The organism is Stenotrophomonas sp. STK16_22 (genome assembly GCF_051984505.1).
In the GTDB taxonomy this organism is placed as follows: Bacteria; Pseudomonadota; Gammaproteobacteria; order Xanthomonadales; family Xanthomonadaceae; genus Stenotrophomonas; species Stenotrophomonas maltophilia_A.
Genome location: NZ_CP196972.1, coordinates 543460 through 600149 on the forward strand (window position 1 = coordinate 543460; position 56690 = coordinate 600149).

51 protein-coding genes and 1 riboswitch (2 of these 52 only partly in view) are annotated in these 56690 nt (G+C 67.0%); of the genes, 28 read left to right on the forward strand and 23 right to left on the reverse strand.

Annotated elements, in window-relative coordinates:
• Positions 1–660: the 3' portion of an alanine racemase gene (alr, locus tag ACSYAO_RS02440; protein WP_049463462.1), read on the forward strand. Its footprint begins 411 nt before the window's first position; the window shows 660 of its 1071 coding nt (coding positions 412–1071); its start codon lies off the left edge, out of view; the stop codon is at positions 658–660.
• 281 nt (positions 661–941) lie between these two features.
• Here alr and ACSYAO_RS02445 read toward each other — a convergent pair whose 3' ends face one another.
• Positions 942–1505, reverse strand: coding sequence for a DUF3016 domain-containing protein (locus ACSYAO_RS02445; protein ID WP_049463461.1), 564 nt, complete (start codon positions 1503–1505; stop codon positions 942–944).
• Positions 1506–1749: 244 nt separating this feature from the next.
• On the opposite strand from ACSYAO_RS02445, the gene ACSYAO_RS02450 reads away from it, so the two are divergent.
• Positions 1750–3738, forward strand: coding sequence for a hybrid sensor histidine kinase/response regulator (locus ACSYAO_RS02450; protein WP_032128739.1), 1989 nt, complete (start codon positions 1750–1752; stop codon positions 3736–3738).
• Positions 3739–3781: 43 nt separating this feature from the next.
• Entirely contained in the window at positions 3782–4072 is a 291-nt protein-coding gene (locus tag ACSYAO_RS02455) for a DUF3247 family protein (RefSeq protein ID WP_049463459.1), read from the forward strand.
• Between the two features lie 160 nt (positions 4073–4232).
• On the opposite strand, the gene ACSYAO_RS02460 is transcribed toward ACSYAO_RS02455, so the two are convergent.
• Complete coding sequence (locus ACSYAO_RS02460) at positions 4233–4496, reverse strand: hypothetical protein (RefSeq protein ID WP_005407925.1); 264 nt, start codon at positions 4494–4496, stop codon at positions 4233–4235.
• Between the two features lie 156 nt (positions 4497–4652).
• Between ACSYAO_RS02460 and ACSYAO_RS02465 the strand changes: the two genes are divergently transcribed.
• Genes ACSYAO_RS02465 through ACSYAO_RS02475 form a run of 3 tightly spaced genes read left to right on the forward strand, consistent with a single transcriptional unit; the run spans position 4653 to position 7095 of the window.
• Positions 4653–5717, forward strand: coding sequence for a class I SAM-dependent methyltransferase (locus tag ACSYAO_RS02465; RefSeq protein WP_032128737.1), 1065 nt, complete (start codon positions 4653–4655; stop codon positions 5715–5717).
• Positions 5714–6415, forward strand: a complete 702-nt coding sequence (locus ACSYAO_RS02470) for a pseudouridine synthase (protein WP_049463458.1) — start codon at positions 5714–5716, stop codon at positions 6413–6415. Before ACSYAO_RS02465 ends, ACSYAO_RS02470 begins: the two co-directional genes overlap by 4 nt.
• Positions 6412–7095, forward strand: a complete 684-nt coding sequence (locus tag ACSYAO_RS02475; protein ID WP_049463457.1) for an HAD family hydrolase — start codon at positions 6412–6414, stop codon at positions 7093–7095. Before ACSYAO_RS02470 ends, ACSYAO_RS02475 begins: the two co-directional genes overlap by 4 nt.
• A 207-nt stretch (positions 7096–7302) precedes the next feature.
• Here ACSYAO_RS02475 and fabB read toward each other — a convergent pair whose 3' ends face one another.
• Together fabB and fabA are read right to left on the reverse strand one after the other, a co-directional pair.
• Positions 7303–8511 (reverse strand): beta-ketoacyl-ACP synthase I, encoded by a 1209-nt coding sequence (gene fabB, locus ACSYAO_RS02480; protein ID WP_049424825.1) that lies wholly within the window; start codon positions 8509–8511, stop codon positions 7303–7305.
• Complete coding sequence (gene fabA / locus ACSYAO_RS02485) at positions 8511–9026, reverse strand: 3-hydroxyacyl-[acyl-carrier-protein] dehydratase FabA (protein ID WP_049463456.1); 516 nt, start codon at positions 9024–9026, stop codon at positions 8511–8513. Before fabA ends, fabB begins: the two co-directional genes overlap by 1 nt.
• 191 nt (positions 9027–9217) lie before the next feature.
• Between fabA and dinB the strand changes: the two genes are divergently transcribed.
• Positions 9218–10312 (forward strand): DNA polymerase IV, encoded by a 1095-nt coding sequence (gene dinB / locus ACSYAO_RS02490; RefSeq protein ID WP_049463455.1) that lies wholly within the window; start codon positions 9218–9220, stop codon positions 10310–10312.
• Between the two features lie 291 nt (positions 10313–10603).
• Here dinB and ACSYAO_RS02495 read toward each other — a convergent pair whose 3' ends face one another.
• Positions 10604–11515 carry an MBL fold metallo-hydrolase gene (locus ACSYAO_RS02495; RefSeq protein WP_049462430.1) on the reverse strand — a complete coding sequence of 304 codons (912 nt, stop codon included), beginning with the start codon at positions 11513–11515 and terminating at the stop codon, positions 10604–10606.
• An 85-nt stretch (positions 11516–11600) separates the two neighbouring features.
• Positions 11601–12239, reverse strand: coding sequence for an NAD(P)-dependent oxidoreductase (locus tag ACSYAO_RS02500; protein ID WP_049462428.1), 639 nt, complete (start codon positions 12237–12239; stop codon positions 11601–11603).
• 108 nt (positions 12240–12347) lie between these two features.
• On the opposite strand from ACSYAO_RS02500, the gene ACSYAO_RS02505 reads away from it, so the two are divergent.
• The 3 genes from ACSYAO_RS02505 (at position 12348) to gph (ending at position 14798) form a co-directional block, all read left to right on the forward strand.
• Positions 12348–13277: a LysR family transcriptional regulator gene (locus tag ACSYAO_RS02505; protein ID WP_032128732.1), complete on the forward strand. Its 930-nt coding sequence runs from the start codon at positions 12348–12350 to the stop codon at positions 13275–13277.
• Positions 13274–14065 carry a class I SAM-dependent methyltransferase gene (locus ACSYAO_RS02510; protein WP_032128731.1) on the forward strand — a complete coding sequence of 264 codons (792 nt, stop codon included), beginning with the start codon at positions 13274–13276 and terminating at the stop codon, positions 14063–14065. Before ACSYAO_RS02505 ends, ACSYAO_RS02510 begins: the two co-directional genes overlap by 4 nt.
• Positions 14066–14129: 64 nt before the next feature.
• On the forward strand, positions 14130–14798 hold the full coding sequence (gene gph, locus ACSYAO_RS02515; RefSeq protein WP_049462426.1) for a phosphoglycolate phosphatase: 669 nt from the start codon (positions 14130–14132) through the stop codon (positions 14796–14798).
• Between the two features lie 128 nt (positions 14799–14926).
• On the opposite strand, the gene btuB is transcribed toward gph, so the two are convergent.
• The gene (gene btuB / locus ACSYAO_RS02520; RefSeq protein ID WP_049462423.1) at positions 14927–16771 is read right to left on the reverse strand and encodes a TonB-dependent vitamin B12 receptor; all 1845 of its coding nucleotides are present in this window, start codon (positions 16769–16771) and stop codon (positions 14927–14929) included.
• Positions 16772–16886: 115 nt separating this feature from the next.
• Positions 16887–17109: riboswitch (cobalamin riboswitch) on the reverse strand.
• Between the two features lie 142 nt (positions 17110–17251).
• Here btuB and ACSYAO_RS02525 point away from each other — a divergent pair.
• Positions 17252–17830 (forward strand): histidine phosphatase family protein, encoded by a 579-nt coding sequence (locus ACSYAO_RS02525; protein ID WP_049462421.1) that lies wholly within the window; start codon positions 17252–17254, stop codon positions 17828–17830.
• A gap of 91 nt (positions 17831–17921) precedes the next feature.
• On the opposite strand, the gene ACSYAO_RS02530 is transcribed toward ACSYAO_RS02525, so the two are convergent.
• Positions 17922–18284, reverse strand: a complete 363-nt coding sequence (locus tag ACSYAO_RS02530) for a TfoX/Sxy family protein (protein WP_032128727.1) — start codon at positions 18282–18284, stop codon at positions 17922–17924.
• Positions 18281–18763 carry a GAF domain-containing protein gene (locus ACSYAO_RS02535; protein ID WP_005407940.1) on the reverse strand — a complete coding sequence of 161 codons (483 nt, stop codon included), beginning with the start codon at positions 18761–18763 and terminating at the stop codon, positions 18281–18283. The genes ACSYAO_RS02530 and ACSYAO_RS02535 overlap by 4 nt, the downstream gene beginning before the upstream one ends.
• 68 nt (positions 18764–18831) lie before the next feature.
• Between ACSYAO_RS02535 and bioD the strand changes: the two genes are divergently transcribed.
• The gene (gene bioD, locus ACSYAO_RS02540; protein ID WP_440566474.1) at positions 18832–19515 is read left to right on the forward strand and encodes a dethiobiotin synthase; all 684 of its coding nucleotides are present in this window, start codon (positions 18832–18834) and stop codon (positions 19513–19515) included.
• A gap of 75 nt (positions 19516–19590) precedes the next feature.
• Here the strand turns inward: bioD and ACSYAO_RS02545 are convergent, their stop codons facing one another.
• From ACSYAO_RS02545 to msrB, 6 genes are all read right to left on the reverse strand, one after another.
• Positions 19591–19740, reverse strand: coding sequence for a hypothetical protein (locus tag ACSYAO_RS02545; protein ID WP_177179489.1), 150 nt, complete (start codon positions 19738–19740; stop codon positions 19591–19593).
• 87 nt (positions 19741–19827) lie between these two features.
• Positions 19828–20025 carry a hypothetical protein gene (locus ACSYAO_RS02550; RefSeq protein ID WP_049461855.1) on the reverse strand — a complete coding sequence of 66 codons (198 nt, stop codon included), beginning with the start codon at positions 20023–20025 and terminating at the stop codon, positions 19828–19830.
• Between the two features lie 39 nt (positions 20026–20064).
• Positions 20065–21513, reverse strand: coding sequence for an aminotransferase-like domain-containing protein (locus tag ACSYAO_RS02555; RefSeq protein ID WP_071227724.1), 1449 nt, complete (start codon positions 21511–21513; stop codon positions 20065–20067).
• Between the two features lie 204 nt (positions 21514–21717).
• Positions 21718–22455: a peptide-methionine (S)-S-oxide reductase MsrA gene (msrA, locus tag ACSYAO_RS02560; protein WP_049424850.1), complete on the reverse strand. Its 738-nt coding sequence runs from the start codon at positions 22453–22455 to the stop codon at positions 21718–21720.
• Positions 22456–22469: 14 nt separating this feature from the next.
• Entirely contained in the window at positions 22470–24239 is a 1770-nt protein-coding gene (locus tag ACSYAO_RS02565; protein WP_049461659.1) for a cytochrome c biogenesis protein DipZ, read from the reverse strand.
• A 2-nt stretch (positions 24240–24241) separates the two neighbouring features.
• Entirely contained in the window at positions 24242–24814 is a 573-nt protein-coding gene (msrB, locus tag ACSYAO_RS02570; RefSeq protein ID WP_049424854.1) for a peptide-methionine (R)-S-oxide reductase MsrB, read from the reverse strand.
• Positions 24815–24958: 144 nt separating this feature from the next.
• On the opposite strand from msrB, the gene ACSYAO_RS02575 reads away from it, so the two are divergent.
• A complete protein-coding gene (locus ACSYAO_RS02575) occupies positions 24959–25678 on the forward strand; it encodes a response regulator transcription factor (protein ID WP_012509950.1) in 720 nt (239 codons plus the stop codon).
• Complete coding sequence (locus ACSYAO_RS02580; RefSeq protein ID WP_049461658.1) at positions 25675–27144, forward strand: sensor histidine kinase; 1470 nt, start codon at positions 25675–25677, stop codon at positions 27142–27144. The genes ACSYAO_RS02575 and ACSYAO_RS02580 overlap by 4 nt, the downstream gene beginning before the upstream one ends.
• On the opposite strand, the gene ACSYAO_RS02585 is transcribed toward ACSYAO_RS02580, so the two are convergent.
• Both ACSYAO_RS02585 and ACSYAO_RS02590 read right to left on the reverse strand, forming a co-directional pair.
• On the reverse strand, positions 27141–28487 hold the full coding sequence (locus tag ACSYAO_RS02585) for an ATP-binding protein (RefSeq protein ID WP_049461657.1): 1347 nt from the start codon (positions 28485–28487) through the stop codon (positions 27141–27143). The genes ACSYAO_RS02580 and ACSYAO_RS02585 overlap by 4 nt on opposite strands.
• Complete coding sequence (locus ACSYAO_RS02590) at positions 28484–29173, reverse strand: winged helix-turn-helix domain-containing protein (RefSeq protein ID WP_049461656.1); 690 nt, start codon at positions 29171–29173, stop codon at positions 28484–28486. The genes ACSYAO_RS02585 and ACSYAO_RS02590 overlap by 4 nt, the downstream gene beginning before the upstream one ends.
• A 350-nt stretch (positions 29174–29523) precedes the next feature.
• Between ACSYAO_RS02590 and asnB the strand changes: the two genes are divergently transcribed.
• Positions 29524–31425, forward strand: a complete 1902-nt coding sequence (gene asnB / locus ACSYAO_RS02595; RefSeq protein ID WP_049461655.1) for an asparagine synthase (glutamine-hydrolyzing) — start codon at positions 29524–29526, stop codon at positions 31423–31425.
• Positions 31426–31798: 373 nt separating this feature from the next.
• Here the strand turns inward: asnB and ACSYAO_RS02600 are convergent, their stop codons facing one another.
• Both ACSYAO_RS02600 and queD read right to left on the reverse strand, forming a co-directional pair.
• Complete coding sequence (locus tag ACSYAO_RS02600; RefSeq protein ID WP_014035870.1) at positions 31799–32146, reverse strand: phasin family protein; 348 nt, start codon at positions 32144–32146, stop codon at positions 31799–31801.
• Between the two features lie 116 nt (positions 32147–32262).
• On the reverse strand, positions 32263–32625 hold the full coding sequence (gene queD / locus ACSYAO_RS02605) for a 6-carboxytetrahydropterin synthase QueD (RefSeq protein WP_005407953.1): 363 nt from the start codon (positions 32623–32625) through the stop codon (positions 32263–32265).
• 192 nt (positions 32626–32817) lie between these two features.
• Here queD and ACSYAO_RS02610 point away from each other — a divergent pair, with 192 nt between their 5' ends.
• The gene (locus tag ACSYAO_RS02610) at positions 32818–35457 is read left to right on the forward strand and encodes a TonB-dependent receptor plug domain-containing protein (RefSeq protein ID WP_049461654.1); all 2640 of its coding nucleotides are present in this window, start codon (positions 32818–32820) and stop codon (positions 35455–35457) included.
• A gap of 74 nt (positions 35458–35531) precedes the next feature.
• The gene (locus ACSYAO_RS02615) at positions 35532–38126 is read left to right on the forward strand and encodes a M14 family zinc carboxypeptidase (protein WP_049461653.1); all 2595 of its coding nucleotides are present in this window, start codon (positions 35532–35534) and stop codon (positions 38124–38126) included.
• 540 nt (positions 38127–38666) lie between these two features.
• Here the strand turns inward: ACSYAO_RS02615 and ACSYAO_RS02620 are convergent.
• Complete coding sequence (locus ACSYAO_RS02620) at positions 38667–40082, reverse strand: DEAD/DEAH box helicase (RefSeq protein WP_049461652.1); 1416 nt, start codon at positions 40080–40082, stop codon at positions 38667–38669.
• Between the two features lie 949 nt (positions 40083–41031).
• Here ACSYAO_RS02620 and ACSYAO_RS02625 point away from each other — a divergent pair.
• The gene (locus ACSYAO_RS02625; RefSeq protein WP_032127967.1) at positions 41032–42021 is read left to right on the forward strand and encodes a fumarylacetoacetate hydrolase family protein; all 990 of its coding nucleotides are present in this window, start codon (positions 41032–41034) and stop codon (positions 42019–42021) included.
• Positions 42022–42035: 14 nt separating this feature from the next.
• Entirely contained in the window at positions 42036–42704 is a 669-nt protein-coding gene (gene maiA, locus ACSYAO_RS02630; protein WP_049461325.1) for a maleylacetoacetate isomerase, read from the forward strand.
• Positions 42705–42749: 45 nt separating this feature from the next.
• Here maiA and ACSYAO_RS02635 read toward each other — a convergent pair whose 3' ends face one another.
• The 3 genes from ACSYAO_RS02635 to ACSYAO_RS02645 all read right to left on the reverse strand — a co-directional run bounded on the left by ACSYAO_RS02635 (position 42750) and on the right by ACSYAO_RS02645 (position 46726).
• On the reverse strand, positions 42750–44210 hold the full coding sequence (locus ACSYAO_RS02635; RefSeq protein WP_071227723.1) for a UdgX family uracil-DNA binding protein: 1461 nt from the start codon (positions 44208–44210) through the stop codon (positions 42750–42752).
• Positions 44191–45468: a putative DNA modification/repair radical SAM protein gene (locus tag ACSYAO_RS02640; protein ID WP_049461330.1), complete on the reverse strand. Its 1278-nt coding sequence runs from the start codon at positions 45466–45468 to the stop codon at positions 44191–44193. The genes ACSYAO_RS02635 and ACSYAO_RS02640 overlap by 20 nt, the downstream gene beginning before the upstream one ends.
• Positions 45469–45598: 130 nt before the next feature.
• Complete coding sequence (locus tag ACSYAO_RS02645; RefSeq protein WP_032127971.1) at positions 45599–46726, reverse strand: PilT/PilU family type 4a pilus ATPase; 1128 nt, start codon at positions 46724–46726, stop codon at positions 45599–45601.
• Between the two features lie 121 nt (positions 46727–46847).
• Between ACSYAO_RS02645 and ACSYAO_RS02650 the strand changes: the two genes are divergently transcribed.
• The 9 genes from ACSYAO_RS02650 to ACSYAO_RS02690 all read left to right on the forward strand — a co-directional run.
• On the forward strand, positions 46848–47213 hold the full coding sequence (locus ACSYAO_RS02650) for a DUF4398 domain-containing protein (RefSeq protein WP_049398394.1): 366 nt from the start codon (positions 46848–46850) through the stop codon (positions 47211–47213).
• Complete coding sequence (locus tag ACSYAO_RS02655; protein WP_080356499.1) at positions 47210–48094, forward strand: OmpA family protein; 885 nt, start codon at positions 47210–47212, stop codon at positions 48092–48094. The genes ACSYAO_RS02650 and ACSYAO_RS02655 overlap by 4 nt, the downstream gene beginning before the upstream one ends.
• A gap of 324 nt (positions 48095–48418) precedes the next feature.
• The gene (locus ACSYAO_RS02660; RefSeq protein ID WP_004154075.1) at positions 48419–48655 is read left to right on the forward strand and encodes a YdcH family protein; all 237 of its coding nucleotides are present in this window, start codon (positions 48419–48421) and stop codon (positions 48653–48655) included.
• A gap of 299 nt (positions 48656–48954) precedes the next feature.
• A complete protein-coding gene (locus ACSYAO_RS02665) occupies positions 48955–50325 on the forward strand; it encodes a pyridoxal-phosphate dependent enzyme (RefSeq protein ID WP_049461332.1) in 1371 nt (456 codons plus the stop codon).
• Positions 50326–50448: 123 nt separating this feature from the next.
• On the forward strand, positions 50449–51636 hold the full coding sequence (locus tag ACSYAO_RS02670; RefSeq protein ID WP_049461333.1) for a cystathionine gamma-synthase: 1188 nt from the start codon (positions 50449–50451) through the stop codon (positions 51634–51636).
• A gap of 53 nt (positions 51637–51689) precedes the next feature.
• Positions 51690–52505, forward strand: coding sequence for an ABC transporter permease (locus ACSYAO_RS02675; RefSeq protein WP_049461335.1), 816 nt, complete (start codon positions 51690–51692; stop codon positions 52503–52505).
• Positions 52495–53922, forward strand: a complete 1428-nt coding sequence (locus ACSYAO_RS02680) for an ABC transporter ATP-binding protein (RefSeq protein WP_049461337.1) — start codon at positions 52495–52497, stop codon at positions 53920–53922. Before ACSYAO_RS02675 ends, ACSYAO_RS02680 begins: the two co-directional genes overlap by 11 nt.
• Entirely contained in the window at positions 53919–56438 is a 2520-nt protein-coding gene (locus ACSYAO_RS02685; protein WP_049461339.1) for a glycosyltransferase, read from the forward strand. Before ACSYAO_RS02680 ends, ACSYAO_RS02685 begins: the two co-directional genes overlap by 4 nt.
• Positions 56435–56690 carry the 5' end (the start) of a glycosyltransferase family 4 protein gene (locus ACSYAO_RS02690; protein ID WP_049461342.1) on the forward strand. It continues 944 nt past the right edge of the window, so 256 of the gene's 1200 nt are visible here — the first part of the coding sequence; the start codon lies at positions 56435–56437; its stop codon lies off the right edge, out of view. Before ACSYAO_RS02685 ends, ACSYAO_RS02690 begins: the two co-directional genes overlap by 4 nt.

The following is a 56690-nucleotide window of genomic DNA, read 5'->3' on the forward strand; positions in this document are numbered from 1 at the left end:
CGCGCGGCGCATGCACGCCTGTTGGCGCTGCCGCAGGTCGAACGCATCGTGCTGATGACCCACCTGGCGCGTGCCGACGAACTGGACAGCGAACGCACCCACGAGCAGGCGGCGACGTTCGCGCGGGCCATCGACGGCCTCGATGGCGAGACCAGCGTGTGCAACTCGCCGGCGCTGCTGGGCTGGCCAGATGTACGCAGCGACTGGGTGCGCCCGGGCCTGATGCTGTACGGCGCCAATCCGCTGCCTGACAACACCGCGCTGACCGAGCGCCTGCGCCCGGTGATGACGATGCAGTCGAAGGTGATCGCCGAACGCTGGATCGAGGCCGGTGAGCCGGTGGGCTATGGCGCGCGCTTCGTGGCCAAGGCACGCACCCGCGTGGGCGTGGTCGCGCTCGGCTATGCCGACGGTTATCCGCAGTTTGCCCCGAATGGCACCCCGGCGCTGATCGATGGTCAGCCCGGTGCCCTGATCGGGCGCGTGTCCATGGACATGCTGACCGTGGACCTGACCGCGCACGCGCAGGCCGGCATCGGCAGTGTGGTGGAACTGTGGGGCAGTGCACCGACGCTGTCCGAACTGGCGCCGCGCTGCGGCGTGAGTGCGTACCAGCTGCCCTGCGCGGTCAAGCGCGTGGCGAAGGTCTATCAGGACTGACCGAACGCTGGCCGTGCACGGCTCTGGTAGCGGCCGACCTTGGTCGGCGCTGTGAATGCGTGTCGACCAAGGTCCACACCTACCGGTAGGGACCGGTCGGCGCGCACGGCTCTGGTAGCGGCCGACCTTGGTCGGCGCTCTGAATGCGTGTCGACCAAGGTCGACACCTACCGGTAGGGACTGGTCGGCGTGCTCGGCACTGGTAGCGGCCGACCTTGGTCGGCGCTTTGAATGCGTGTCGACCAAGGTCGACACCTACCGGTGAGTCGCGCCGCCCGGGATCATCGCGCGGCGGTGGCCTGGCTGGCCAGCTGCCGCTTCACCCAGTCATCGATCAGGCGCTTCTCGTAGCGCAGCGGATCACTGTCGCTCTTCAGCCCCAGGTTGTGCAGGTAGCCGGTATCGCTGAGGCGCACATCGCCCTCGCTGACGATACGGCCGCTGGCGTCCTTCAACGTGTACTGCAGGCTGATCCGCGGCGGGTAGATGTCACGCATGATCCGGATGTCGCGGCCACGCGGGCCATGCCACGGCTCGTAGTCACCGGCGCGCTTGATGTCGACCAGGGTCACATCGAGGGTCTGCCCAGGCTGCAGCGGCTTGGCGGCGGTGGTCTGCAGGTAGCGTGCCAGCTGCTGTACCCAGTCGCCACGCTCGGCCTCGAAGCGGTTGGTGCTCTGGCGGATCTCGGTGAATTTGGCCGGGTCCTCCCATTTCACGCTGACCGGGCCATCGGCCTGCAACGCACGTGGCGCGTCCGCATCGGTCACGGTGCGCGGTGCAGCGGCGGCGCCGCCCGCCACCAGGGCGCCTGCCAGCAGGGCAATCGCGAGTGAGCGTTTCATGACGGTCTCCTGCGTCCCCGCGATGGGGACGATGTTGATCACAGATCGAGTGTGATCCTGCGGCCGGGGCGCCGCAATGGCAGATTGCGTCATGCGCAAGAGTGGTTGCCGCCAATTCATCGTCGTCAACCATGACTGACGGCGCTTGACGCTGTGAATACGCCCTTTGGAAGATGCTGTGCCTCCAACCCGGCCTGCACTGACGCCCTTGTCCACACTGCCGCCCCTCGTGGAGCGCCCACCGATGATGGTGCCGGCGCCCGAACCCGACCTGCATCATGGCGTGCTTGAGCGCATCAACGCCGGTTTCTGCGTGATCCAGGTGCTGTTCGAGGGCGATCGTGCGGTCGACTATCGTTTCATCGAGGTCAACGACGCATTCGAGCGCCACACCGGCCTGAAGGATGCGCGTGGCCAGCGCATGACGGCGCTGGAACCGGGCCACGAGGAAGACTGGTTCCGCATCTACGGCGAAGTTGCCCGCAGTGGCCGGCCGGCACAGTTCGAGATGGAAGCGCGTGCGCTGGGCCGCTCGTTCGCGGTGGATGCGGTGCGCGTGGGCCGCCCGGGTGAGGACAAGGTCGGCATCCTGTTCTTCGACATCACCGCGCGCAAGCAGATGGAAGTGGAGCTGGGCGAAAGCGAAGCCCGCTTCAGTGCGCTGGCCGATGGCCTGCCGATGCCGGTGTGGGTGCTCGACGAGCGCGGCCATGCCCGTTTCGTCAACAGCGCTTTCAGTGAGTTCTTCGGCGGCGACGAGACGCGCGTGCCGGAAGATGTCTGGCGTGGCCTGGTGCACCCGGACGATGCGTCGGTGTTCGAGTACGAACTGCAGGAAGCGCTGAAGGCGCAGCGGTCGATGCATGCGCTGGTGCGGGCCCGACGCGCCGATGGCGACTGGCGTTGGTTGGAGATGAACGCGCGTCCGCGCTTCTCGCGGATGGGCCGCTTCATCGGCCTGGCCGGCAGCAGCCCGGACGTGACCGAACGCCGCGAGATCGAACTGGCCCGCGAGGAGCTGCTGCAGTCCGAGCGTGCCGCGCGCAGCGCAGCCGAGAACATGGCGCGGCTGAAGGACGAGTTCCTGGCCACGCTGTCGCATGAACTGCGTACGCCACTGACCACCATCCTCGGTTGGAGCGAACTGCTGCTGCAGCGCGTGGACAACACCAGCCCGCTGTACAAGGGCCTGAACGTGATCGCCAACAGCGCCGGTGCGCAGAAGCGGCTGATCTCGGACATGCTCGACCTCAGCAGCATGCTGCTGGGCAAGGTGCAGCTGGAGGTGGAGATACTGGATCTGCGCGACCTGCTGGGCGAAGCCATCGGCGCGCAGGAGCTGGTCGCCGAAGGCAAGGCGCTGGACGTGAGCCTGCAGCTGCCGGAGCAGCCCAGCCTGGTGCTGGGCGATGCCACCCGCCTGCAGCAGGTGTTGTGGAACCTGCTGTCGAATGCGATCAAGTTCACCCCGGCCGAAGGCCGCATCGATCTGCAGCTGCAGGCCGACGGCAACCACTGGGTGATCACCGTGCGCGACACCGGCGACGGCATCGCGCCCGAATTCCTCAATCATCTGTTCAGCCGCTTCCGCCAGGCCGATGGCACCACCACCCGACGGCATGGCGGCCTCGGCCTGGGTCTGGCAATCGTGCAGCAGCTGGTCGAACTGCATGGCGGTACCGTCGCCGCCGCCAGCGAGGGCCATGGCCACGGCGCCACCTTCACCGTGCGCCTGCCGCAGCACATTCCCGATGCCGAACGGCGGCCGCTGCGCGAAGTGATCAGCGGACCGATCCTGGAGCCGGTGATCGTCGAGCCGTATCCGCTGCGTGGCATGCACGTGCTGGCGGTGGAAGACCAGCCGGAAGTGCTGGAGTACCTGCGGCGCATGCTGGAAGAGCAGGGCGCAAGCGTGTCGGCAGCCAGCTCGGCCGGTGAAGCGCTGGCGCTGCTGGCCGATACCGGGCACCTGCAGTACCACGTGATGCTGACCGACATCGGCATGCCGGGCATGGATGGCTATGGCCTGGTGCGCACGCTGCGCGAGGACATGGGCGTGGATGCGATGACCCTGCCGGCGGTTGCCGTGACCGCGCTGGCACGTGCCGATGACCGGCGCCGAGCGCTGGCGTCGGGCTTCCAGGAACACGTGGCCAAGCCGTACTCGGTGGCACAGCTGGTGGCTGCGGTACGCAAAGTGCAGGTGCCACGCGCGGACAGCGCGCTGCACTGAGCATTCACGGCCGATCGGCGACCCTGCACGCAGGAGGTCGCCGATGTCCCGTACAGCTCCCCGCATCCACACCGATCCGGCGCAGATCGCGCGCCTGGAAGCCCTGCTGCCGCAGCTGGAAGGCGAAACGCAGGTGGAACTGACCCTGCACGATGGTCGCCGACTGCTCGGCACCGTCGCCGTGAAACCGACGGTGCAGCAATACCGCAACGAGGCCGGCGACGAAGGCAGCAACGGCCAGCTGCGCCTGGATGACTACGACACGCCGGTGCAGCAGCACCATGTGTGGCTGGATGAGATCGCCAGCATCCGCAGGTTGCCGCCCAGGGTCTGACGGCAACCTGCCAACCCCATCCACGCATGGCGTGGATCTACTGGAAAGGGCCACGCATGGATGTGCGTGACCTCGTCATCGGCCAGGCCTCATGCCGTCCACGCACAGCGTGGATTTTCCAGAGGTTGCAGTAGAGCCACGCCATGCGTGGCTGTTGGGATCAATGCTCGAACAACGTAGGCGTCGCCTCGAACCGGCGCGCATAGGCGCGTTCTTCCGCCACCCTCGCCACCTCGTCGTCGGCCAGGTCCGGTGCGCCGTACACCGCATAGGCCACGCTTCCGTCGGCACCATGGCCGACCTGGTGCAGCCGGTAGCGCGAGTGGCCACCGCCGGTGTCCTCGGGGTAATGCACGGGCGGATGGCTGCCTTCCAGGTCCATTTCACTGTTGTCGACCACGCCACCGACGAACAAGGCTCGCATGCAGGTTCTCCTGGGTTTCCGGGGGAGCCTCTACCCTGAACGTTTCAATGTTGCTGGCAGATCAAGGCCCCGTTCGGGTTTCGCAAAGCGGCCGCCGGGGCCGGCCCGGCCAAGCCGGTACAATGGACGGCCCTCACGCTTGAAGTACCCGCGCCGATGGCCTCCAGCGACGACGCCCCCCTGCAGACCCTGTTCCTGCCGTTCTCCCAAGGCGCCCTGCGCTGGCCGGAGGGCCCGGTGGCCTTCCTGCGTGCCCGCGACGGCTGGCCGCTGCGCGAAGTGGCCGGCAACCGCGAAGTGCATTGCGAGCAGAGCTTTGCCCCGTTCGCGCAGCCGCTGCAGCAGGCCGCCGGCTGGACCGTCAGCGGCCAGCTGGATGATGTGGCCGGCAAGGGCCGCTACCCGCTGGTGCTGGTGCTGCCGCCGCGCCAGCGCGAGGAGGCCCGTGCCCTGTTCGCGCGCGCGCTGGCGCTGGTCGCCGACGGCGGCCGCATCGTCGCCTGCCAGTCCAACAACGAAGGTGCACGTTCGGGCGAGGGTGACCTCAAGCAACTGACCGGCCTCGGCGGCAGCCTGACCAAGAACCACTGTCGCGTGTACTGGACCGCCCCGATGCAGGGCCAGCACGACGCCGACCTGGCCAAGCGCTGGTCGGCACTGGATGCGGTGCGGCCGATCGTCGGCGGCCGTTTCCTCAGCCGCCCGGGCGTGTTCGCCTGGGATCGCATCGACCCGGCGTCGGCGCTGTTGGCCGAGCACCTGCCGGCCGACCTGGCCGGGCGTGCCGCCGACCTCGGCGCGGGCTATGGCTACCTGTCGCGCGAGCTGCTGGAACGCTGCCCGAAGATCACCGCGCTGGATCTGTACGAAGCCGAGCAGCGTGCGTTGGCCCTGGCCGAACTGAACCTGGCGCCGCCGCCGCGCGCGCTGCCGCTGCGCTTCCTGTGGCAGGACGTCACCGCGGGTATCGAACCGGGCTACGACGTCATCATCAGCAACCCGCCGTTCCACACGCCGTCGCGCGCCGATCGCCCGGACATCGGCCAGCGCTTCATCGCCGTGGCCGCGCAGGCGCTGCGCCCGGGCGGACGCCTGTACGTGGTGGCCAACCGCCACCTGCCGTACGAGTACACGCTCAACGAGAGCTTTGGCGCGGTGCGCGTGATCGCCGAGCGTGATGGCTTCAAGCTGGTGGAAGCGGTGAAGGGGAAGGGCAAGTGAAGCTGGTCAAGCTCATCGCCAACCTGGGCTATGGCAGCCGCAAGCAGGTGCAGTGGATGTTCCGCGAAGGCCGCGTCACCGACGCCGACGGCGAGGTGCTGTATGCCGACGACCAGGTGCCGCACGAGGCGATCCGGGTCGACGGCGAGCCGCTGGACCCGCCGGTGGGGCTGTCGATCGCGCTGCACAAGCCGGCCGGCTACACCTGTTCGACCAAGGACACCGGCCGCTTGATCTACGACCTGCTGCCGCCGCGCTTCCGTGACCGCGATCCGGTGCTGTCCACCGTGGGCCGCCTCGACCGCGAGACCAGCGGCCTGCTGCTGCTGACCGAGGATGGTGGCCTGCTGCACCGGATCATCTCGCCGAAGTCGAAGCTGCCCAAGGTCTACGAAGTGGAACTGAGCGACGACCTGCGCGGCGACGAAGTGGCGTTGTTCGCCAGCGGTACGCTGATGCTGGAGTCCGAGAAGACCCCCCTGCTGCCGGCTGAACTGGAAGTGCTGGATGCGCGTCGCGCACGCCTGGTACTGCATGAAGGCCGCTACCATCAGGTACGCCGCATGTTCGCCGCCACCGGCAACCACGTGCAGACCCTGCACCGCAGCCGCGTCGGCGGGCTGGACCTGCAGGGACTGGACGAGGGGCAATGGCGGCAGCTCACCTCCACCGATCTGGATACGCTGTTCGCTCCATGACCACCATCGCTGCGCTGCCGTTCCTGCCCGACGCCGTCATCTTTGACATGGACGGCCTGATGATCGACAGCGAGCGGGTCTCGCTGGCCTGCTGGAGCGAGGCCGCCGACGAGTTCGGACTGGGCCTGGACGAGGCGGTGTTCCTGCGCATGGTCGGCCTCGGTGACCGTGACACGCACGCGCTGCTGCGTGCGCAGGGCATCGAGGACAGCGTGATCGAAGCGGTGGCCGCACGCTGCCATGAGCTGTACGAAGCACGCACACAGACCGGCCTGCCGCTGCGTCCGGGCATTCTGGAGCTGCTGGAGCTGCTGAAAGCGCACGCGGTACCGCGCGCGGTGGCAACCACCACGCGGCAGCCGCGGGCCAACCGCAAGCTGGCCGCTGCCGGCCTGCTGCCGTATTTCGATGCCGTGATCACCAGTGGTGATGTGGCGCGGCCGAAGCCGGCGCCGGATATCTACCTGCTGGCCGCGCAGCGGCTGGGCCAGGTGCCCGAGCGCTGCCTGGCGCTGGAAGACTCACCGGCCGGCACGCGTGCAGCGCTGGCTGCCGGCATGACCGTGATCCAGGTGCCGGACCTGGTGCATCCGGATGAAGAGCTGCGCGCACTGGGTCACCGCATCGTCGGCTCGCTGGTGGACGCGCACGCGCTGCTGCTGCCGCTGCTGCCGAGGTAACGGTGGGCGCCGACCGTGGGTCGGCACACCCAATGCCCCGGCAGGTGCCAACCTTGGTTGGCACGCCCAAACGCCCTGGTAGGTGCCGACTTTGGTTGGCACGCCCAAACGCCCCGGTAGGTGCCAACCTTGGTTGGCACGCTTTTCAATGCAGTCGAGCAAGCTCGACTCTACGGGTGCCGACCGTTGGTCGGCACACCTGCCCCATCACACCCGCCCGAACACCAGTGCAGCGTTGGTGCCACCGAAGCCAAAGCTGTTGGACATCACCGTATCCAGCTTCTGCTCGCGGCTCTCGCGCAGGATCGGGAAGCTTTCCACCTTCGGGTCCAGTTCGCCGATGTTGGCCGAACCGGCAACGAAGCCATCGCGCATCATCAGCAGGCAGTAGATCGCCTCATGCACGCTGGCCGCACCCAGCGAATGGCCGGACAGCGCCTTGGTCGAGGACAGCGGTGGCACCGCATCGCCGAACACTTCGCGGATCGCGTTGAGCTCGGTGACGTCGCCCAGCGGCGTGGAAGTGCCGTGGGTGTTGAGATAGTCCAGCGGACGATCGACGTCCTGCAGCGCCATCTTCATGCAGCGCACCGCGCCTTCACCGGACGGCGCGACCATGTCGGCGCCATCGGACGTCACGCCATAGCCGATCAGCTCGGCATGGATGTGCGCACCGCGCGCAACCGCGTGGTCGTAGTCCTCCAGCACCAGCATGCCGCCGCCACCGGCGATGACGAAGCCGTCGCGGTCCTTGTCGTATGGACGCGAGGCGCTGGCCGGGGTCTCGTTGAAGCTGGTCGACAGCGCACCCATCGCATCGAACATCACGCTCATCGACCAGTGCAGGTCTTCACCGCCACCGGCGAACATGATGTCCTGCGCGCCATGGCGGATCATGTCCGCGGCGGCGCCGATGCAGTGCGCCGAGGTCGCGCAGGCGGCCGACAGCGAGTAGCTGACACCCTTGATCTGGTAGGCCGTGGCCAGGCAGGCCGAGACCGTCGAGCACATCGTGCGCGGCACCATGTACGGGCCGACCTTGCGCACACCGCGTTCGCGCAGCAGGTCGACTGCGCCGATCTGCCATTCGCTGGAGCCGCCGCCGGAACCGGCGATCAGGCCGGTGCGCAGGTTGCTGACCTGCTCGGGGCTGAGCCCGGCATCGGCGATCGCATCGCGCATGGACAGGTAGGCGAAGGCCGCCGCATCGCTCATGAAGCGCTTCTGCTTGCGGTCGATCAGCGCCTCCAGGTCGAGGTCGACGCGACCGCCTACCTGGCTGCGCAGGCCCGCTTCGGCGTGGTCGGCCAGGGCGGTGATGCCCGAGCGCCCTTCGCGCAGCGCAGCCGAAACGGTATCCAGATCATTGCCGAGGCAGGACGTGATGCCCATGCCGGTGATGACGACGCGACGCATCAGAAGCTCCCGGTTTCAGTGAACAGGCCGACGCGCAGGTCGCGCGCGCTGTAGATTTCGCGGTCATCCACGTACATGCGGGCGTCCGACTGGGCCATCACCAGCTTGCGGTTGATGACACGGCTGATGTCGATCTCGTAGCGCACCAGTTTGGCCTCCGGCAGTACCTGGCCGGTGAACTTCACCTCGCCGCAGCCCAGTGCGCGGCCCTTGCCGGGGGCGCCCAGCCAGGTCAGGAAGAAGCCGGTCAGCTGCCACATGGCATCCAGGCCGAGGCAGCCGGGCATCACCGGGTCGCCGGTGAAGTGGCAGCCGAAGAACCACAGGTCCGGGCGGATATCCAGTTCGGCGCGTACCATGCCCTTGCCATGCGGTCCGCCGTCCTCGCGGATGTCGGTGATGCGGTCGAACATCAGCATCGGATCGTTGGGCAAACGGCCGGCGGCGGTGCCGAACAGTTCACCGCGTGCGCTGGCCAGCAGCTGTTCGCGGTTGAACGCGTGGAGACGGGTCATGAAGCACAATCCTGGAAGCGGGGAAACAGGGAAACAAGCGCTCGAGGATGCCCGTGGAAACTGCGCCGATCAAACATTTCAACCGTACGCAACCGTAGTGTTTTCAAGGGAATACGCGCATCCTGTTGATGTGCAACGACCATACTTCGGCGTGTGGCCCACCCGGCCCGGCCCCGCCTTTCCCACCTGACATGACCCGACTGCGCAAGATCATCCACGTTGACATGGACGCGTTCTACGCGTCGGTGGAGCAGCGCGACGATCCGTCACTGCGCGGCAAGCCGGTGGTCGTGGCATGGCGGGGTGCCCGCTCGGTGGTGTGTGCGGCGTCCTACGAGGCGCGCGTGTTCGGCGTGCGTTCGGCGATGCCCGCCGTGCGTGCCGAGCGCCTGTGCCCGGACGCGATCTTCGTGCCGCCGGACTTCGCGCGTTACAAGGCGGTGTCACAGCAGGTACGCGCGATCTTCCTGCGCCATACCGACCTGGTCGAGCCGCTGTCGCTGGACGAGGCCTATCTGGACGTGACCGAGCCGAAGAGTGGCATTGAACTGGCCACCGACATCGCCCGCACCATCCGCGCGCAGATCCGCGAGGAAACGAACCTGACTGCTTCAGCCGGGATCGCGCCGAACAAGTTCCTGGCCAAGATCGCCTCGGACTGGCGCAAGCCCGACGGCCAGTTCGTGATTCCACCGCAGCGGGTGGACGCCTTCCTGCTGCCACTGCCGGTGAACCGCGTGCCCGGCGTCGGCAAGGTGATGGAAGGCAAGCTGGCCGCGCGCGGCATCGTCACCTGCGGCGACCTGCGGCAGTGGGCACTGATCGACCTGGAAGAGGCGTTCGGCAGTTTCGGCCGCAGCCTGTACAACCGCGCACGCGGCATCGACGAGCGGCCGGTGGAGCCGGACCAACAGGTGCAGTCGATTTCCTCCGAAGACACCTTCGCCGAAGACCTGCCGTTGGAAGACCTGGGGGAGGCGATCGTGCAGTTGGCAGAGAAAACCTGGAATGCCACGCGCAAGACCGAACGCGTCGGCCACACCGTGGTGCTGAAACTGAAGACCGCGCAGTTCCGCATCCTCACCCGCAGCTTCACCCCGGAGCGCCCGCCGGAATCGATGGAAGAACTGCGCGACATCGCCCTGGCCCTGCGCGCCCGCGTCGACCTGCCGGCGGAGACCCGCTACCGGCTGGTGGGTGTCGGACTCGGTGGCTTCCGCGAAAAGGAGCCGGTGGTGCAGGGGGAACTGTTCGAGCACGGGCCGAACGAGTCCCCACGTAGCTGATCTTCGTGTCGACCAAGGTCGACACCTACCAAGAGCAGGTCATGCCATCCAGACAGGTTGCGGAGACATGCCATCCAGGCAGATCGCAGAGAACTGTCGAAGGCGGGGTGGGTCCGGTTGCGGGGGCGTGAGCGCCATGGATGGCGCGACCGAGCCTCCATGGACGGATTCACGGCGTCCCCCGCAACCGGACCCACCTCGCCATCCCACGGATAGCCAGCTGTTGCTTCGGCTGTTGCCGTTGCATTGAGCAGGTGCAGGGCGCAGCCCTGCAAAAGAAAACTCCCTACCTCATGGCCACTGCATCTCGCCCTTGGCCACCTTCGCACTCAGCTCCAGCGACTCCACGCCCGCCAGCTTCGGGTACCGCGCCTGCATTGCTTTCACCAGCGCCGCACTGTCCTTCGCCTTTGCCGCCTCAACATCGAACGCGCGGATGTAGTCCGAGGTGAAGCGCAGCGCACTGGCATCCAACGCCGCACCCGGCGCGTAATGCCCCGGCACCACCACCTTCGGCTTCAGTGCCTGCAGCCGCTGCAGGGTCTGCAGCCAGTCGGTGTGCGACTTCGGCGTCTGCGTGTCGGCCATCCACACGTGTTCACCGGCCACCACCGGAATGCCACCGACGATCGCGCGCAGCGACGGCACCCACAGCACCGTGCGGTCCGGCGTGGGTCCATCCAGGCCGATCAGCGGCAGGCGCTGGCCTTCCAGTTGCAGGGCATCGCCGTCCAGCACCTGCGGCACCACGATGCGCGCCGGCACGTCGGCGCCCATCTTCGGTCCCCAGTAGGCCAGCTTGCCGGCCTGGGTCTGCTGGATGTGGGCGACGGTCTGCGCAGTGGCGACGACGCGCGCCTGCGGGAACGCGTCCTGCAGCGTGGCCAGGCCGAAGTAGTAGTCCGGATCGCCGTGGCTGATGTAGATGGTGGTCAGCTGCTTGCCGCTGGTGCGGATCAGCTCGACCAGCTTGCGCGCGTCGCTGGCACCAAACTGCGCATTGACCAGGATCGCGTCGTGGCGGCCTTCGATCAGCACCGAGGACACCGAGAACATCGCCTGCGGGCCGGGATGGAAGGTCTGCAGGTGCAGCTGGGATTTCGTGGCCGTGGCCGGCGCCGCGGCGGCCGGCGCGGCGAGCAGTGGCGCACTGGTGAAGCTGGCGGCCAGGGCGAGGGGGAGCAGCAGGGCAGCGGTACGCATGGGGCATTCCTTGTGGCGGACGGCGAGCCGGGCGTGGGCCTGGCTCACAGGTGGGTAGCGCCGGGCCATGCCCGGCGGCCTGGCATCAGTACGCCGCAGTGATGATCTGCTTCGGGTACTGGTGCGCTTCCAGCTCGGCGACGAACGCCGCGCCGTAGTCGGCGTAGCTGATGCGGCTGTGGCCGCTGGCATCAGCCAGGAAGGCCTTGGGCTGTACGCGGTACTGGCCGCGCTCTTCGCCCGGGCCGATTTCGGCGGCCGGCGAGAAGAAGGTCCAGTCCAGGTCATCCACCGCCTGCAGGCGGTTGAACGCCTCACGGTGGGCCAGTGCGTACGGCTTGTAGGCCTCCGGGAAGGTGGGGGTATCGACCAGCTGCACGCCGGGTGCGACTTCGAGGCTGCCGGCGCCACCGACCACCACCAGGCGGGGCACGCCGGCCTTGCGTGCGGCGGCGGCCAGCTGCGCGGCGACCTCGCCGACGCGGCCGATGTCATCGCCCGGGCGCGGGCCGTAGGCACTGGCCAGCACGTCGTGGCCGGTGATGGCGGCAACCAGCGCGTCCTGGTCATCCAGCGAGGCGATCACCGGATGGGCACCGGCCAGCTCGGCCGGGAGGTCCTGCGCGCTGCGTACGATGACAGTGAGTTCGTGGCCGCGGGCCAGCGCGTGGCGGGCGATCTGGCGGCCGATGTTGCCGGTGGAACCAACGAGGGCGATCTTCATGGCAGGACTCCGTGGGGCGGTGTGGGGTGGGAATGGGGCCACTCTAGGCTGCTGCAGTTGATCGAAAAACAGCGTATAACGCGCTTGTTTGTTGCATGGATCGAGCATATGGACCGATTGACCGCCATGACCGTCTTCGTCGAGGTGGCCGAGCGCGGCAGCCTCACCGCCGCCGCCGAGGTGCTGGACATGTCGCGGGCGATGGTCAGCCGCTACCTGGCCGAGGTCGAGGGCTGGCTGGGCGCACGGCTGCTGCACCGGACCACGCGCCGGGTCAGCCTGACCGGTCCTGGAGAGGCGGCACTGGCGCGCTTCCGGCAGATGCTGGCGATCGGTGAAGAACTGCAGGGCGAACTGGCCAGCGATGATCCCGAGCCGCATGGCACGTTGCGGGTGACCGCCAGCGTCTCGTTCGGGCAGAGCCATCTGGCACGGGCGGTGGCTGGCTTCGTCGCGCGCCATCCGGCGGCGCGCATCGAGCTGCTGCTGGTCGACCGCACGGTGAACCTGGTGGAAGAGCGCGTGGATCTGGCGGTGCGCATCGCCCGCCAGATCGACCCGAGCCTGATCGCGCGGCGGCTGGCCACCTGCCGTTCGGTGCTGTGCGCGACGCCGTCCTACCTGCAGGCGCGTGGCACACCGACCGCTCCCGAGCACCTGGCCGCGCACAACTGCCTGACCCACCACTACGTCGGCAAGAGCCTGTGGCAGCTGCACCGCGACGGTCGTTCGCTGTCGGTGGCGGTGGGTGGCAACATCAGCGCCAACGAGGCCTCGCTGCTGCTGGAGGCGGTGCGCGCCGGTGCCGGCATCGCCATGCTGCCGACCTACCAGGTGGCGCCGCTGCTGCGCAGTGGCGAGCTGATCGAACTGCTGCCCGAATTCAGCCTGGACGAACTCGGCATTCATGCCGTGTACGCGTCACGGCGCCAGCAGCCCGCTATCATGCGGCGATTCCTGGATTTCCTGGGCGAGTGTTTCGCCAGCCCGGCCTTCCAGGATCTGGATTGGCGCCCACCGGGCAAGGAGAACACATGAACCATGGACAGGCCTTGATCGACCACAACCGTGCTGCCTGGGACCGCCAGGCCAGCGAAGTGCGCGAATGGTCGCGCCCGGTGGAAAGTTCAACGATTGCCGCCGCGCGCGAAGGCCGCTGGCAGGTGCACCTGACGCCCCGCGCGTTGCCACTGGACTGGATGGGTGATGTGCGCGGCCGTCGCATCCTGTGCCTGGCCTCAGGCGGTGGCCAGCAGGCACCGGTGCTGGCCGCTGCGGGCGCTGACGTCACCGTGTTCGATCTCTCCGACGGGCAGCTGGAACAGGACCGCAGGGTCGCCGCGCGCGATGGCCTGCAGCTGCGCACCGTGCAGGGCGACATGCGCGATCTGCACGTGTTTGCCAACGACAGTTTCGATGTGGTGTTCCACCCGATCTCGAACCTGTACGTGCCTGATGTGCGCCCGGTGTGGACCGAATGCCGCCGCGTGCTGGCACGCGATGGCATGCTGATGGCCAGCTTCTACAACCCGGTGCTGTTCGTCGGCGCGCGCGATCCGCAGCTGGATGCACAGGGCCTGATCCGGCCACAGTACGCCATTCCCTATTCGGACCTGGAAGACCTGGCGCCGGCCGAGCGCGAGGCGAAGCTGGCACGGGGTGACGCGCTGACCTTCGGCCACAGCCTGACCGAACTGATCGGTGGGCAGCTCGATGCCGGCTTCATCATCGATCGCTTCATGGAAGACTGGCAGCCGCAGCCGCGATTCCTGATCGATCGCTATCTGCCCACCTTCCTGGCGACCCGCGCGCGCCGGATCGGCTGAGGCGGATCGGCGCAAAAACCTGCGGCGTACAATGGACGGCCCCACGTCATGCAGGTGCCGTCCCTTGTCGTATCCCTATCCGCTGGTCGTGTTCGACCTTGATGGCACGCTGGTCGACAGCGCAGCTGATATCGCCGAAGCACTGAACCGCACGCTGGAGGACATCGGTGTGGCACGCGTGCCGGAAACCACGGTGCTCGGTTGGATCGGCGACGGTGTGCGCCGCCTGGTCGAACAGGCCGTGCATGCGGCCGGCCGCGAGGTGGACCTGGCCGAAGTGATGCCGGTGTTCATGGTGCACTACCGTGAGTGCCTGCTGCGCAGCCCGCGTCTGTTCGATGGCGTGGCTGAAGCACTGGCGCAACTGCGTGCGCGCAACGTGCCGCTGGCGATCTGCACCAACAAGCCCGAAGCGCTGGTGCCACCGCTGCTGCAGCATCTGGGCATCGGTGATGCGTTCGCGCTGGTGCTGGGGGGCGACTCCCTGCCGCAGCGCAAGCCCAGTGGTGAACCGCTGCGGCATATCGCCGCGCACTTCGGGCTGCCTGTAGAGGCGTGCCTGATGGTCGGTGATTCGTTGACCGACTACCGTGCCGCCGAAGATGCAGGCATGCCGATCGCGCTGGTGCGTTACGGCTATCCGCGCGGCCTGGACCTGGCCACCGCGCATGCGGTGGCGGTGATCGACGACCTGCGTGAACTGCCGGGGTTGCAGGGCTGGTGCAACGGATAACGCCGGTCGCCGGGCGGTAACCGGGCCGACGCAATGGGTAGTGCCGGCCGCTGGCCGGCAACCCGCGATGCGCTGTCGAAGGTCATGATGTTGCCGGCCGGCGGCCGGCACTACCATGACCGTCGCGGTCACTTCGGCTGGTAACGCACGCTCAGCTGGTACTCGCGGCCCGGCTGGTTGAACCACGCCACGGTTTCATACGTGCGGTCGAATACGTTGGCGGCGCGCGCCAGCAGCGACCACGACGGCGTCAGCGCGTACTCGGCGCGCAGGTCCAGCGTGCCGTAGCCACCGACCTTCACCGCGTTGGCCGCATCGTCATAGCGCTTGCCCGCACCCTGCACGGTCAGGCCGGCGCGGAAATCGCCGAAGCGGCGGTCGACGTCCAGGCGCGCGGTCTGCTGCGCACGGCGCGGCAGCCAGTTGTCGAACTGGGTGCTGCCATGGGTGCGGTTGCGCGGGTCGGTGTAGCTCAGCTGCGCGTTGATGTCGAAACCGGCCAACAGCACGCCACCGGTCAGCTCGGCACCGCGGATGCGCGCCTTCTCCACCTGCTGCATCTTCATCGTGGACGCATCGTAGGTGATCAGGTCATCGATGCGGGTCTCGTACACATCCAGGCCCCAATGCCAGCCCTGGCCCTGCTGCGAAACACCGAGATTGGCGCTCTTGGACTTCTCCGGGTTCAACGTCGGCACCCCGCTCCACGGGTCGTACAGGTCGCTGAAGGTCGGCGCCTTGAACGCAGTGCCGTAGCTGGCATTGACGCGCAGGCCGTGCTCCAGTTCCATCGCCCAGCCCACGCTGCCGGTGGCATGGTTGCCGAACTGCTGGTTGTCGTCGTTGCGTGCGCTGGCCTGCAGCTGGTGGCGGCCGAAGCGGCCCTGATACTGCACGAACACGCCGGTGTTGCGACGGCTGTCGACGAGGTAGCCCGCGCTGCTGCCATCCAGGTTGTCTTCGCTCCAGTCCACGCCGGTGCTCAACAGCTGGCCTTCGGCCAAGGTGAAGTCACCCTGCAGCGAGGCGCTGTCGCGGTGGGTCTGCGCGCTGCCGCGTGCGCCGAAGTCGCCGAAGTTGTCCGACTCGTTGTCACTGCGGCCGACGTTGGCTGTGAAAGCCAGGCGTTCAGACGGGGTGTAGCGCACCTTGCCGGCCAGCACCTGCTGGCGGGTCTCCGAGTAGTTGTAGTAGCCGTCGTAGTGGTTCTTGCCGTCGGCGCGCAGTGCGCTGCCTTCCACGGTCCACTGGTCGTTGAAGCTGTAGCCGCCGCGCAGGCTCTTGGACAGGTTGCGGTAGCCGTCGCGGTCGTGCTCGTCGGCAAAGCAGCCCGCGGTGAACACCGAGGCGGAGCCGCGGCAGGCATCGATGCCGTCGGAATGCTGGTAGGCGATGTCGGCGCCGAACCAGCCGCGTTCGGTGCCACCGCCGATGCCGCCGCTGGCTTCGCGCAGGCCGTTGCTGCCACCGCCGAGCTGGAAGTGCGGAGCGAAATCGCCCTGGTTGCGGCGGGTGAAGATCTGGATCACGCCACCAATGGCGTCGGCACCGTACAGGCTGGACTGCGGGCCGCGCACGATTTCCACGCGCTCGATCTGCGCCAGCGGCAGGTCCTGGTACATGGCCAGGCCGAGGTCGGCACTGTTGATGCGCACACCATCCACCAGCACCACGGTGTGGCCCGAGTTGGTGCCGCGCAGGAACAGCGAGCTCTGCTTGCCGAGGCCGCCGGAGTTGGTCAGGTTGATGCCGGCGCGGCCGCGCAGCAGCTCCTGCAGCGAGGTGGCCTGGCTGGATTCGATCTGCGCGCGGTCGATCACCTGGGCCGGCGCGATGCTGTCCTGCAGGGCGATCGGGGTGCGGGTGGCGGTGACCAGGATCTGGTCGAGCGCGGTGGTGTCATCGGCGGCCTGGGCCAGCGCGGGCAGGGCGGCCAGCACGGCCAGGGACAGCATTCGGGACTGCAGCTTCATGGGGGACTCCAGGTGCCACGCACGCCCGCGTGGCGAAGGGGAGGAGCCGCGAAGGCAGGCATGCGCCGACGCCGCAGCGCAGGCTGCGGTCATCCAGCGCCATGCCCACCGCATCGCGACCTGAGGCTTCCTGGCCGGTCTCCGGGCTTGCCGCCGGGTGGCGCGAGGCCACCGTCCAGGCGCCTTCCCATGCCTGCGGCACAGTGGCGTTGTTGCCTGGAACTGACGTGCTTACCGTTGCGGGGGCAGCGCCGGCCTGGCGTGGAATCACGCGTCACCGGCTTCCCGTTTCAACCTGCCGGCCGTGGCCGCAGGTCACCTGGAAGTGCGCGCAGTCTACGGCATCGCAGGCGGCCCGTAGCGTCGAGCGTGCTCGACTGCCTTTGCTGTGCCCTTAGAATGGTCCCTCGATCCCGTGGTGCCGTTGCCGATGTCCGCCCGTTTTCCGCTGTTCCCGCGTTGCCTGTACAGGACGCACGCATGATCCTCGACCTGGTCCGCCATGCCGGCAACGGTCGCGATGAGTTCCTCGATGGCCGCAGCGATCCACCGCAGCTGGCCCGCCTGCCGCAGGAACTGGTCGACGCCTACGCTGCGCAGCCCTGGGAGCGGGTGATCAGTTCGCCGCGGCTGCGCTCGCTGCACACGGCGATGGCCCTGGCCACGCCGCGCGGGCTGGACGTGGAAGCGGACGAGGAATGGGAAGAGCTGGATTTCGGCGATTGGGACGGGCAGTCGCTGTTCGACCTGCCGGAGGACGCATTGGCGGCCTTCCATGCCGACCCGCATGCATTCCCGCCGCCGAACGGCGAAAGCTGGGGCCACTTCGAGCGGCGCATCGCGCGCGCGCTGGATCGCCTGCTTGATGATGACGATCCGGTGCCGACGCTGGTGGTCAGCCACGGCGGCCCGCTGCGCATGGTGCTGTCGCAGGTCTGCGGCCTGCCGATGTCGCTGTGCTGGGCCCTGCGTATTGACCACGGCACACGCCTGCGGGTGTGGCTGGAGCGCGGCGAGGTCGGGCTGGTGGGCGAACTGCAGGAGCTGCAGCAGCCCTGACCGCACTCGCCGGGCATGACCCGGCGCTACCGATCCCGCATCGCAGTGGTGGTGCCGGCCGCTGGCCGGCATCCCCAGGAACGCGGAGGCCTCAATCCTCGTCCGCGCGCTCGGCCACGCTGTCCTCAGCGTCGTCGTCAGCATCGAAGCGCTGCTCATGCACCGGGCCCGAAGCGGGGCCGGCCGCCTTCAGCGGATGCGCAGCGATGCGCGCTTCGTAATCCTGCACCAGTGCCTCACGCTGCGGCTCGCTCAGTTCCTGCCAATGGCAGTCCAGCAGCGCGCCTTCCAGTGAATAGAGCAGGTTCAGGCTGGGCTTGAAGCCGGCGCGCTTGACCTTGACGAAGGCGCCGACCGCGCCGATCGCAACCAGATCCTCGCGGCTGCGCAGGCCGACCTGACGCAGCCACGCCGCACTCTTCGGGCCGATGTTGCGCAGCTTCGGTGCGCTCATCCCAGCGCCTCGACGAACACGCGGGCGATGGCTTCCAGGCCAGCCTGGTCGTCGGCATCGAAGCGGCCGACTTTCGGGCTGTCGATGTCGAACACGCCGATCAGTTCATCGCCGCGCAGCAACGGCACCACCAGTTCCGAGCGCGAGGCCGAATCGCAGGCGATGTGGCCGGGGAAGGCATCGACGTCCTCCACGCGCTGGGTCACGCGCTGGCTGGCGGCGGCACCGCACACGCCCTTGTCCAGCGGGATGCGCACGCAGGCCGGCAGGCCCTGGAATGGCCCGACCACCAGTTCCTTGCCGTCGTACAGGTAGAAGCCCACCCAGTTCAGGTCGGGCAGAGCGTGATAGACCAGCGCGGAGAGGTTGGCCGCGTTGGCGATGCGGTCGGACTCGGCGTAGACCAGGCCGCGGGCCTGTTCCAGCAGCTGGGCGTATTGTTCCGGCTTGCTGCCGGTGAGCGAGGCATTGGCGAACATGCCCGCAGTCTAGCAAGCGCGCCGGGCCGGCGATAATGCAGGCTCTGTTGCCCCGCTGGAGCTTATCGATGCCGTTGCCCGCCACGCTGCCGCCTGCCCTGTTCGTCACCGGCACCGATACCGAGATCGGCAAGACCGCGGCCAGCACCGCGCTGCTGCATGCACTGCGCCGGCGCGGCCTGCGCGCGGTTGGCATGAAGCCGGTGGCCAGCGGCAGCGAAGACCTGGGGCAGGGCCTGCGCAACGAGGACGCGCTGGCGCTGCAGGCGGCCAGTTGGCCGGTGCCGGTCTATGCCGACCTGAATCCGTACGCGCTGCGGCAACCGCTGGCGCCGGAGCTGGCCGCTGCCGAGGATGGCGTGCAGGTGGAACTGGCGCCGATCGTGGCAGCGTTCGCGCGCCTGCGTGCTCAGGCCGATGTCGTGGTGGTGGAGGGCGTTGGCGGTTGGCTGGCGCCGGTCTCGGCCACGCTCGAGCAGCTCGACCTGGTGCGTGCATTGCATCTGCCGGTAGTACTTGTGGTCGGCATGCGGCTGGGCTGCGTCAACCACGCACGGCTGACTGCGCAGTCGCTGCAGGCCAGCGGCGTGGAGTGCCTGGGCTGGATCGGCAACCACATCGACCCGGTGATGCAGCGCCAGGATGAGAACATCGCGACGTTGCAGCAGCGCCTGCCGATGCCGTGCTGGGGGCGGCTGCCGTATCTGCCGGGAGAGGATGGCGAAGCGCTGTCGGCGTACCTGCTCGAGTGATCCTGGGTAGTGCCGGCCGCTGGCCGGCAACTGCATCCACCCGGCGATCCCGAGGTTGCCGGCCAGCGACCGGCGTTACCGTGCCGCAGCCGCCAGCTCCTTCGCGATCGCACCCAGCCGCTCCACCGCACCGATGAAGCGCGCATCCAAGGTCTGGCAGCACGACAGCCGCAGGCATTGGCGGTAGCGTGCGCCGCGCGAGTACACGCGGCGCTGGGCGCGCACGTGCTTGAGTGATCCTGGGTAGTGCCGGCCGCTGGCCGGCAACTGCATCCACCCGGCGATCCCGAGGTTGCCGGCCAGCGGCCGGCACTACCGTGTTGCAGCTGCCAGCTCCTTCGCGATCGCACCGAGCCGCTCCACCGCGCCGATGAAGCGCGCATCCAGCATCTGGCAGCACGACAGCCGCAGGCAGTGGCGATAGCGCGCGCCGCGCGAGTACACGCGGCGCTGGGCGTGCACCTGCTTGAGTGATCCTAGGTAGTGCCGGCCGCTGGCCGGCAACTGCATCCACCTGGCGATCCCGAGGTTGCCGGCCAGCGGCCGGCGTTACCGTGCTGCAGCCGCCAGCTCCCGCGCGATCGCACCCAGCCGCTCCACCGCACCGATGAAGCGCGCATCCAAGGTCTGGCAGCACGACAGCCGCAGGCAGTGGCGGTAACGCGCACCACGCGAATACACCTGGCCGGGCATGAACACGATGTCCTCTACCAGCGCACGTTCGAACAGCTCACGCGTATCCACGCCCGGCAGTTCGAGCCACAGCAGGAAGCCGCCTTGCGGCTCGGTGGCACGGGTGCCGGCCGGGAAGTGTTCGGCCACCAGCTGGCGCAGCCGTCCCACCTGTTCGCGGTACAGCCGGCGCATGCGGTGCAGGTGATGCTCGTAGCTTCCGGCTTCCAGATACGCCGCCACCGCATCGCCGAGCAGTTGAGGCTCGCCACCGGTGGACTGGAATTTCAGCAGCGCGATGCGCTCGGCGAAGCGGCCGCCATCCAGCCAGCCGATACGGTAATCCGGTGCCAGTGTCTTGGAGAACCCACCGACCACCATCACCCAGCCATCGCGATCGAAGGCCTTCAGCAAGGGCGCCGGCGGTTCGCAGAACTGCAGCTCGGCATACACCGCATCTTCGATCAGCGGTAGCTGGCGCGCGTTGACCAGTTCGGCCAGGCGTTGCTTGGCGGGTGTCGGCATGGTACAGCCCAGCGGATTGTGTACGGTCGGCATCACCACCAGTGCGGCCAGCGACGTGTGCTCCAGCATCGCTTCCAGTGCATCGACATCCAGGCCGTGCTGCGGGTGGGTGGGCAGCTCGATGGCCTGCAGGCCGAGGTTGGCCAGCAACGGGTACAGGTTGAAGTAGGACGGCGCCTCGATGCCCACCGCATCACCGGGCTGGGTGACCGCGCGCAGTGCCAGCTGCAGGGCCTCCATCGCGCCGTGGGTCAGCAGCAGCCGCTCGCTATGGGTGTGCAGGCCCATGCGTGGACCGCGACGCACGATCTGCGCCAGCAGCCTGGGGGAGCCGTTCGGGCGCGCGTAGGATTCCACTGTCTGCTGGCCGTGCCGCAGCACCTGCGCGGTATGCCGGGCCAGCTGCGCGCCCGGATAGAACTGGCGCCCGCGCGGACCGGCGAAGGCCAGGTCGATCACTCCGGAGCGACGTTGTGCCTCCAGCACGCGCGCCATCAGCACCTGCTGCAGTGGTGCGGTGGGTGCGGACGGGGTATCACGCAGCGAACGCTCTGGCACCGACAATCGCGGCGCCACCTCGAAGCCGGCCTTTGGCCGCGGAATGACCAGGCCGGCGTCCTCCAGCTGGCGATAGGCCGCGATCACCGTGTTCAGGCTGAGCCTTCGCTGCAGGGCCATCTGCCGCAGTGAAGGCAGGCGGCTGCCGACCGGGAGACGTCCGCCGTGGATGGCTTCGGCCAGTTCATCGGACAGCCGTTGGTAGCGGGGTGGGATCATCGCGCTCTGGTTATCTGTATCCATCGAACTTCCCGCCATCTGGTTCTGTACCCATGATGATGGCGAGCCTAGCATGTCGTTGTCGGACGGGCCTGATCGGGGCACGGCCGATACTTCCCAAGCGCACGGCTGGATGGCCGTGCGTCTTTTTTTGGAGGTGGTACCGGCCGCTGGCCGGCGATCCCCAGATCCGCAGGAGCCGGCCAGCGGTCGGCACTACCCGGGTCGTTACCGCATCGGCACCAGTGCCGCGTCGCGCCGGTACAGCGCCGGGAACTGCTTGCCCAGTGCAGCCAGCTTCGGTGCGTCGTAGTAGCGGATGTAGGCCGCCTGCGGGTAGTTGGTCATGTAGTTCTGGTGGTAGCTCTCGGCCGGGTAGAAGTGCTGGCCGCTGACCAGCTGGGTGACGATCGGTGCGCGGTAGCTGCCGGCCTGGCCGAGCTGGGCGATGTAGGCGCGGCTGGCCGCCTGCTGGCGTGCGTCATCACTGAAGATCGCCGAGCGGTACTGGCTGCCGTGGTCCGGCCCCTGTCGATTGAGCTGGGTCGGATCGTGCACCACCGAGAAGAACACCTGCATCAGCTGGCCATAGCTGACCTGGCGCGGGTCGTAGTCGATCTTCACCGCCTCGGCATGACCGGTCTGGCCACCGCTGACGCGCTCATAGCGCGCATTGGCCGCGCTGCCACCGATGTAGCCGGACACCGCATTGCTCACGCCTTTGACGTGCTGGAACACGCCCTGCACGCCCCAGAAGCAACCGCCGGCGAACACCACGCTGGCATGGGTGGCGTCATCGCGGAACGCGGCGTCGCCGCTGGGCGCCGGTAGTGCCTTGGCCTGCGCGCTGGCTTCCAGCGGTGCCGCGACTGCGCCGTGGTCGACCAGCAGCACGCCAGCGATCAATGCAGTAGCTACCAAGCCGGCGACACCGGCGGCGATACCTTGTTCAAAAGAGAGTTTCATCGTGTGCTCCCGTTTCAACCGAAGGTGAAGGCATAGGCCTGCACGCCCGCATCGAGGAATTCGATCTCGAAGCGATGCGGGCCGACCGCGCCGCGCTGGCGCACCAGCTGGTACAAGCGGTGTTCGTTGACCACGCCGCTGCCATCGGCGCCGACATCGCTGCCGGCATCGGCGATGGGCAGCGGCTTGCCATCCAGCCAGACGCGGAAGCGCACTGGCTTGCCGTCCTCGCTCGGTGCCAGCACCAAGTGCAGGTCGCGCGCATGGAACTGGAATGCAATGCGGCCACCGGCCTGCTGCAGCTGCGCAGCTTCGTCGGTAACGGTCCAGCGCCCCGACAGTCCCCACCGGTTCAACGCCAGGGTGGCCGGCAGGTTGTAGTCGAACGCGGTGTCGCTGCGCTGCCCGCCGGGCGAGGCGAACTGCTCGGCGCGGGCGTGGCCCAGGTAGGTTTCCGGCGAACGCAGGTTGCCCATGTCGGCCTGCACGGCCACGCCCTTCAGGTCGGCGGCAGCGGGATCGGCCGGTGGTGGCAGGTTGGTCTGCCCGGCTTCGGTCAGCAGGCGACGGATCATCTGTTCCGAGCGCGCATACTTGCCCTCGCCGAACTGATGGCCGCGGATGTTGCCCTGCGCGTCGACGAAGTACTGTGCCGGCCAGTAGCGGTTGTTGAAGGCGCGCCAGATCGTGTACTGGTTGTCGAGCGCCACCGGGTACTCGACCTTCAGCTGCTGCACCGCCTTCATCACGTTGCGTGGGTCACGCTCGAACGCGAACTCCGGCGTGTGTACGCCGACCACCACCAGACCGTGGTCGCGGTAGCGGCGCTCCCATTCGTGCACGAACGGCATCGCGCGCAGGCAGTTGATGCAGGAGTACGTCCAGAAATCGACCAGCACCACCTTGCCGCGCAGCTGCTGTGCACTCAGCGGCGGGCTGTTGAGCCAGCCGGTGGCACCATCCAGCGCGGGCAGGGCGCCTTCCACCGGCAGCGGTGCATCGGCACCTGCATTGGCGCCGGCCATCATCATCATCGGCGGTGCCGCCGGCTGCGCGCCGGGCACTGCGTCCAGCAGGCTTTGCTCGATGCGCGCGGTGCTGACCGTGGACAGGCGGGTCAGCAGGCCGGTATCCCAGCCGAGGCCGATCGCCACGACGGCCAGCAGCGCGGCTACACCCAGCACCTTGCGCAGGACATCGCCGAGGCCGAGCCGCGCCTGCAGCGCACGGAACACGCGGCCGCCGACCCACACCGCCAGCGCCAGCGCGGTGATCGCACCCGATGCATAGGCAAGCAGCAGGGTGCTGGTACCGACGCTGGCGCCATGCAGGGCAGCACCGGTCAGCACCAGGCCGAGGATCGGCCCGGCGCACGGTGCCCACAGCAGGCCGGTGGCGATGCCGATCAACAGCGAGGTCCATGCGCCGCCATGCCCAGCAGCATCAGCGGCATCGGCACGCGCGCTCAGGCGTGCACCCACACGCTGGAACGGCGCCAGCAGATGGTCGGCCAGCCGCGGCCAGAGCAGGGCGACCGCGAACAACGCCATCAGCAGCAGGGCGATCCAGCGTCCAACCTGGTTGGCCTGCGCCACCCATTGGCTGCCCACCGCAGCCAGGCTGGCGACCACGGTGAAGGTGAGCGCCATGCCCAGCAGCAACGGCAGCGTGCTGCGCAGGAACGGGCGATCGGCACGCGCGAACACGAACGGCAGCACCGGCAGGATGCAGGGACTGAGCAGGGTCAGCGCGCCCCCCAGATAGGCAAGCAGCAACAGCAGCATCGTCAGGCTCCGGAAGCAGGGGAAGAACCGACCGGCACCCGCCAGCCGTCGGCAGTGCCATCAGTGGCACCGGGAACGAACACCATCGCCGCACCGTTCATGCAGTAGCGCAGCCCGGTCGGGCGTGGCCCATCGTTGAACACATGGCCGAGATGGCCGCCGCAGCGGCGGCAATGCACCTCCACCCGCAGCATCCCGAAGGTGACGTCGCGGTCTTCGCCGATGGCGTTGTGCAGCGGTGCCCAGAAGCTGGGCCAGCCGGTGCCGCTCTCGAACTTGGTGGACGAGGAGAACAGCGGCAGTGCACAGCCGGCGCAGGCGAAGGTGCCCTGCCGATGTTCCTTGTTGAGCGGGCTGCTGTACGGGCGCTCGGTGGCCTGCTGGCGCAGCACCGCGTACTGCGCCGGGGTCAGCTGCTGGCGCCACTGAGCATCGCTGCGCATGACCTCGAACTGTCGCGACGGACGCGCTTCGGCGGCGGCCGGGGCGGCGCGGCTGCAGGCCCCCAGGCCGAGCAGGCCGGCGGCGGTGGCAACACCGCCCAGGCCGAGTAGATGGCGGCGGGAGAGGGACATGGCGGACTCCGGGAAGGGGCGACGGGGCCATGCTGCGCCCGCCCGGGTCAACGAATCCTCACGCAGGATTCAATTTTTCGTGAGGTATCGGCGGCCGTCCCGCGCCACAATGCAGCCAGCTTCCCCACTGGCTCCGAGCTGCCGATGTCGACCAAACGCGTGCTGATCGTCGAAGACGATGCCCACATCGCTGACCTGCTGCGCATGCACCTGGGCGATGAAGGCTATGACGTGGCCCACGCCGCCAGCGGTGACGGTGGCCTGCGCCTGCTGGAACAGGACGGCCCATGGGATGCGCTGGTGCTGGACGTGATGCTGCCCGGTGTCGACGGCCTGCAGGTGTGCCAGCGTGCACGCGCGATGGCGCGCTACGTGCCGATCATTATCATCAGCGCGCGCGGCAGTGAGACCCAGCGCATTGTCGGCCTGGAGCTGGGCGCGGACGACTACCTGGCAAAACCCTTCTCGATGCCGGAACTGGTGGCACGGGTGCGCGCCCTGCTGCGCCGCGCCGAGGCGATGGCACAGAGCGCACGCATCGATGCGGGCGCGATCGAGCTGGGCGGGCTGCAGCTGGATCCGGTCGCGCGCACCGCTTCGGTGGATGGCAATGCGCTGGAACTGACCCCGCGCGAGTTCGACCTGCTGCTGTTCTTCGCCCGCCACCCGGACCAGGTGTTCGCACGCATGGAACTGCTCAACCAGGTCTGGGGTTACCAGCACGATGGTTACGAGCATACGGTCAATACCCACATCAACCGCCTGCGCAGCAAGATCGAGCCGGACCCGGCCAACCCGCGGCGGCTGCTGACGGTGTGGGGCCGCGGCTACAAGCTGGTCGACCCGGCCGGGGCGGCGGCATGATCAAGCCCAATCTGTGGCAGAAGCTGGCGGCGGTGATCGCCGCGCTGATGCTGATGTGCTGCATGGCGTTGCTGGCACTGCAGATGCGCGCCAACACCCGCCATGAGCAGGAAGTGGTGCAGCGGCTGTCGCTGGGCCTGGCCGAACACATCGCCCAACGCAGCGAACTGATGGACACCAGCGGCATGCGCGATGCTGCGGTGCGTGCGCTGTTCGGCCAGCTGATGGCGGTCAATCCCAGCGTCGAGGTCTACCTGCTGGACGACCAAGGCCGCATTCTCGGCCACGACGCGCCCAGCGGCCATCTGGTGCGCAACAAGGTGGACGTGGCACCGCTACGCCGCCTGCTGTCGGGTGCGCCACTGCCGATCCTCGGCGATGACCCGCGCAGCGCCGATGGCCGCAAGGTGTTCAGTGCTGCACCGTTGATCGTGCAGGGCCGCCAGGCCGGTTATGTGTACGTGGTGCTGGTGGGCGAACACCGGCAGATGCTGGCCGACGACCTCGCGGCCGGCAGCCAGTGGAACACCACATGGTGGTCGGTGATGCTGGTCGGAAGCCTCGGCCTGCTGGCCGGGCTGGTGGCGTTCTACTGGGTGACGCGTCCGCTGCGGCGGCTGACCCGGCGCATCCAAGCCTTCGATATCGATGCGCCGACACCGTTGCCGCCGCCCGAACCGCTGCGCCCGGGCGAGCGCGACGAGCTGGTAATTCTCGAACATGCACATGCGCAGATGGCGCAGCGGCTGGGGGAGCAGTGGCAGCAGCTGCGCCAGCAGGACCTGCAGCGGCGCGAGCTGGTTGCCAACATCTCGCACGACCTGCGTACGCCGTTGTCGTCGCTGCATGGCTACCTGGAAACGCTGGCGCTGAAGGACGCCACGCTGTCACCGGACGAGCGCCGCCGCTACCTCGGTATCGCGCTGGCACAGAGCGCCAAGGTTGGCCGGCTGGCGCGCGCGCTGTTCGAGCTGGCGCGGCTGGAGCACGGTGAAGTGCGTCTGGAGTGGGAAGTGTTCGCGCTGCCGGAGCTGCTGCAGGACGTACTGCAGAAGTTCGAGCTGGCCGCGCAGGCGCGCAACCAGCGCCTGCACGCGGAATTTCCGCCCGGCCTGCCGCTGGTACGTGCCGACCTGGGCCTGGTCGAGCGGGTGCTGACCAACCTGCTCGACAATGCATTGCGGCACGCGCCGGAAGGTGGGCGGATCGAAGTGTGCCTGCGTGCGACCGCGGACAGCATCGAGGTGAGCGTGGCCGATGATGGTCCCGGTGTGGCAGCGGCGCTGCGCGCACAGTTGTTCCAGGCGCCGGCCGCACTGGGCGCACGGCGTGGCGAGAACGGTGGCCTCGGCCTGTTGATCGTGCAGCGTATCGTGCAGCTGCATGGCCGCCGCATCGAACTGCGCGACAGTGAGCGTGGCGCGCTGTTCGTGTTCGCGTTGCCGCGCGCGGAGCCGGCGGCCTAGCAGGCCGCCTCGCTCACCACGGCACCGCCGCTTTCCAGAGGCAGGTGCAGGCGGATGCAGGCACCGCCCAGTTCGGAGTCGGTCACTTCAACGTGGCCGCCATGCTTGTCGGCCACCACCTGCACCAGTGCCAGGCCGAGACCGAAACCGGGGCTGCCCGGGTCCAGCCGCACATAGGGTTGCAGCACCTGGCCGCGCAGTTCGGGCGCAATGCCGGGGCCGTCGTCCTCCACCTGCAGGCACAGCCAGCCATCGTTGACCGTGCTGGCGATGCGGATCTGCCGCCGCGCATAGCGCAAGGCATTGCCGAGCAGATTGCGCAGCGCCAGTTCCAGCATATGCCGGTTGACGTTGACCAGGCCTGCTGGCGACAGCGCCTGCTGTACCGGCAGCGGCAGCGGTGCGAACTGGGCCACCACGCCACGGACCAGCGCGGCCAGCTGCAGGCGCTGGCGGGTCAGCTGATGGCAGCGGCCCAGCGCGGCGTACTCGACGCCGGCATCGGTGAGGTGCTGCAGGCGATCGACGTCGGTGCGCAGGCCACCCAGCGCATCGCGTTGTATCTCGTCCAGCGCGGTGTCCTCCAGGTCGGCCAGGCCGAAGCGCATCCGCGCCAACGGCGTGCGGACTTCGTGCGCCACCGCCTGCGCCAGCACGCGCTGGCTTTCCAGCAGCTGCTGCAGCTGCTCGGCCATGTGGTTGAAGGCATTGGCCAGCGGCCGCACCAGCGCGGTGCCGGCGCGCGGCGCACGCGTGTCCAGCTGACCATCGCGCATCTGCCGGGCGGCCTGGGCCAGCTGCGAGACGTCGCGCCACAGGCGGTAGACCATCACGTACATCGGCAGCGCCACGGCCACCATCAGGATCAGCAGCAGGATCGCCACGCCGGACACTTCGCTGTCCTGCCAGCCTTCCTCAGGCAACGCTTCATCCAGTGGCCCCAGCATCACGGCATAGTTGCTGTCGCCGATCCGCTGCAGGCTGCGCATGTGTTCCAGGTCGATCTGCACACGGCCGTTGTTGAACGGCGGTCGCTGGCTGGCCGACAGCGCCTTCTCCGCCTCGGCCAGCGGCACCATTCGCAGGGCATAGGCGAAGTCGGCGTCGAGCCCTCGTGCCAGCGCCGGCCACTGGTCACGTGGTGTTTCCGCGAAGCGTTGCTGCAGCAGCGCATGGGTGCCACGCATCTCGGCCAGCAGGCTGGCTTCGGTGCGGTCTTCCAGCAGCGCATCCCAGGCCCACAGGCCCAGCACGATCAGCAGCAGGTGGGCGACCAGGAAGCCGATGCCGTAGCGCAGGAAGTGGAAGGCGTGGCCGCGCATCGCCGAGTGCGTGCGCTTCATCCCCATGCCGAGCGGCTGAACAGGTAGCCGCGTCCACGGACGGTCTTGATCCGCTCCGGTTGTTCAGGGTTGTCGCCCAGCTTGCGGCGCAGGCGCGAGATGCGCGCATCGATCGAACGGTCCAGGCCGTCAAAGGCGATGCCACGCAGGCCGCGCAGCAGCGCATCGCGGTCCAGGATCTGGCCGGCGTTGCTGGCCAGCAGGAACAGCAGGTCGAACTCGGCCGTGGTCAGCTCCAGCAGGCCGCCCTGCAGGTGCACGTTGCGGGTGGACGGGTCGATGTTCAGCTCGCCGAAGCGCAGGCTGCCGTCGCGCGGTTCGACCCGGCGGTGGCGGCGCAGATGGGCACGCAGGCGGGCGAGCAGCACCCGCGGTTCGATGGGTTTACCGATGTAATCGTCGGCCCCCAGCTCCAGTCCCAGCACCTGGTCAATGTTGTCGGTGCGGGCGGTCAGCACACAGATGATGCCGTCATAGTGGGGCCGGATCTGCCGACACACTTCGAAACCATCCTGGTCGGGCAGGCCGACATCGAGCAGGACCAGGGCCGGCTTCTCGGCCAGGATCCGGGCCACCGCGCGCTCGCCACTGCGCTCATGGGCCACCTGGTAGCCATGCCGCCGCAGATAGTCGCTGACCATCGTACCCAGGCGGGCATCGTCTTCAACCAGTACGATATCCAGCATTTTCAAGGCCTCCGTGGGCGCAAACGTACCGCCACGGCACGAGCGCGGCGATGCTATCCCAGCCTGCGGGCCGCCCGGGTCCCGGGGGCGGGCGCCATTCAGCCGGGGTTGCTGGCGCTCGGGCCGGGCCTCAGGCCTGGCAACAACTTGGCGCCCAGCATAGCTTGTTGCCGTTACAAAACGTTACCTTCGTGATACGTCTGGTGACCATCGCTGACAGCAAAGCGACTGACGCGGGGCAGGTGGGGCGCCGAGCATGGAGTCTCCTCCGCTCCGCGTGCCGTTCCCATGTCGCTCGCCGCCCCCTGCCTGCTGAACCCGTCCCGCCGCTGCCGCTACGGAGGTGCCCGATGAGCGGCGTGGTCGGGGCCTGGTTGCCGCCCGCCGAGGACGAACACCTGCTGCAGCAGCTGGCGCCGATGCTGCGCGCCCTGCAGCAGCGTGGCCGGGGCCGCATCGGTTACTGGACCGACGCCGAGGCCGGTCTGGCGCTGGGTCACTGCCGGGCGCCGACCGACACTCCGCTGCAGCCACTGAGCTCGGACTGTGGCCGTTACGTGCTGTGCCTGGACGGCCGCCTGTACAACCGCGCCGACCTGCAGGCGCAGCTGCGCGAGCTGCCACGCAGCTGCAGTGACGCCCGGCTGCTGCTGCAGGCGATCGTTGAATGGGGCGTAGAGCGGGCGCTGTCGCGTATCGAAGGCGCGTTCGGTTTCAGTGTTTGGGACCGCGAATCGCGTGAGTTGTGGCTGGCGCGTGATCCGGTTGGCGAGCGGCCGCTGTATTACGGCTGGTTCCAGGGCCAGTTCCTGTTCGCCTCGGAAATGAAGGCGCTGCAGGCCTTCGCCGGTTTCGCGCCGAGCATCGACCAGGATGCGCTGAGCCTGCTGCTGCGCCACGACTATGTGCCGGCGCCGCACACCATCTACCGGGGCATCCACAAGCTGGTGGCCGGCGCGGTGCTGCGCGTCGATCTGGATGACCACGCTGCCGGCGGTTCCAGCCAGGCGGCGGAAGGGGGCGCGCGCTACTGGTGCGCACGCGATGCGATGCAGAGTGCGCTGCAGGAACCCCTGCAGCCGGCGCCGAGCCTGGAACAGGCCACCGACCAGCTGGAAGTGGTGTTGCAGAAGGCGATCGCGGCACGCATGCATTCGCCGCTGGCCTGCGGTGCGTTCCTGTCCGGCGGCACCGACTCGTCGCTGGTGACCGCGATGATGCAGGCGCAGTCGACGCTGCCGATCGAGGCCTGGACGGTCGGCTTCGACGATCCCGGCCACGACGAAAGCGATTGGGCCTCGCAGGTCGCTCGCCACCTGGGTGTGCAGCACCATCTGCACCGGATGGATGCGCGCCAGGGCCTGGACCTGCTGCAGCGCCTGCCGCAGGTCTGGTGCGAACCGTTCGCCGATGCCTCGCAGCTGCCGACCCTGCTGGCCAGTGAACTGCTGGGCGCGCGCAAGCCGGTGGCGCTGACCGGCGACGGTGGCGATGAACTGTTCTTCGGTCATCCCAGCTATGGCCGGGCGCTGCGCAATGCACGCCTCTGTGGTGGCTTGCCGGACTGGGTGCGTGATCTGGCGCGGCGCAGTGGCAACCGCATGAACGTCGAGCGTGGCCGCCTCGGCGGCTGGCGTGCGCTGGTGGCCGAGGTTGCCGCCAACGATGTGGAAGGGCATTACCTGCAACGTGTCACCCGCTGGCGGCAGCCGGCGCAGGTGGTGCTGGGCGCACGTGAGCCGATGACGATCTTCCAGCAGCAGGACTCTGCGCTGCCGGCCGAGGCGCGCATCCAGCTGTTGGATTTCCGCATGGATCTGGCCGAGGGCATCCTCGCCAAGGTCGACCGTGCCGGCATGGCGGCGGGCGTGGAGACGCGTGCGCCGCTGCTGGACATGGAGGTGGTGCGTCTGGCCTGGCGCCTGCCGCAGCACCTGAAGTACCACGATGGTGAGCACAAGCGGATCCTCAAGCACCTGCTGGCGCGCTACCTGCCGGAACCGCTGGTGTACCGTCCCAAGCGCGGCTTCGGCCCGCCGATGGCGCGTTGGCTGGCGGGCCCGCTGCGCGATTGGGCGGAGGCGCTGCTGGATCCGCAGCTGCTGCGCAACCAGGGCTGCTTCGATGTGGCACGCGTGCGCGGTATCTGGGAGGCGTTCCTGCGTGGCGAGCGCAAGTGGCACACGCACCTGTGGAACGTGCTGATGTTCCAGGCGTGGCACCAGCATTGGCACGGTGGTCGCGGGCGCTGAGCCGTTTCTGCATTGCGTGCAGCGGATTGAATCAGCGTGGCGCGGGGCGGAGGCCCTTGCGTACGAATGTCCTCCGGCGCCTAGTTGAAAGGCGCCACGAGCGCTGCGCTTTACCTGCCGTAAGCCGAGCCTCGTCGGGGCGGGCAGGGGTCTGGGCAAAGTAAAGGAGGAGGTGACGGCCAACGGCCGGCGCCGGGGGACATTTGCCCAGGCCCCTGCCTGCCCCGGCGGGGCCCCTCAGCTCGCAGGGAATCCAGGCGAAGAAGCGCTCTTCAATCCAAACGCCAGGTAAAAAAAGACCCGGCAGAGGGAGGGATCTGCCGGGTCCGGATTGCGTGGGGGGAGGGACCCACGCAATGAGCGTTGCGTCGCGTCAGTGGTTGTTCGCGTCCGCCGTTGATTCGTTGTAGCCCTGCACCAGTTCGGACCAGGCCTTGCTGGCCTGCAGGCCGAGACCAACCACGTCCTGCTGGGCCTGGCCCAGCCGCTGCAGGTTGTCCTGCCACAGCTGCGCACCCTTGGAGAGCGTCCCGGCCGCATCCTCGCCGCGGGCCAGTTCACCCAGCCAGCCGCCGGTCGCGGTCAGGTTGCGCTCCATCACCTTCAGCTGCACGCCGAACATGCTTTCCGCGTTCTCCAACGCCAACCGGTTCGCACGCGTTGCCGCGGCGGCGAGCTGGCGGGTGGCATCACTGAAGCGATCGCTGAAGGCGGCGGCCATGGGGCATCAGGGAGTGGCGTGATGCAATGCAGCATACGCCCTTGATGCGGCAATGCAACAAAAATAACAAAGGCGCCCGAGGCGCCTTTGAAACACCTTTCAGATCAATGGGTTGATCAGGCAGTGGGGCCACGGTAGCGGCACCCCGACGTGCAGGTTTCGTGCACGGTGATCTCGCTCAGCGCCGGCAGGCTCGGCTTGAGCTCGTTCCAGATCCACACCGCCAGGTTCTCGCTGGTCGGGTTCTCCAGGCCGGGGATGTCATTGAGGTAGTGATGGTCCAGGCGGTCGTAGATCGGCTGGAAGGCCGCCTTCACGTCGCCGAAATCCATGATCCAGCCGGTCTGCGCGCCAGGCTCGCCCTCGACCTTCAGTTCCACCCGGAACGAGTGGCCGTGCAGGCGCGCGCACTTGTGCCCCGGCGGCACGTTGGGGAGGCGGTGCGCCGCCTCGAGCATGAAGACTTTGAAGATTTCCATGACGCGATTGTACGCCGCAGATGGCCGGCCAGCCTGAGCGGATGTTGGACTTTCGTGAAGCAACTCTTTCCATCCGGATGAAGAGATGATAGTTTCTCTTATATCCGTATGAAGAGATGTTATTGGCCGGACCCCGGCCAAGCATGGACTACTGCGGAACTTCGTCGCCCTTACCACCTCCCCCACATCGTCATGCCCAAGCACACCCTGCTCGTGGCGGCCCTGGCCGTCGCTCTGGCCGCGCCTTTGTCCGCCGCCGCCGAAACCTCCGCCGACGCCAGTGGCGAAGCCAGCACCCTGGCTGCCGTGCGCGTCACCGGTTCCAACATCAAGCGCACCGATACCGAGGCCTCCAACCCGGTGCAGGTGATCGGCCGCCAGCAGCTGGAACAGACCGGCAAGGCCACCGTGGCCGATGTGCTGCGCTCGATCTCGGCGAACACCGGCAACGCCAGCAACGAAACCACCAACAACGGCTGGGCCTCCGGCTCGGCCGGCATCGGCCTGCGTGGCCTGTCGCAGAAGAACACGCTGGTGCTGCTCAATGGCCGTCGCCTGGCCAACTACGGCTTCCCGGCCGGTGGCCTGTCCGACACCTTTGTCGATCTCAACGCGCTTCCGCTGGTCGCGGTCGAACGCATCGAAGTGCTCAAGGATGGCGCCTCGGCGGTCTACGGCTCCGACGCCGTGGCCGGTGTGGTCAACATCATCACCCGGCAGAACTTCGAAGGCGCCGAGATCGGCGGCAGCTTCGGCGGCGCCGACCAGGGCGGCCTGCACGAGCAGAACCTGAAGTTCGTCGGCGGCCTCGGTGATCTCGATACCGATGGCTACAACATCCTCTTCAGCCTGCAGGGCTACAACCGCGAGCGCCTGGACCAGGACGAACGCAACCTGACCAAGAGCGGCATCTACACCGACAAGCCCGGTGGCCGCTGGAACGGCTGGTCGGCCAAGGGCGCGCGCTATCTGGTCAACGGTGTGTCGGTGCCGATGCTCGATGCCAGCGGCAACTGCCCGGCCGGTACTACCCGCGTCGCCAGCGCACCGATCGACGGCCTGGCCGGTGATACCTGCGGCTTCAACCAGGCGCCGTTCACCACGCTGATTCCCTCGACCAAGCGCTACCAGGCCTATGCCAACGGTACCTTCCGCCTGAACGACAACGTCGAAGCCTTCGGCGAAGTGCTGTACAGCCAGATCAAGAGCACCGCGTGGTTCGGCAGCAGCCCGTTCTTCACCCTGGAGAGCGGCCGCTTCGCACTGAACGCGGACAGTGGCCTGGCCGAGCCGGTGTCGTCGCTGCTGCCGGCCAACAATCCGTACAACCCGTACGGCCGTGCGATCCCGATCGAATACACCTTCTTCGACCTGGGCGGCACGCTCAAGACCAACCGCTCCACCGCTTACCGCGGCGTGTTCGGCCTGCGTGGCACCACCGCGAAGTGGGACTGGGAAGTGGCCGCGTTCGGCGCGCGCAGCAGCGAGCGTGAGAGTGTCTCTGGCGGTTTCGCCAACCGCTGGGCGCTGGCCGATGCGCTGGCAACGGGCAGCTACAACCTGCTGAACCCGGCCGCCACCCCGCAGTCGGTGCGCGACTCGATCAACATCGCCACGCTGCGTCCGGCCGAGTCCAAGCTGCAGGGCATCGATGCGAAGATTTCCGGCAGCCTGGGCCATACCTGGGCCGGCGAGATCGGCTTCGCCGCCGGTGCCGAGTGGCGCCGCGAGAAGCTCGATTCCAACAACCCGTGGCAGATCGACGCAGGCCTGCAGGTGCGCCCGGCCATCGCCGAAGTGCACGGCAAGCGCCAGGTCAGTGCGGCCTACGCCGAAGTGAACGTGCCGCTGGCATCGACGCTGGAGCTGTCCGCTGCCGCGCGCGCCGATCACTACGATGATTTCGGCGATGCGTTCTCGCCGAAGATCGGCCTGCGCTGGCAGCCGCTCGACTTCCTGCTGGTGCGTGCCTCGGCCTCGAAGGGCTTCCGTGCGCCGTCGCTGTCGGAGAACTCCAACAGCACCAGCATCGCCTACGGCAGCGTGGTCGATCCGCGTGACCCGGACGTGCCGGGCTCGCGTCAGAACCCCACCTTCTTCACCGTCGGCAACAACGAACTGAAGCCCGAGCGCACCAAGAGCGTGAACTTCGGCGTGGTGCTGTCGCCGTGGGCCAACACCAACCTGAGCGTGGACTACTACCGCATCCAGCTGGACAACCTGGTCGGCACCAACAACACCCAGACCCTGGTCAACGACAACGTGGCCGGCGCCGTGCAGCGCGATGAGCGCGGCAAGCTGCAGGCGGTCTACAACCGCTACCAGAACCTGAGCGAGCTGAAGACCTCGGGCATCGACGTCGAGCTGCGCCAGCGCATCCCGACCGCTGCGCTGGGTGACTTCACCGTGTCCTCGGCCTACACCCACGTGCGCGACTACCGTCGCCCGACCGTGGTCGGCGGCCCACTGGTGGACTACGCCGGCAGCAACCTGGGCGCAACCCTGCCCAAGGACAAGGCCACCACCACGCTGGACTGGAAGTACGGCGACTTCAACGCAGCCGTGACCTGGTACTACACCAGCAGCTACCGCCAGGAAGCCAGTACCGCCGCCAAGGCCGTGCAGCAGCGTGTCGGCAGCTACAGCCAGTACGACCTGTACCTGGCTTACACCGGCATCGACAAGCTGACCGTGTACGCCAAGGTGCAGAACCTGGCCGACAAGACGCCGCCGTACGACGCCTCGTTCCCGGGCATCCGCGCGCCGTACGACTTCAGCCAGTACGACCTGCGTGGCCGCTACTTCACGCTGGGCTTCGATTACCGCTTCTGATCCATCCGCCGCGGCCGGTCACCTGAAGGGACCGGCCGCGCGACTGTCTGCCGTTGTGTTCCAGGGGAGTCATCGTGTCCTTGCATCGCCGTGCCGTTCTTCCGTTGCTGCTTGCCGCCGCCACCGCACTGTCCTCGCCGCAGCCGGCGCAGGCACAGAGCGCGTACTTCTTCCCGCAGGTGACCGACGCAGCGGCGTTCGATGCAGCGGTGCCCACGCCGGAGCAGTTCCTCGGCTACCCGATCGGCAGCCGTTACACCCGGCACGACCAGCTGGTGGCGTACTTCCAGGAACTTGCGAAACGCTCGGACAAGATCAGCGTGCGCGAGATCGGCCGCAGCTATGAAGGTCGCCCGCTGCTGATCGCCACCGTCACTGCTGCAGGCAACCACGCGCGGCTGGAACAGATCCGCCAGCAGCACGCGACCCTGGCCGATCCGGCGCAGCCGCGCAGCGCCGCCGGTGACAGCCCGGTGGTGGTGTGGCTGGGCTACAGCGTGCATGGCAACGAGACCTCCAGTGCCGAAGCGGCGATGCTGACGGCGTACTACCTGGTGGCCAACCGCAGCGCCGAAACCCAGCAGTGGCTGCAGCAGGCGGTGGTGCTGTTCGACCCGGCGCAGAACCCGGATGGCCGTGATCGTGCCGCCAACTGGCACAACGCCTGGGCCTCTGATCCGGCCTCGGCCGACCCGGCCGACAAGGAACACGTTGAGCCGTTCCCGCAGGGCCGCACCAACCACTACTTCACCGATCTCAACCGCGACTGGCTGGCCCTGACCCAGCAGGACTCGCGGCCGAAGGTGGAGGTGTTCCACCAGTGGTACCCGAACGTGCAGATTGATTTCCACGAGATGGGCAAGGACAGCACCTATTACTTCGAACCGTCGCCGAAGAGCATGCACAGCCCGCTGATTCCAGCGGCGTCGTATGAATTCAACAAGACCCTGGCCAAGTACCACGCGCAGGCGTTGGATGCGCTGGGCTCGCTGTACTACACCGGCGAGAACTTCGACAACTTCTCGCCGGTGTACGGCTCGACCTATCCTGATTTCCACGGTGCCGTCGGCGTTACCGTCGAGCAGGCCAGCTCGCGCGGCCGCGTGCAGGAATCGGTGAACGGCCTGCTGACCTTCCCGTTCACCATCCGCAACCAGGTGGCTACCGGGCTGGGCACGGTGCGCGGCGCGGTAGCCGAGCGCAGCGGCCTGTTCGACCTGCAGAAGCAGTTCTTCCAGAGCGCGTTGAAGCAGGCCGCACAGCAGCCGGTGAAGAGCTTCGTATTCGGCGATGCGCATGACCCCGCATTGACCCGTCGTTTGCTGGAACTGTTGCTGCTGCATCGCATCGAGGTGCGCGCGCTGGAACGTGACGTCAGTGTCGATGGCCAGCGCTTCGATGCCGGCAGCGCCTACGTGGTGCCGGTGCAGCAGGCGCAGTTCCGCCTGGTGCATTCGATCTTTGCCGAGACGCCGCCGATCAAGGGCGATGTGTTCTACGGCAGCACCAGCTACGCGATTGCACCGGCCTACGGTGTGGCCTTCGCCGGTAGCCGCAGCCGCATCGACGGCGGCGCACGCGTGGCGGCGCTGCCGGCGGAGCAGAGCACCCTGCTGGGCGGCCAGGCAGGATTCGCCTACGCGATCGACTGGCGCGACTACAATGCCGGGCGCGCGCTGGCCGCGCTGCAGGGCAAGGGCGTGAATGCACGCGCGGCATTCCAGCCGTTCACCACCGCGACCACGCAGGGCGAGGTCAACTTCGCCGCCGGCAGCCTGGTGATTCCGGTGGCCGGGCAATCACTGCAGGGCACGGCGTTGCTTGAAGCCGTGACGTCTGCCGCGCGTGCTGCCGGTGTGCAGGTGCACGCGCTGTCCAGCGGCCGCAGCCGTAAGGGCATCGACCTCGGCAGTGATGGCGTCAAAGCGCTGCGCAAACCTGCGGTTGCGCTGGTGATGGGCGAGGGCGTGGCCGCCACCGAGATCGGCTCGGCCTGGTTCCTGTTGGACCAGCAGCTGCGGTTGCCCGCCAGCAAGCTGGATCCGCAGCAGCTGGGCAAAGCACCGCTGGATCGTTACACCACCATCGTGCTGTCCGGTGGAACCTACACAGGCATCGATGCCACGGCGGTGGCTGCACTGAAGCGCTGGGTGCAGGCCGGTGGTTCACTGGTTACCTATGGCAGTGCCTCGAAGTGGGCGATCGAACAGAAGCTCGCCGACGGCGAGAAGCTTGGCAAGGAAGAAGAGACCGCGGACGAGAGCCGCCGTGCGTTCGGCGACCAGCGCGACATCGCCGCGATCGAGCGGGTCAGCGGCAACATCCTCAGTGCCGACGTGGATACCAGCCATCCGCTGGCGTTTGGCGTGCCACGCCGGCAGCTGGCGATCAACAAGGAAAACACGGTGACGCTGCAGCCAAGCGCTAACCCGTTCTCGACGGTGGTACGCATCGACACGCCGCCGCGGGTGAATGGCTATCTGTCCGAGCGCAATCGCACGCGGGTGGCGGGCAGCGCGTGGCTGCTGGTGTCGGCGCAGGGGCAGGGCAACGTGGTGCTGTTCGCCGATGATCCGGCGCATCGCAAGTACTGGCACGGGACGGATCGACTGCTGATCAACGCGATCTTCTTCGGGAATCTGGTGAATCCGAGTAAAGCGCGGGGTTGAGGCTTTGCGCGCCTCGATTGATGCGTGTGGGGGGGAGGCCGGGCGGGCTGCGCAGGACACGCTGTAAATACGTCCATGTAAGCTCGATCGGCGCATCCATGCGCCTCACGGTCCTGCGCAGCCCGCCCGGCCTCCCCTCGACAGTTTCCTGCGGGCGCGGACGCATCGAACCCCAAGGCGGGAGCAAGGGCGAAAGCAAAAGCAGAACCAGGAATTGCGACTTCGGCTTTTGCCTTTGAATTTGAATTTGAATTTGATCTTTCTTCTCCCGGCTACCCGGCGGGAGAAGAAGGTGCAGGCAATGCTTGAAGCGGATGGGCATGGGGGCAGCGCAGAACCGTTGGCGCCATGGATGGCGCCATCGAGCTTACATGGACGTATTTACAGCGTGTTCTGCGCTGCCCCCATGCCCATCCGCCCTCGGTACTGCCACCGCGTGCTTTATCACCCGGTAGCCCGCAACAAAAAAAAGGACGGCGCGTCAGCGCCGTCCCTCGATAGCCCCCGCGCAGCGGGAAGCACCCTCCATGTCAGCTGCGATCAGCCGGCGCGACCGCCGCCGTTGCCACCCTGGCCGCGGCCACGGCCGCCACCATTGCCGCCACCGCCACGACGCTGGCCCTGACCGGCGCCTGCACGCTGCTGGCCATTGCCACCGCCCTCGCGACGGCCACCACCGGCCTTCTTCGGGCCCGCATGCGCATGGCGCGGCGCATCGCCGTGCGGACGGCGTGCGTGGCTCTTGCGCGGTGCGCGCTCGCCGGTATCGTGCTCGGCCTTGCCCGGCGCACTGTTGCCCCAGCGGATCGGCGTCTGCAGCTCGAAGCCCGGCACATCGCGGATGTCCATGTCGCGGCCCAGCAGGCGCACGATCGCGCGCAGCAGCTTCACTTCATCCTGCGCCACCAGCGAGATCGCCTGGCCGGTCGCGCCGTTGCGGCCGGTGCGGCCGATGCGGTGCACGTAATCTTCGGCCACCATCGGCAGGTCGAAGTTGATCACCTTCGGCAGCTCGTTGATGTCGATGCCGCGCGCGGCGATATCGGTGGCCACCAGCACGGTCACGCGGCCGGCCTTGAAGTCGCCCAGCGCACGCAGGCGCTGGCCCTGGCTCTTGTTGCCGTGGATCGCCGCGGTCTTGATGCCCGACTTTTCCAGGAACGTGGCCAGCTTGTCGCTGCCGTGCTTGGTGCGGGCGAACACCAGGGTCTGCTCGCGGCTGTCCTGCGCCAGCAGGTGCAGCAGCAGGTCGCGCTTGCGGCCGGCATCGACCGGGTGCACGCGATGGGTGATGGTTTCGGCGACGGTGTTCTTCGGCGTGACCTGGATCTGTTCCGGGTTGCGCATGAACTCCAGCGCCAGCTGGCGGATGTTGTCCTCGAAGGTGGCCGAGAACAGCAGGGTCTGGCGGTTCTGCTTCGGCAGCTTGGCCAGGATGCGCTTGATCGACGGCAGGAAGCCCATGTCGAGCATGCGGTCGGCTTCGTCCAGCACCAGCAGTTCAATGCCGGACAGGTCGATGCTGCGACGCTCGAGGTGGTCGATCAGGCGGCCCGGGCAGGCCACCAGCAGGTCCACGCCACGGCGCAGGATGTCCAGCTGGTTGCCCATGCCGACGCCGCCGTAGATGCAGGCGCTGGGGATGCGCAGGTACTTGCTGTAGCCGCGCAGGCTGTCATGCACCTGGGTGGCCAGCTCGCGGGTCGGGGCCAGGATCAGCGCGCGCGGCTTGCGCGGGCCGCTGCGCACTTCCTGCGAGGCGGTGCCCAGGTGCTGCAGCAGCGGCAGGCCGAAGGCGGCGGTCTTGCCGGTGCCGGTCTGAGCGCCGGCCAGCAGGTCGCGACCGGCCAGCGCCAGCGGGATCGCCTGCTGCTGGATCGGGGTCGGGTTTTCGTAGCCCTGCTCGGCGAGCGCACGCAGCAGGAAGGGCGCCAGGCCCAGCGATTCAAAAGACATTGAGATTGCTCCAAGTACAAGAAACGCCTGTCCGAACGGACAGACGGGGGCAGATCAAACTGATCGGCTGACTCGGAGCGTTCCCGTGAACCGCGCTGCGAGAATTGGGTGCAGCCGGCACGGAGCGCAGGCTGGAATGCGTGACGAACGGCGTCGGAGTGGGGGCGGGCGAAGAGGGCGGACCCTGGTCGCCGGCGGTCCCGGAGGGAAACGGACGGCCGCTGCAGACCCTGCAAGTCTAAACGATGTTTGAGACTTCACGCAAAAAGGCCTGTTCAGGTAGGGGGCTCTCTGCAGGGCTGCGCCCTGCACCCGCAGAGGCCGAAGCAACGTCAACGTCAACGTCAAAAGCCGGTTTCCTGAGGGATGCGGGGTGGGTCCGGTTGCGGGGGGCGCTGCAAGTCCCCCTCCGGGGCCCGGCCCAGCCGCTGGCGGCTGTGCGTTCGGGCGCTTGCGAAGCAATGCTTCGCAAGCAAAGCGCCCTCACCCATGTAAGCTCGGTCGCCGCATCCATGCGGCTCACGCCCCCGCAACCGGACCCACCCCGCCTTCGAGAGTTTTCCGCGATCTGTCGAATCTCATTCGATCAATTTCGATATCTGACGGATTTCGACGATGAATGATGTGGATGTTCGATCCGTCATCGGGAAATTGTCAGGGGTGGGACGGTGTGGGTGGGCAGGACCGTTGGCGCCATGGATGGCGCCATCGAGCCACCAGGGACGGGTTTACGGCGTGTCCTGCCCACCCACACCGTCCCGCCCAGCTCACAGACAACCCAGAGCCGGCTGTTGCTGTTGACGTTGCCCTGGCTTGAAGCAGGTGCAGGGTGCAACCCTGCCGAACCCCCCACTACGGTAGGGTGGGCCGATGCCGCGCTGCAGCTTGGCGTCGACGCAGATTTGATTACACTTGAAACTTGTTTGCCCACGACTCCGGACACCCACCCATGAAGCTTGGTTCTTTGAAGGAAGGCGGCCGCGACGGCACCCTGATCGTCGTCTCGCGTGACCTGCGCCACGGCGTGCGCGCCACCGGCATTGCCGCCACCCTGCAGCAGGCCCTGGAGGACTGGAGCCACATCGCGCCGCGCCTGAACGCCCTGTACGAATCGCTCAACGCGGGCGACGCCGATGGCGTGTTCGACCTGGACCCGCAGGCGCTGGCCGCGCCGATGCCGCGTGCCTATGAGTTCGTCGATGGCAGCGCCTACCTGCCGCATGTCGAGCGCGTGCGCCGCGCCCGTGGCGCCGAGGTGCCGGAGAGCTTCTACACCGACCCGCTGATGTACCAGGCGACCAGCGCCGGTTTCTACGGTCCGCGCGACGCGGTCAAGGTGGTCAGCGAGGACTATGGCATCGACCTGGAAGCAGAGATCGTGGTGATCACCGACGACGTGCCGATGGCCGCCACCCCGGAACAGGCCGCAGGCCATATCCAGCTGGTCGGCCTGGTCAACGATGTCTCGCTGCGCAACCTGATTCCGGGCGAGCTGGCCAAGGGCTTCGGCTTCCTGCAGTCCAAGCCGCGCTCGGCGCTGTCGCCGGTGTTCGTCACCCCCGACGAGCTGGGCGCCGCGTGGCAGGACAGCAAGGTGCACCTGCCGCTGCTGACCCACATCAACGGCCAGTGGTTCGGCGCGCCGGAAGCCGGCGTGGACATGCAGTTCAACTTCGCCCAGCTGGTCGCGCATGCGGCCAAGACCCGTCCGCTCAGCGCCGGCACCATTGTTGGCTCGGGCACCATCGCCAACGAAGACACCAGCAAGGGTGCCTCGTGCTTCGCCGAGCAGCGCGTGGTGGAGACCCTGCGCGACGGCAAGCCGAGCACGCCGTTCATGTCCTTCGGCGACGTGGTCCGCATCGAGATGCTCGATGCCGCCGGCAACAGCATCTTCGGTGCGATCGAGCAGCGCATCGAACAGGCGACCAGGCCCTGAGCAGAGAGGCGGCGATGGAGATCCCGGTCGACGACGGCATCGTGCTGTACACCTACTGGCGATCCAGCGCCGCCTACCGCGTGCGCATCGGTCTGGAGCTGAAGGGCCTGGCCTGGGAAGCCCGGCCGGTGCACCTGGTACGCGATGGTGGCGAGCAGCACCTTGACGCCTATCGCGCGCTCAATCCGCAGCAGCTGGTGCCAACCCTGCTGCATGACGGGCATGCACTGACCCAGTCGCTGGCGATCCTGGAGTATCTGGACGAGCGCTTCCCGCAGGTGCCGCTGCTGCCGGCCGATGCCGCCGGCCGTGCGCGGGTGCGTGCGCTGGCCCAGCTGGTGGCCTGCGATATCCACCCGATCAACAACCTGCGGGTGATGCAGTACCTGGAGCGCACCCTGCAGCTGCCGGCCGACGCCCGCACGCAGTGGACCCTGCACTGGATCGCCGAGAGTTTCACTGCGATGGAAGCGATGCTGGCCAACAGCAGCGCGACGGGCACCTTCTGCCACGGTGACCGTCCCGGCCTGGCCGATATCTGCCTGCTGCCGCAGCTGTACAACGCGCATCGCTTCGGCCTGGACCTGACGCCGTACCCGACCCTGCGCCGCATCGAAGCGGCGTGCCAGGCAGTGGACGCCTTCGACCGCGCACGCCCGGAAAACCAGCCCGACGCCGCCTGAAAGTAGAGGGGACGGAGGGGATTAAGTCGTTTGTGCACTTACGACTTAATTCCCTCCGTCCCCTTTTTGTTGCAATCGGGCCAGATCATCGCGGAACAGCCGATAGGCATCCTCGCGGCGCGCATCGTCGGTCTGCCGCAATACCCATGCCGGGTGCACCGTGGCATAGCCGCGGGTGCCGTCCTCGAGGGTGTGCCAGCGTCCGCGGTCACGTGACAGGTCGAAATCACGGCCGAATACCGAGGCTGCCGCGGTTGCGCCGAGGCACACGATCACCTGGGGCCGCACGCGCGCGATCTCGCCCATCAGCCAGGGGCGGCAGGCCTGGATGTGCCGGCTTTCCGGTCGTTTGTGCAGCCGTACCTTGCCGCGCCGTTCATGATGGAAGTGCTTCACCGCGTTGGTGAGGTACAGCGTCGCGCGATCGATTCCCAGTTCGGTCAGCGCACGGTCCAGTAGCTGACCGGCAGGACCCATGAACGGCTGTCCGCGCAGATCCTCGGTGTCGCCAGGTTGTTCCCCGATCAGCATCATGCGGGCGTCTGCAGGCCCCTGCCCGAACACGGTCTGCGTGGACTGCTCCCACAGCGGGCACTGGCGGCAGGTGCTGGCCTGTCCGCGCAGATTCTCCAGACTGCTGGCATCCGCTGCTGGCATCGCAACACCTGCACGCAGGGGGATCCTGCGCTGCGGCGCCTGCGCGGGACGGTCATGCATTTCCTGCACGCGGTCGGCCGCATCGCGCACCAGGCGTGGCAGCAGCTGGGCCTCCGGCAGGTGGCGCCAGTACTTTGCCGGCATCTCCTGCATCATCATCCGTGTATTGAGTCGCGCCGGATTGAAGATGTTGGCGTAGTAGGTCTGCCACAGTGATTCGCGCGCATCCTCGGCCGGGGCATCCTCGCGCCGTGCGCCGGGGCCGAAGGCAAGCGCCTGCCCATCCCATGCGACGCTGCGCGAAGGCGTGAGGATCGCCCAGCGCATGCCGGTGAAGCGGCGCGCGAAGAAGGGCGCGACCCGGTCGACAATGTGGTGCTGTGGCTCAAACCAGGCGATGAACGCATCAGGCTGGCCAGGCACCTCGCGGAAGCGCACGAATGCCTTCATCTTGTGCGTGTCACGGCGGACGGCCTGGGCGAGCGCCGTTGCGCGCAGGACATCGGCGTCGGCGGGGTTGCTCAGCACCGAACGCTCGCCATGGACGATGCGCCACAGCAGGCGATACAGCAAGGCCAGTCGCTGGGGGTCGCGATGGCACAGGCAGGTGGCCGCCAGTTCCAGGAAATCGCGGGGCACGTTGGGTGCACTGGCATCAGCCAGCATCGGCGCCCGCTGCACGGCCGGCGCATCCAGCAACGACGTTTCGCTCCCTTCCAGCCAGTCCAGCTGAGGCGGGGCCACGCCTCGCAGCAACGCTTCGCGCGCAGCGTCGCGCCAGGCCTGCAGCGACCACTGCGGGTCCACCCGCAGCGACCAGCGCTGCGCGTCAGGCGGCGGGCGGTGCATCAAACAGCGATCCCTGACGAGGCGGTGGGGCCAACTGCGCGCGCAGCGCCGCCGGATCGTCCAGCGATTTGCGTGGATGGTGGTCAGCCAGCTGCACAAACGGAAGCAGTTTGCTCATCGGTGCCTTCAGGCGTGCTACATCGGCAACCCGCAGGCGACCGTGGCGGCGTGCCATCAGCACCCGTTTCACGTTGCGCACGCCCAGCCCGGGTACGCGAAGCAGCATTTCCTTCGGCGCGCGGTTGAGATCCACGGGAAAGCGCTCGGGGTGACGGATCGCCCAAGCCATTTTCGGGTCGATGTCCAGGTCGAGCATGCCGTCCTGGGTGGTATCGGTAATCTCATCCACGCCGTAACCGTAGAAGCGCAGCAACCAGTCGGCCTGGTAGAGGCGATGTTCGCGCTGCAGCGGAGGCGGTTGCAGTGGCAGCTGCCGGCTGGCGTCCGGAATCGGGCTGAACGCGGAGTAGTACACCCGGCGCATCCGATAGTTGCCGTACAGCGCATCGGCGCTGGCCAGGATCTGTTGGTCGTTGGCCCCGTCCGCGCCGACGATCATCTGCGTGCTCTGCCCGGCGGGTGCGAAACGGGGAGGGTGTGGACTGCGGCTGGCCCTCGGCGCCACCGCTGCGGGGGCTTTGCGCGCCTCCTTGGCTTCCTCGATGCGCCAGCGTAGTTCGCCCATCGCGCCGCGTATCGAATGCACCGTCTTCTCCGGCGCCAAGGCGCTCAGGCCGGCTTCGGTCGGCAGTTCCACGTTGATGGACAGGCGGTCGGCATAGCGCCCGGCACTGGCCAGCAGTTCCGGCGAGGCCTCGGGAATGGTCTTGAGGTGGATGTAGCCGGCGTAGCGGTGTTCTTCGCGCAGCTGCCGGGCCACTTCCACCATCTGTTCCATGGTGTAGTCCGCATTGCGGATGATGCCGCTGGACAGGAACAGCCCCTCGATGTAGTTGCGCTTGTAGAAGTCCAGGGTGAGTGCGACCACCTCGTCCACGCTGAAACGTGCACGGGCTACGTTGCTGGAGACCCGGTTCACGCAGTAGGCGCAGTCGTAGACGCAGAAGTTGGTCAGCAGGATCTTCAGCAATGAAACGCAGCGGCCATCGGGTGTATAGCTGTGGCAGATGCCCATACCCTCGGTGCTGCCGATGCCGCCACTGGCGCGCGAATCGCGCTTGCCCGAGCCGCTGGAGGCGCAGGAGGCGTCGTATTTGGCGGCATCGGCCAGGATGGCCAGCTTGCGGATGGTTTCCATTGAGGAAACCTACGGATGAGGGGTCTCATTGGATGAGACCGCCCCTGAATTCTTCAGAAAAAGGGGACGGTGGGGATTAAGTCGTAAATGCACTTACGACTTAATCCCCACCGTCCCCTTTTTCGTGCGGTCAGAACCCGTGAGTGATGCTTGGCTGCCCGGCCGAGAAATCCGCATACGGGTCGTGCTCGCCGCTGCTGCCTTCGGACAGGCGGAACTTCAGGGCCAGGCCATCGCGCGAGTCGGCCGCGCGCAGCGCTTCCTCCTGCTCGATGATGCCGGCCTTGGCCAGACGGAACAGGCACTGGTCGAAACTCTCCATGCCTTCCTCCAGCGAGCCTTCCATCGCCGCCTTGATCTCGTGCACCTGGCCGCGACGCAGCAGGTCACGGATCATCGGCGTGTTGATCAGCACCTCGGTGGCCGGCAGGCGACGGCCCTCCTTGTTCTTCACCAGGCGCTGGCTGATCACCGCACGCAGGTTCAGCGCCAGGTTCATCAGCACGTTCTTGTGCGCGCTTTCCGGGAAGAAGTTGAGGATGCGCTCGATGGTCTGGTCGGCGTTGTTGGAGTGCAGGGTGGCCAGGCACAGGTGGCCGGTTTCGGCGAAGGCGATCGCTGCCTCCATCGTTTCCGCATCCAGGATCTCGCCGATCAGGATCACGTCCGGCGCTTCACGCATCGCGTTCTTCAGCGCGTTGTGGAAGGCATGGGTGTCCAGCCCGACCTCGCGCTGGTTGACGATCGACATCTTGTGCTTGTGCAGGTACTCGATCGGGTCCTCGATGGTGAGGATGTGACCAGTGGTGGTGCTGTTGCGGTGGTCGATCATCGACGCCAGCGAGGTGGACTTGCCGGAACCGGTGGACCCCACCACCAGCACCAGCCCGCGCGGGGTCATGATGACGTCCTTCAGTACCTGCGGCAGGTTCAGCTCCTCGATGCTCGGGATGCGGCTGCGGATGGCGCGGATGACCATGCCCACTTCGCCCCGCTGCTTGAACACGTTGACGCGGAAGCGCCCGGCATCGGGCAGGGCGATGGCCATGTTGAGCTCCAGCTCGCGCTCGAACTGCGGCACCTGGCCTTCGTCCATCAGCGAGTAGGCGATCTTCTTGACCATGCCCGGCGGCAGGCCGGTGTTGCCCAGCGGATAAAGCTTCCCCTCGATCTTGATGTAGACCGGTGCTCCGGTGGTCAGGAACATGTCCGAAGCGTTCTTTTCGGTCATCAGCTTCAGGAAGTAGCCGATATCCATTGCGAATTTTCCCCAACGAAACGGCCGACGCCCGTTGCAAGCACGGTGTCGGCTTGACGACAATGGCCGTGAACCGACAACCGGTACGGCCTCCCCAATGAAACGACTTAGCTTCGCACGAATGCGCCATGGCCTGTATGTGATGGCGTTTGCATTCGCACTGTCTGCCCCCGCCTGGGCGCAGGACGGCGCACTGGAACTGGCCCAGGCCCGGCAGGCGGTCGACAAGGCCACCCAGGCCGACGCCGACCAGTACGCCCCGGACCTGATCGGGCTGGCCCGGCAGGGGCTGGAACAGGCCCAGCGTGCTGCCGGCGACCGCCGTGAGCGCAAGAACGCCCCGGCGATCGCCCTGCGCGCCGCTGCCGATGCCGACCTGGCCCGCGCCCGCAGCGAGGAAGCCACCGTCACCGCGCAGCTGCAACTGCGCCGCAACGAGGTCAACCAGCTGCAACGCCAGCTGTCGACCGGGGAGGACCGCCGGTGAAGCCGATGACTGCCGCAACCCTGGCTGCCCTGCTGACGCTGCCGACCCTGGCCCTGGCCGCCGACAACCCGATGGTGGCGCAGCTGAGCCAGCGTCTGATGGCCATCCAGGCCAATCCCGACACGGCTGAGCTGGGCGCCTTCGAGCGCATGCAGGCCCAGCAGGCCATCGCCACCCTGGACAAGGCCAAGCGCCGCGACCAGGAGCTGGCCACCTACCTGGCCGAGCGCCGGGTGGAGATTGCCGAGACTGCCGTGCGTGCCGCATTGGCCGCGCGTGAGGTCGATCGCCTCGAGCGCACCCGCAGTGATCTGCTGATCGAGGCCAGCCGCCGCGATGCCGCCCGTGCCCGCCAGGAGGCCGAGCAGCTGCGCATGCAGGCGCAGATGCAGGCCGAGGAGGCTGAGCGCCTGCGCCAGGCCGCCGAGGCCGAGACCCTGGCCCGCCAGGATGCCGAGAATGCCCTGACCAGCGTGGCCGGCAAGCAGCAGCAGCGCCTCAGCGCCGCCCAGCAGAACGCCGCCAAGCTGGCCCGCGAGGAAGCCGAGCTGGTATCCGGGCAGAAGCTGCCGGGTTCGAAGTTCGATGGCCGTGGCGAAGTCTTCACCTTCAATGGTGACGCATTTGCCGCTGGCGCCGCCAGCCTGTCCGGTGGGGCCCGCAACCAGACCAAGGCACTGGCCGAGTACCTGAACATCGGCAAGAAGGGCCGCCTGCGCATCGAGGCCTATGACAGCGCCAACGGGGTCGGTCAGAAGCGTGCCGAGGCCCTGCGCGATGCCCTGGTCGCGGCGGGTGTCGCGAGCAACCGGATCCAGCTCAGCGGCAAGAAGGCGGCGTCCACCCGGGCACGCTCGGCCGAGGTCATCATCGCCCCGTAATTGCTTGATATTGTTTGTTTTTCGTTGCAATGAGCATTCAGCCTGAACCCCGCCCCGGCGGGGTTCGGTCTTTTTGCCGCAGGGGTCTTGTACCCCGCCTTGAGCAGGCGTAGGGTCAATCGTCCGGGACGCAATGCCGCGGACCGGACGATGGGAGGGCCGGGCCGATGCAAACAGGGCGCGAACCGCAGCAGATCGACGTGCGCAGGCCAGTGCCGCAGGTCGTTGCAGGCGTCCAGGTGGCCATCGACCGGCGCTCCTCCATGAACAACGCCCCGTGCCTTGCGGCCGGGGCGTTCGTGTATCTGTCGAAGGAGGTCCATCATGTTTGAAGATCAGCCCCAGAGCGAGATCGACGCCCGTCGCGCGCGTGATCCGGAGTTCAGGGCACTCCATGACCAGCACCGCAAGTTGAACAAGAAGTGCATGGACGCGGAGTTGGGTGTACTCCCGATCGATGATGTCACCCTGGGTCGCATGAAGCGCGAGAAGCTGCTGGCCAAGCAACGACTTCTGCGAATGTACGAAACACCGCTCCCAATGACGTCCCCCACGCTTTGACGCACCCCGTCACGCCCGGAACGGCGTGACCCGGCCATCGATGGCCCCGCCGGGCGCTCCTGCCCCGGCATCGCGGCACCGCCGATGAGGCGGCCGCGCCAAGGCACCACAGGCCGTGGTGCCTTGGCCTGCAGGCACAGCTCATCGATGCGGGCGGTACCGGTCTCCTCGTCGATCCGGGGCTGTCCGCATCTCTTTTTACGGTGGACGGGCTGCGGCCCTGCCGACCTGACTTTCATCGCCATCCGTCGGATAATCATCGGTCCGGCCCTGTGCGGCGCGAACCGAAAGTCCTCCGAATGCCCATCCATTCTTCCGTCCTCGAACTCATCGGCCAGACCCCGATCGTCAAGGCCCAGCGCCTGGACACCGGCGTCTGCGAGCTCTACCTGAAGCTGGAGAGCGCCAACCCGGGCGGATCGATCAAGGATCGCATCGGCCTGTCGATGATCGAGGCGGCGGAAAAGCGCGGCGACCTGAAGCCCGGTGCCACCCTGGTCGAGGGCACGGCTGGCAACACCGGCCTGGGCCTGGCGCTGGTGGCCCAGCAGAAGGGCTATAAGCTCATTCTGGTCGTTCCCGACAAGATGAGCCGGGAAAAGATCTTCAATCTGAAGGCGATGGGCGCCGAAGTGCGCCTGACCCGCTCTGACGTGGCCAAGGGCCATCCGGAGTACTACCAGGACCTGGCCAAGACCATCGCCGAGCAGACCCCGGGCGCCTACTTCATCAACCAGTTCGGCAACCCGGACAATCCGGCCGCGCATGAATTCGGTACCGGCCCGGAAATCCTCGAGCAGATGGGCGGCGACCTTGACGCCATCGTGTTCGGCTGCGGCAGCTCCGGCACCATGACCGGCCTGTCGCGTGCCTTCGCCAAGCTGTCGCCGAAGACCGAACTGGTGCTGGCCGATCCGGTCGGTTCGATCCTGGCCGAGTACATCAACGACGGCAATCTGAACGACAAATCGGGCAGCTGGCTGGTGGAAGGCATCGGCGAGGACTTCCTGCCGTCGATCTCCGATTTCAGCCGCGTCAAGAAGGCTTATGCCATCAGCGATGCCGAGAGCTTCCACACCGCACGCGAACTGCTGGGCAAGGAAGGCATCCTGGGTGGTTCGTCCACCGGCACCCTGCTGGCCGCCGGCCTGAAGTACTGCAAGGAGCAGACCACGCCGAAGAAGGTGCTGGTGCTGGTGCCGGATACCGGCAACAAGTACCTGTCGAAGATGTACAACGACTACTGGATGCTGGACAACGGTTTCCTGCAGCGCCCGCAGCACGGCGACCTGCGCGACCTGATCCTGCGCCCTTACGGCCAGCGCGACACCGTGGTGATCGGTCCGAACGACCTGCTGACCACTGCCTACCAGCGCATGAAGCTGTACGACGTGTCGCAGCTGCCGGTGATGGACGGCGAGCAGCTGGTCGGCATCGTCGACGAAAGCGACGTGCTGCTGCACGTGTATGGCGATGAGGCACGCTTCCGCGACACCGTCGCCACCGCGATGGTCAGCAAGCTGGACCGGCTGGACGTGAAGTCGCCGATCGAGGCGCTGCTGCCGGTGTTCGACCGCGGCCAGGTGGCGATCGTGATGGACGGCGACGCCTTCCTGGGCCTGATCACCCGTATCGACCTGCTGAACTATCTGCGCCGTCGCGTGCAGTAAGCCGCTGATCGCCGACGTTCACCGCTGAATCCTGGTTTATCCGCGTCAAAGGTCGTTAAGGCCGCGCTGGTAGACTTCCGCACCTTCGATGGCGCCGTGCGTCGGCGCCCCTCAGGAAAGAACATGTCCAACGCAACTTCCCAGGATCGCGCCCTGGCCCTGGCTACCCTGGCCATCCACGGTGGCCAGTCGCCCGACCCCAGCACCGGCGCGGTGATGCCGCCGATCTACGCCACCTCGACCTACGCCCAGTCCAGCCCGGGCGAGCATCAGGGCTTCGAGTACTCGCGTACCCACAACCCGACCCGCTTCGCCTATGAGCGTTGCGTGGCGTCGCTGGAAGGCGGCACCCGTGGCTTCGCCTTCGCTTCGGGCATGGCGGCCAGCTCGACCGTGATCGAGCTGCTGGACGCCGGCAGCCATGTGGTGGCAATGGACGATATCTACGGCGGCAGCTTCCGTCTGTTCGAGCGCGTGCGTCGCCGCACCGCCGGGCTGGATTTCAGCTTCGTCGACCTGACCGATCTGGCCGCGTTCGAGGCCTCCATCACGCCGAAGACGAAGATGGTGTGGATCGAGACCCCGACCAACCCGATGCTGAAGATCGTCGACATCGCCGCGGTCGCTGCCATCGTCAAGCGCCATGGCCTGATCGTCGTCGTCGACAACACCTTCGCCTCGCCGATGCTGCAGCGCCCGCTGGAGCTGGGCGCTGACTTGGTCCTGCATTCGGCCACCAAGTATCTCAATGGCCACTCGGACATGGTCGGCGGCATGGTCGTGGTCGGCGACAACGCCGAACTGGCCGAGCAGATGGCCTTCCTGCAGAACTCGGTGGGTGGCGTGCAGGGCCCGTTCGACAGCTTCCTGGCCCTGCGTGGCCTGAAGACCCTGCCGCTGCGCATGAAGGCGCACTGCGCCAATGCGCTGGCCCTGGCACAGTGGCTGGAGAAGCACCCGGCCGTGGAAAAAGTGATCTACCCGGGCCTGGCCTCGCACCCGCAGCATGAGCTGGCCGGCAAGCAGATGGCCGGTTACGGCGGCATCGTTTCGATCGTGCTCAAGGGCGGTTTCGAGGCGGCCAAGCGCTTCTGCGAGAAGACCGAACTGTTCACTCTGGCCGAGTCGCTGGGCGGCGTGGAAAGCCTGGTCAACCACCCGGCGGTGATGACGCATGCCTCGATTCCGGTCGCGCGGCGGGAGCAGCTGGGCATCAGCGACGCGCTGGTAAGGCTGAGCGTGGGTGTGGAGGAGTTGGGGGATCTGCAGGTGGATCTGGAACGGGCGTTGGGCGGGAACGCGGCGACCTGAGCCTGCCTACGCCACCCCATGGGAATCAGACTGCCAACTGGAATACACGCGTCATGAATGCGATAACACCTGCTGCCATGCTCCGGTCACTCTGGAGCAATCGCGGCATCATCTGGCTGCTCGGGAAACGCGACGTCCAGAACAAGTACAAGGGATCGTTCGGCGGCTTGTTATGGACACTGATCAATCCGCTGTTGATGCTGCTCATCTACACCTTCGTCTTTGCAGTGATCTTCAAGGCCCGCTGGCATGGCCAGGTAGGGGACAGTCGGGCCCAGTTCGCGCTCGTGATGTTCGTCGGCGTCATCATCCATGGCTTCTTCGCCGAGATGGTGAATCGTGCGCCGGGCATGATCTTCGAGAACACGAATTACGTTACGAAGGTCGTCTTCCCGCTTGAAGCGCTGCCGGTGATCAGCCTCGGCTCCGCGCTGTTCCATACGCTGGCAAGCGCCTTGGTGCTGCTGGTGGGCCTGTTGATCTGCAATGGCGGCCTCCATTGGCATGCGCTGTTGTTCCCCGTGGTGTTGGCGCCATTGCTGGTGATGGCTGTGGGGATAACTTGGATACTCGCCGCGCTGGGCGTGTTCATCCGAGACCTGAAGCAGACCACCACGTTCGTCACCACTGCAATGCTCTTCCTGTCGCCGGTGTTCTATCCGCAATCGGCGTGGCCAGAGAAATACCAGAAACTCTTCCTGCTCAACCCGCTTACCTTCATCATGGAGCAATCGCGCCAAGTGCTGGTGTGGGGCAAGCTCCCTGATTTCGTCGGCCTGGCGGCATACCTGTCGATCGCGCTGCTCGTTGCTTTCGCAGGGTTCGCCGTGTTCCAGAAGATGCGCAAGGGGTTTGCCGATGTCATGTGAAAATCCGGGCCAGCCCGAACTCGCCATCGAAGTGACCGGGTTGGGCAAGTATTACGAGATCTACGCCGATCCCAAGGACCGGCTCAAGCAGTTCGTCCTGCCGGTGCTTGATCGGGCGCTGGGTGGCGAACCGAAGCAGTACCACCGTGAGTTCTGGGCACTGAGGGACGTTTCCTTCAAGGTCCGTCGCGGCGAGACCGTTGGAATCATCGGACGCAATGGCTCCGGAAAGTCGACGCTCCTGCAGCTTGTCTGCGGCACGCTGACGCCGTCCAGCGGACAGGTGAGCACCACGGGCCGCATCGCCGCGTTGCTGGAGCTGGGTTCGGGCTTCAATCCGGAGTTCACCGGTCGCGAGAACATCATGTTGAGCGGAGCGCTGTTCGGGCTGACGGCCCAGCAGATGGAGGAACGCTACGACGACATCGTGGCCTTCTCCGGCATCCCGGATTTCATCGACCAACCGGTTAAAACTTACTCCAGCGGCATGGTCGTGCGGCTTGCGTTTTCCGTGATCGCCCACGTCGACGCCGATATCCTGGTCGTGGATGAGGCGCTCTCGGTGGGAGATGCCTACTTCACGCAGAAGTGCATGCGTTTCCTGCGCTCTTTCATGAAGCGAGGGACGCTGCTCTTCTGCAGCCACGACATGGGGGCCATCATCAACCTGTGCGAGCGCGCAATCTGGCTCGACAAGGGTGTCATGCGCATGAACGGCGCGCCCAAGGAACTGTCGCAGGAGTACCTGGCGTCGCTGTTCGAACCGGAGGATGGCAGCATGGCAGAGACTGCTCTGGTCGAAGGCGGTGGAGGCGAAGTCGAAGTCGAAGACACGTCCGCGGATGGCCAGCCTTCCCCGTTGGAGTTGACCGCGGAACCCGCCTATGTGGATATGAGACAGACGCTCATCGATGCGTCGATGCTCCGGAACGACATCGAGGTCTTCCAGTTCGACGAGAACCGTGCTTCGTTCGGGACGGGCGCTGCGCGCATCACCGCGGTGCATCTACTGGATGCGCAGGGCCAGAAGGTGAACTGGGCGATAGGCGGGCAGGACGTCAAGCTTCGGATCATCGCGCGCGCCAACGAACAGATCAGCCGGCCCATCGTGGGGTTCGTCGTGAAGGACAAGCTGGGGCAGATAATCTTTGCCGACAACACATACCTGGCGCACCGCGACCGTGCCATCGTGGTTCCGCGCAACGGCGAGGTCGTGGCGACGTTTGATTTCAGATTTCCGGTACTTCCAGCGGGCGAATACAGCATTTCCCCAGCCATCGCCGAGGGCACCCAGGCCGACCATGTCCAGCACGAGTGGGTGCACGATGCGCTGATCCTCCACGTGCAGTCCAGCGCCGTCTGCCTGGGGCTATTTGGTGTGCCAATGCGAACTATTGAACTGGAGGCAACGTCGTGAGCCATGATCGTTCCCAGGTGCCTGACGGCGAGATGAGCTTCACCGGCGAACGGTTTCTGCCGGGCGTTAGCGGCGAAATCGAGATGGAGCACTACCACCGCTACCAGCTCGCATCGCGCATTGTCGCCGGCAAGGATGTTCTGGATATCGCCTGCGGCGAAGGATATGGATCTGCCCTCCTGTCGATCGGTGCGGCGCGTGTCACCGGCGTGGACATCGATGCCGTGGCGGTGGCGCATGCGGCAGCGACCTATCCGCGCGAGGGGTTGGAGTTCAAGCTCGGCTCGTGCGCCGCCATCCCGGTGCCCGATGCGAGCGTGGATGTGGTGGTCAGCTTCGAGACCATCGAGCACCACAACCAGCACCAGGAGATGATGGCGGAGATCGTGAGAGTGCTGCGTCCTGGTGGCGTGCTCATGATGTCCAGCCCGGATCGCTACGAGTACTCCGATCGTCCTGGTTTCCGCAATGAGTTCCACGTCAAGGAGCTCTACAGGCAGGAACTGGAGGCGCTGGTGGGGGATTACTTCCCCAACTACCGACTGCTCGGGCAGCGCACCACGATGGCCTCCATGATCGGCCGCGTTGCCGATGGCGGTGGCGCGGCCGAGCCGGTAGCGCCAGGAATCCATTACTGGACCGAGAGCGAAGGGCTGGAGAGCGTCCGCTCGGGCAGCATGCCGCGCGAGCCGGTCTATTTCATCGTACTGGCGTCCGCCGGAGCCTTGCCCAGCTTGCCGGACTCCGTGTTTGAAGTTCCCGGCTATTTTGAATCGCGCGTGCAGCAGGTCGCGGACGATTACCGGCGGGAGATATCACGTATTGGCCAAGAGCGCGACGGTATGCTGCGCGACAAGGATGTGGCGTGGGAAGCGCGGGTCGAGCAGGTGGCTGCCGATTACCGGTCCGAGATAAGCCGCATAGCGGCCGAGCGTGACCAAGCGCTGGCCGACAAGGACGCTGCCTGGGAGGCAGAGCTCAGGAAAGTCGCTCGGGAGTATGAGGATGCCCGTGGTGCTGGTACCGCAGGCGGCGACAGCGCGGGGCCGACGGCCCGCATGGAAGCCGCGCCGGCGACGGTGCCGGCAGGGCATGGTGCTGGGTCGCTGGCGATCGATTCCGACGATGGTGCTGGCGCGGGAGGCGCGGGCGATTGGACCGGCATGTTGCCCTTGGTCAGTCTGATCGTAGTCAACTACAACGGCATGCGTTATCTCCAGCCCTTGTTGGCGAGCCTTGGCGCCTTGAACTATCCGCGCTATGAGGTCGTCATGGTGGACAATGCCTCGTCTGACGGCTCGGTGGACTTCGTCCGCTCCGCCTTCCCGTGGGTAAGGATCGTGGAGTCGGGAGGCAACCTTGGATTCGCAGGAGGCAACAACCTTGGGATGCAAGTGGCTCGTGGCGACCTGATCGGCCTGATCAACAACGACACCGTCGTTGATCCCGATTGGTTGTCGGCGCTTGTCCGGGCACTGATGGACGAGCCGGATGTCACGGCGGCGGGTTCAAAGATCCTGTTCTTCCGGCGATACGTCGAGCTGACGATAGAAAGCCTGCCGTTCCAGCCCAGTGCGGGGGGCCAGTCCAGCGATACGCGCGAGCTTGGGATGCTTGTTGACGAAGCCAGTGGTTTTGTCGAAAGTGGCTACAAGAAGCCTTTGTACGGGGAGGGCTTCTGGGGCAGGGAACAGCACGGAGACCGGAGCGTGCGCTGGACGAGCGGGCGGGGCACGATCCGCCTGCCGCTACCGCCGGATCCGGTTGATGGACGGTATGTTCTTGAGTTGGATGTCTCCGGGACGAATGCCGCAGCGGGCCGTGAATTCACGGTGAGCCTCGCGGGTACGGTGCTGGGCACGGGTGTTCTTGCAGCGGATTATGCAAAGCATGTGTTTACTTGCCCGGCCGCCCTGCTCGATGGCGCTGCCTGTGACGTCATCAATAACGCTGGCACGCTGCTCGATGGCAATGGCGAGGCGGGTGACCGTGGAATCTACGAGGACGACCGTGGTCAGTATGATGAGCCGGAGGACATGCAGGCCCTTTGTGGCGCCGCCATGCTCATGCGCCGCTCTGCTCTGGTACAGGCGGGGCTCTTTGATTCGAACTTTTTCATGTACTACGAGGACACCGACCTGAGCTGGCGCCTGCGCAAGGGCGGGGGGCGCCTGCGTTACGTGCCGGCCAGCGTCGTACGCCATGTGCATACGGGATCCAGCGTCGAATGGTCGCCAGTCTTTGTTTTCCACGTCTCCAGGAATCATGTGCTGATCAAGATCAAACATGCCCCGGCCGCCGTCGCGGGCCGGGCCTACGGAAGGGAAGTACTGAGATGCCTGCGCTCTGCAGTCGCGGCAGCGCGTCGCGGCTTCACTGACAAGCGCCTGAACGCGGAGTTCGGGCTGCGTCTGCGCATCCAGCGTGACCTGTTCAAGCTGCTTCCAGTCGTACTGCGGCAACGTTGGGGCGGCCTGCCGTCCTGCAAGGATCGCATCGGGGCCGTCCCCGCATGAAAGTAGGCATCTATAATCGTTACTGGGCCACGATGGGCGGCGGTGAAAAACACGTCGGCACGATCGCGGAGATCCTGCTGGCCGAAGGCCACCAGGTGGACCTGATCCGCGTCGGCCCCGTCGACGAAGCAGAGTTCAGTAGCAGGATGAACCTCAACTTGGCGGGGGCACACTGGGTCGAGTGGCCCGGCTCCTCCTGCAGCGAGCTCGCGCCACGCTCGGCCGGGTACGATGTATTCATCAATTCCACTT

Bases quoted from the DNA above. Each gene is read 5' to 3' on its own strand.
- ACSYAO_RS02475 (WP_049463457.1), top strand. From the start codon at position 6,412: ATGACCACCATCGCTGCGCTGCCGTTCCTGCCCGACGCCGTCATCTTT.
- ACSYAO_RS02460 (WP_005407925.1), bottom strand. From the start codon at position 4,496: ATGCGAGCCTTGTTCGTCGGTGGCGTGGTCGACAACAGTGAAATGGAC.
- ACSYAO_RS02620 (WP_049461652.1), bottom strand. From the start codon at position 40,082: ATGTCTTTTGAATCGCTGGGCCTGGCGCCCTTCCTGCTGCGTGCGCTC.
- ACSYAO_RS02455 (WP_049463459.1), top strand. From the start codon at position 3,782: ATGTCCCGTACAGCTCCCCGCATCCACACCGATCCGGCGCAGATCGCG.
- bioD (WP_440566474.1), top strand. From the start codon at position 18,832: ATGCCGTTGCCCGCCACGCTGCCGCCTGCCCTGTTCGTCACCGGCACC.
- ACSYAO_RS02555 (WP_071227724.1), bottom strand. From the start codon at position 21,513: ATGGATACAGATAACCAGAGCGCGATGATCCCACCCCGCTACCAACGG.
- queD (WP_005407953.1), bottom strand. From the start codon at position 32,625: ATGGAAATCTTCAAAGTCTTCATGCTCGAGGCGGCGCACCGCCTCCCC.
- ACSYAO_RS02445 (WP_049463461.1), bottom strand. From the start codon at position 1,505: ATGAAACGCTCACTCGCGATTGCCCTGCTGGCAGGCGCCCTGGTGGCG.
- ACSYAO_RS02645 (WP_032127971.1), bottom strand. From the start codon at position 46,726: ATGGATATCGGCTACTTCCTGAAGCTGATGACCGAAAAGAACGCTTCG.
- ACSYAO_RS02580 (WP_049461658.1), top strand. From the start codon at position 25,675: ATGATCAAGCCCAATCTGTGGCAGAAGCTGGCGGCGGTGATCGCCGCG.
- ACSYAO_RS02525 (WP_049462421.1), top strand. From the start codon at position 17,252: ATGATCCTCGACCTGGTCCGCCATGCCGGCAACGGTCGCGATGAGTTC.
- msrB (WP_049424854.1), bottom strand. From the start codon at position 24,814: ATGTCCCTCTCCCGCCGCCATCTACTCGGCCTGGGCGGTGTTGCCACC.
- ACSYAO_RS02510 (WP_032128731.1), top strand. From the start codon at position 13,274: ATGAACCATGGACAGGCCTTGATCGACCACAACCGTGCTGCCTGGGAC.
- fabA (WP_049463456.1), bottom strand. From the start codon at position 9,026: ATGACCCGTCTCCACGCGTTCAACCGCGAACAGCTGCTGGCCAGCGCA.
- ACSYAO_RS02600 (WP_014035870.1), bottom strand. From the start codon at position 32,146: ATGGCCGCCGCCTTCAGCGATCGCTTCAGTGATGCCACCCGCCAGCTC.
- ACSYAO_RS02530 (WP_032128727.1), bottom strand. From the start codon at position 18,284: ATGAGCGCACCGAAGCTGCGCAACATCGGCCCGAAGAGTGCGGCGTGG.
- fabB (WP_049424825.1), bottom strand. From the start codon at position 8,511: ATGCGTCGCGTCGTCATCACCGGCATGGGCATCACGTCCTGCCTCGGC.
- dinB (WP_049463455.1), top strand. From the start codon at position 9,218: ATGACCCGACTGCGCAAGATCATCCACGTTGACATGGACGCGTTCTAC.
- ACSYAO_RS02635 (WP_071227723.1), bottom strand. From the start codon at position 44,210: ATGCACCGCCCGCCGCCTGACGCGCAGCGCTGGTCGCTGCGGGTGGAC.
- asnB (WP_049461655.1), top strand. From the start codon at position 29,524: ATGAGCGGCGTGGTCGGGGCCTGGTTGCCGCCCGCCGAGGACGAACAC.
- ACSYAO_RS02660 (WP_004154075.1), top strand. From the start codon at position 48,419: ATGTTTGAAGATCAGCCCCAGAGCGAGATCGACGCCCGTCGCGCGCGT.
- ACSYAO_RS02590 (WP_049461656.1), bottom strand. From the start codon at position 29,173: ATGCTGGATATCGTACTGGTTGAAGACGATGCCCGCCTGGGTACGATG.
- ACSYAO_RS02465 (WP_032128737.1), top strand. From the start codon at position 4,653: ATGGCCTCCAGCGACGACGCCCCCCTGCAGACCCTGTTCCTGCCGTTC.
- ACSYAO_RS02640 (WP_049461330.1), bottom strand. From the start codon at position 45,468: ATGGAAACCATCCGCAAGCTGGCCATCCTGGCCGATGCCGCCAAATAC.
- ACSYAO_RS02665 (WP_049461332.1), top strand. From the start codon at position 48,955: ATGCCCATCCATTCTTCCGTCCTCGAACTCATCGGCCAGACCCCGATC.
- msrA (WP_049424850.1), bottom strand. From the start codon at position 22,455: ATGAAACTCTCTTTTGAACAAGGTATCGCCGCCGGTGTCGCCGGCTTG.
- ACSYAO_RS02505 (WP_032128732.1), top strand. From the start codon at position 12,348: ATGGACCGATTGACCGCCATGACCGTCTTCGTCGAGGTGGCCGAGCGC.
- ACSYAO_RS02650 (WP_049398394.1), top strand. From the start codon at position 46,848: ATGCGCCATGGCCTGTATGTGATGGCGTTTGCATTCGCACTGTCTGCC.
- maiA (WP_049461325.1), top strand. From the start codon at position 42,036: ATGGAGATCCCGGTCGACGACGGCATCGTGCTGTACACCTACTGGCGA.
- ACSYAO_RS02495 (WP_049462430.1), bottom strand. From the start codon at position 11,515: ATGCGTACCGCTGCCCTGCTGCTCCCCCTCGCCCTGGCCGCCAGCTTC.
- ACSYAO_RS02585 (WP_049461657.1), bottom strand. From the start codon at position 28,487: ATGAAGCGCACGCACTCGGCGATGCGCGGCCACGCCTTCCACTTCCTG.
- ACSYAO_RS02550 (WP_049461855.1), bottom strand. From the start codon at position 20,025: ATGCAGTTGCCGGCCAGCGGCCGGCACTACCTAGGATCACTCAAGCAG.
- ACSYAO_RS02575 (WP_012509950.1), top strand. From the start codon at position 24,959: ATGTCGACCAAACGCGTGCTGATCGTCGAAGACGATGCCCACATCGCT.
- ACSYAO_RS02535 (WP_005407940.1), bottom strand. From the start codon at position 18,763: ATGTTCGCCAATGCCTCGCTCACCGGCAGCAAGCCGGAACAATACGCC.
- ACSYAO_RS02500 (WP_049462428.1), bottom strand. From the start codon at position 12,239: ATGAAGATCGCCCTCGTTGGTTCCACCGGCAACATCGGCCGCCAGATC.
- ACSYAO_RS02675 (WP_049461335.1), top strand. From the start codon at position 51,690: ATGAATGCGATAACACCTGCTGCCATGCTCCGGTCACTCTGGAGCAAT.
- ACSYAO_RS02610 (WP_049461654.1), top strand. From the start codon at position 32,818: ATGCCCAAGCACACCCTGCTCGTGGCGGCCCTGGCCGTCGCTCTGGCC.
- ACSYAO_RS02625 (WP_032127967.1), top strand. From the start codon at position 41,032: ATGAAGCTTGGTTCTTTGAAGGAAGGCGGCCGCGACGGCACCCTGATC.
- ACSYAO_RS02450 (WP_032128739.1), top strand. From the start codon at position 1,750: ATGATGGTGCCGGCGCCCGAACCCGACCTGCATCATGGCGTGCTTGAG.
- ACSYAO_RS02565 (WP_049461659.1), bottom strand. From the start codon at position 24,239: ATGCTGCTGTTGCTGCTTGCCTATCTGGGGGGCGCGCTGACCCTGCTC.
- ACSYAO_RS02680 (WP_049461337.1), top strand. From the start codon at position 52,495: ATGTCATGTGAAAATCCGGGCCAGCCCGAACTCGCCATCGAAGTGACC.
- ACSYAO_RS02670 (WP_049461333.1), top strand. From the start codon at position 50,449: ATGTCCAACGCAACTTCCCAGGATCGCGCCCTGGCCCTGGCTACCCTG.
- btuB (WP_049462423.1), bottom strand. From the start codon at position 16,771: ATGAAGCTGCAGTCCCGAATGCTGTCCCTGGCCGTGCTGGCCGCCCTG.